This is a genomic window from Actinomadura hibisca NBRC 15177, assembly GCF_001552635.1.
GTDB lineage: Bacteria > Actinomycetota > Actinomycetes > Streptosporangiales > Streptosporangiaceae > Spirillospora > Spirillospora hibisca.
Window position 1 is genome coordinate 114,514 of the sequence record NZ_BCRO01000031.1, and the last position, 54,657, is coordinate 169,170.

Here is a 54,657-nt window from a genome sequence, read left to right on the forward strand (position 1 = left end):
GGACCCGACCGCGCCCCGTGAGCGCCTCACCCCGAGCCGGGCGCAGGTGGCGGCGAAGGCGGCGCTGCAGTACTGGGCGCCGTTGTCGCTGTGGAAGATCGCCCCGTCCAGGTGTCCACCGCGGGTGCGGGCCGCGGCTTGCAGGGCGTCGGTGACCAGTTCGGTGCGCATGTGGTCGGCGATCGACCAGCCCACCAGCCGCCTCGAGCACAAGTCGAGCACGGTCGCCAGATACAGGAACCGGCCGCCCGTGACGGGCAGATAGGTGATGTCGCCCACATACCTGTCACCGGTCCGCACGGCGGTGAAGTCGCGTCGCAGCAGGTCGGGCACCGGTGCCGGAGCAGCGGCGGGCACGGTGGTGCGGACCTTGGTGCGCAGGTGCAGCCCGACGATGTGGTGGGCGCGCATCAACCGTTCCACCCGCTTGTGATTGATCCGCACGCCCCGCTCGCGCAGCTCGGCGGTGACGCGGGGGGATCCATAGGTGCCGTCGGTGTCGGCGTGGATCTTGCGGATCTGCGCGACGAGCACGTCCTGGGCGGCGGCGCGCTCGGCCCGCGCCGCCCGGGTGGCGCGCCACCGGTAGTAGCTGGAGCGGGCCACCTCCAGCACCCGGCACAACCGCTTCACCCCGTAGGTGACCTGGTGGTCGTCAACGAACTGGAAGCGGTTCACCAGTTCGTCTCGCCCGCGAAATACTTGGCCGCCTTGCGCAGGATGTCACGCTCGGTCTCCAGCTCACGGATCTTCGCCCTGAGCTGCAGGTTTTCTTGTTCCAGCACGTCAGGTGAGCCTACGTCGCCCTCCGAGGCGCTCTGACCGGCCGTGACAGGCTGCGCCGGGGCGATGCCAGCACGCTGGGCATCGGTCACCCACTTGCGCAGCGTCGCCCGGTCGATCCCCAGATCAGCAGCGATCCGCTTATAGGTGTTGCCCGCATCCGACAAGAACAACGCCACCGCGTCGGCCTTGAACTCCTCCGGATAATCCCTCAACGCCATCAGTGACACCTCTTCCCCTGGACCATCATGATCCAGCCTCCAAGGTGTCCACATTCCAGGGGGAAGCCCCGTCGTCCAGATCCAGGTGTTGTTCCAGGCGTGCGGTGGTCAGGTAGTGGGTCATCAGCTCGGGGGTCTGCAGGAGTCCGGGGATGACCTTGGTCTGGTAGACGCGGTGCAGCCGAACGTTCCAGTACTTGTCGCGCAGCTTCTCCTGGCGGCCCTTGAGACCGACGCGGTTGCTCTCCGAGTGGGTCTGCCACATGTCGGCCGCGGCGCGCTGCTCGGCCAGCAGCTCGGCCGCAACGTGGTCGGGGACCTGGCAGATGCGGCACCACAGCCGGACGTGATCGGCGGTGATGGTGCGCTGCCCGTACTCGACCATGCTGACCTGCGCCGAGCTACTCCATCCGGCCAGCGCGGCGAACTGCACGCCGTTGAGGCGCGCCTGCCGGCGCATCTGGCGGAGCTTTTCCCCCAGGCGTCGGCGTGCGGCTTGGGCGCTGGAGGAAGGCGAAGGCGACGGCGGCATCGGTGCTGATCCTGGCCCATGGGAATCGGACGGTCAGAAGCGTTTCACTGACTTTCACGCCTTGACCCGGCGATCACTTCTCGTACGCCACCGCAAGTGTGAAAGGCAGTGAAATCTCTCGCTCCACAGATTAAAGGCGAGTCAGTGTCGAGGCCGTGAGCTTCACCAAGCCACTGCACGTGGCGGCCGGTAGGGGAGCGGAGGTGGTCTTGGGTGTGCGGGATCGCGGGGCTGGTCGGCCCGGACGCGGCGCTGCTGCGGCGATGCGTGGAACAGATGGGAGACCTCCAGCAGTACCGGGGGCCTGACGGGACCGGGGTGACGGCGGCGGCTGACGGCCGGGCCGTGCTGGCGATGAACACGCTGCGGATCGTCAATCCCGCCGCACCGCCCGGCCCCTACCAGGACGAGGCGAGCGGGCTGCTGCTGACGTTCAACGGAGAGATCTACAACTGGCGGCGGCTGGCCCTGAACTGGCGCATCCCGGTAAAGGACACCGACACCGACGCGCATCTGCTGCTCGGCGCCTGGGCCAGGTACGGACCATCCTGCCTGCCCGAACTGGAGGGGATGTTCGCCGCCGCCCTCTACGACCCGAGCAAGGGCCGGGCCGGCGCCTTGTACCTGCTTCGTGACCGGCTCGGCGAGAAGCCGTTGTACTGGCGGCTGGACGGGGGACGACTGGCCTTCGCCAGCGAGGTCACTACCCTGGCCCGCTACGGTGCCGCACCGGTGGTCCTGCGCCCGGAGATGCAGAGCATCGAGACCCCGACCGGGATCGACACCCCCTTTCAGGGCATCCAGCTTCTTGCCCCCGGAACGCTGCTGGAGTTCGACGTGGCCACCGGTTCGCTCGCCCACCGCCCCTGGTGGGATCTGGCCGAGGTCGCCCCCTTGGACGGCCACCTCACCTACGACCAAGCGGTGAACCACACCGCCGACCTGCTCACCGAGCACACCCCGCTGCGCGTCCCGAGCGGTGACTGGGCGCTGCTGCTGTCGGGCGGCCTGGACTCGGCGACCCTGGCCCACCTGATGCGGCCTCCGGTGTGCATCACCGTCCGCTACCCCGGCCAGGACCGGCTGGACGAGTCCACCCTGGCCCGCCAGACCGCCGACCGGATCGGCGCCGAACTGCTCGTCGTCGAGCCCACCCCCGAGGACCTGCAGCAGACCCTCCCGCAGATCGCCGCGGCGCTGGACTACCCGATGGGCAACGCCGCCGTCTTCTCCGAGTACATGGCCTACCAGGCCGCCGCCGCGCGAGGACTCCGCGTCGTCGCCGGCGGGCTGGGCCCCGACGAGCTGCTGATGGGATACGTACGGCACGCCCTGGCCTTGCATGGCCCCGAGGCGGTCCTGCAGGCCGGGCTGATGTCCTACCGGCCGCTCGCCGAGCGCCTCCTGGACACCTCGCCCCCATTGGGACTCCTGGAGTCCATCACCCGCCTGATCACACGAGGTCCCGACCCCGAACAGCGGGTCCGGGCGCTGGTGTCGACAGTACTGGCCCGAGCGCACGGTGATGCGCCCCGCGCGTTGACGCTGGTGGAGCTGGCGACCGCGTGGCGGCCGCTGGTGGAGACCAGCGACAAGCTGGCCTCGGCCCTGGCGCTGGAACGCCGCTCCCCGTACTTGGCGACCGCGCTGGTGGAGTTCGCCTACGCCCTCCCGGCCGACTTCAAGTCCCGCGGCCCCACACGCGGCAAGCGCGTCCTGCGCGACGCCGCGCTCCGGTTGGGCGTGCCGCCCTCAGTGTGCGGCAACCCCGACAAGCTCGGGTTCGCCTCTCCGGTCCCACAATGGTTGAACGGCTCACTGGCGACCTGGACCGATCAGCACCTCACCGCGGCCCGCTCCCAAGCGCCGACCGCCCTGCACCCGCTGCTGAACGCCGGGCTCATCCGCCGCAGCCGGTTCGACCGCACCCGGATGCAGGCCCTCATCACCGCCGCCTGGGTGCTGAACAACCCGGCGGTCGCCCCCGTCACGGAGGGGACGGCGGGGGCGACCGCCGCATGAACCCACCCGCGACATGCCGCCGGACCACCTCACAGAACGGCCAGCGGATACCTACGCTGAGGGGATGGCCCAGGACCCACACCACCCACAAGCCGAGCAGCCACCTCACGACCAGGTGGCGCGCGGGGCAGTCGCGATCATCACCAACGACCGAGGCGAACTGCTGCTCCACCTGCGCGACGACATCCGCGGCATCAGCTGGCCCGGCTACTGGAGCGTCCTGGGCGGCGGCACCGACCCCGGCGAGAACGCCGCCGAGACCATCCGCCGCGAACTGTGGGAAGAAGCCGGACTGGCCGCCGACGACCTGCAGGAGCTTTTCGAGGTCCACGACCGCGACGGCTCCGGCCAGCTCATCACGTTCTTCGCCGGAACCTGGAACGGCGACGAGACCACGCTGCCCCTCGCCGAAGGTGTCAAGCTCGCCTTCACCGCGCCCGAGACACTGGAAGGACTGAAGATCCCGCCCTACATCCGAACGGGCATCGAACGACACCTCAGCGGCGACCGATAAGACCGGTCAAGGAAGGTCGAAGCAGCCCGCCTTGACCTGGTCCAGGAACAACCGCCAAGTGCGGGCGGAAGGTCGGCGGCGGCTCGGGGATGTCGCCAAAGATCCAATTCGTCGGTCCAGGGGCCACCAGGCGATCTGGGAGCACTTGTGAGGCTCGGCGTTGTAGGGCTCGCCGTCCCAGCGTTGGGCGTGGAAGAACGGGCCCATGCGCGCGTTGCCCAGGTGGTTGCGGTAGTGGATCAGGTGGGCGTCCATGACCGTGGTGTAGGGGGCCTGCTCAGCCTGGGCAAGGGCGCTCATAGGTGGGTGAGGTTAGCGCGGCCTGCCAGCTTGGCCGGGTCTGATGTGCAGAAAGCCAGGCGGATCCGTTCGCGTGCTTCGACGTCCTGGCTGTTGAGTCAGGCGCGGTCGTGGGCTTGTGGGCCGGTTTGGGCTGGGGGACAGGCGTGATGGAGTTGGCTCTGTTCGGTCGGGGGTGGTTGAGCGGCCCCGGCGAAGTGTCTTGCCGGGGCCGCTCGTGTCGATCAGAGGTCCAGGTCTCCGGCCTTCACCTGGGCCAGCAGGCTGCCGAAGGTGGCGGGAGCGAACTCCAGGTGACCGCCGTCGGGGTTCTTGCTGTCCCGGATGCCGATCACCGTCGGCACCTGCGCAACCTCCACGCACTCTTGCTCAGCGTTGCTGCGACTGCTCTTGCGCCAGGTCGCGGCACCGAAGTCAGCGGTCATTGTCCGTTCATCTCCCTTGCCATCCGGTGGAACAGCGCCGTGCTGTCGTCCTGCGGCAGGGCGTCGTCCCACATCTCCGCGAACGCCTCGGCGTAGCGGTGGATCTCGTGAGGTTTGTCCAGATACAGGGCCCCGGTGAAGCCCTGCACGTACACCGTAGGGGGCTCGTGATCACGTCCGTCCCCGGTGGTCGGGAATCGCATGAGCGTGAACAGCGCGGTGTCGAATCCGCCGTGTGCGCCGAACGAGAAGGGCGCAACGCGGATTGACACGTTCGGCCGCTCGTTCATCTCGGTCAGCCGGACAAGCTGGTCCGCCATCACGTCCGGTCCACCCACCACACGGCGAATGACGGCTTCGTTCAGAACGACCCGCAGTTTCGGTGGCGAGGTCACGCGGGTGATCAGGTTCTGGCGTTGCGCTCGTAGTTGGACACGGCGGTCCGCCTCGTCGCCTTGGAGGTCGGGTCTGCTCTTGTTGAGCAGGGCGCGGTGATAGTCCGGTGTCTGGAGCAGGCCGGGGACCAGTTCGGGGGCGTACTGTTCCAGGCTCTCGGTGGCTTCCTCCAGACCGACGTAGAGATCAAAGCCGCCCGGAATGACGTCGCCGTAAGCGTGCCACCAGCCCTTTCCCTTGGTCTCCTTGGCAAGGCCCATCAGAGCCTCGCGCATCTCGTCGGGCGCGCCGTACGCGCGGCACATGGCCTCCACGTCGAGGGAACGCAGAGACGTGTTACCGGTCTCGATCCTCCACATCTTCGCCTCGGACCACTCCAGCGCGTCGGCGGCCGCCTTCACCGTCATGCGGGCGTCGGTACGCAGCTTCCGGAGATACCGGCCGAGTTGCCTTCGCGGGACGGTCGAACCGGTTGGGGCATCCGACATCCGCATCACCTCCACTTTACTCCGGGGGAAGCTTTCACTCGGAATGAAAGCATCTGGCCGCACGATTCGCAATGGGCTTGCGACCTGCGGAAATTCCGTTCGGAGAATCCATCTGAACGCTTGCAGCGAAGGTTCCATGGTGCTCTACTCGAAGGCACTGCGGAGGCGTTTCGGAACAATCCGTGATCAAAGGCCAAACCGCGCAAAACCCTTAGCCTCCCCTTCTTTCCCGTCGTGATGACCCCGCGCAGAAGGCAGAGAAAGATCATGAATTTCGACCTCCCACCATCGGGTGCGGCCCCTCGGGATAACGCCCCTACCGCCGAGGCCTCCCGCGCCGCCGAAGAGAAGCTGCTCAAAAAGATCAAGGCGGAGCTGGAGCACAAGGGCGAAAAGGCGGTGCTGCGTCGGACGCACACCGGACACCCGTTCCTGGTGGCCCTCGGAAGGGACAGCCGGTTCAACGAGGAGATCACCATTGCCCGCCAGGACGGCCGGGCGCGGGCCATGTGGAGCTGGGGCGAGGCGTTGCCCGCCGACATCGGCCAGGCCATCGCCGCCATCCGCCGGGTCATCAATCCGGAGGCGTGATGTTCGGGCGGCAGCGCACCGCCCGGCACGCGGCCCGGCCTGAGGAACGTCACCCTGCGCCTTCGCCGCCCGACGCCGAGCCCGCCAGCAAGGTCGCCACGGCGACGGTGGTTCCACAACGCGAGCGGGTCAGTTACCTGACCCATCTGGCGCAGCGGTTCGGGCCGGTGGTCGGCTACACGACCGGTTTCGGCGTCATCGACCAGGAGCCGGTGCTGAACGTGATTCCGGTGGACCGGCACGCCAGGGCACTGCGGGCGGTCACGGTCAGGTGCGCCTACCGCTCCGAGCGCGGGGAGTGGTGGTTCTTCTACCACCGGACGCGTCAGCCGATCGCCCCGGCGAACGAGCTGAACGCGGCGGCGAACAGGATCCGCACTGACATGGAGGGCGGCGCTTGATTGAGACACCCTGGCGCGGCGACGGCAGGGAGGCGGGGTCTGGAGCCGAGGAGGGGACGGCTCCAGACCCGCACGCGGACGCCGACCCTCTTACGACACTCGCCCACGCCATTGCTCTCGGTGACGTGCCATTCAGCACCCGACCACGAGGGAGCCAACGTCATGACCATTGTGCCCACGGGTTCCCAGGAGTCCGCCGTCCCGATTGCGGGGTACTTCGACGGCGCGTTGCCGAAGCGGCCGCGCGTGTCCCAGGTGGTCGGCCTGGTCATGGCAGGTTGATCCCTCGCGGCCAGGAGGTCCTTGCCTTCACCTTGCTTGGAACGAGGTCCTGCCGGGTCGGGTTGGTTGGGTCAATGCGATGGTGAGCAGCCTGAAGGTTGGTGCGTTCGCGCTGGATGGGGGGCGGGGCGGAGCGATTCAGTTTGTGGGCGTGGGGTGGTTGTTGCGCTGTTGAGGCCGCTTAGGCGGAGTAGTGCCGGGGTCAGGATGGACAGGGTGATCGCTAGGGCTGCGACCGCGAGCATGGCTCCGCGTAGTCCCACCGCGTCGGCCCACAAGCCGACGTAGACCGGGCCGACCACGAAGCCCAGGTAGGACACGGTTGTCACGATCGACGTCGCGCGGCCCCGGTGGTCCTCCTCGACGTTCCGCGAGACGATGCCGAGCAGCGTCGGGAACAGTACGGCGGTTCCGGCAGCGGCGGCCGCGAGTCCTAGTGCGGCGACGAGCAGTGTGGGTGCGGCGGCGATCAGGGTTGTGCCGGCGGCGGCGGTCAGTGCGCCGGTGAGCAGGACTTTGCGAGCGTGGGCGGGCTTGACGCCGCCGATCGAGAATCGTGCGATTGCTACCACGCCCGCGAACACGGCGGGGGCGACGGCGCTCAGTCCCGCGCCGGAACGGAGCACGTCGTGCGCGAAGACCGCGCTCCAGCTCTGGTGCGCGTTCTCGCTGGCGAACGCCAGTGCGCCCAGCGTTCCTATGAGCAGGAACGGGGCGATTCCTCGTCGGTTGGTCGGTGCCGTCGCTGGAAGGTGGTCGTGCTCTTGCTCGGTGATGTCGGTGGGCAGCGTCTTGTGCAGGAAGGCTCCCGCTGTCAGGGAGAGGGCTGCCACGGTCACGAACGGGACTGCGAGCGGTAGGGATGCGGCCGACGTCAGGCCGGTTGTGAGGCTCGCCAGGACCACCAGGCCGGAGAAGACGCCGTGGGCGCGGGTGATGACGGGGCGGCCGGACATCTTCTCGGCCCGCCCGGCGACCGCGTTCATGGCCACGTCCGCCGCCCCGCTGATCGCGCCGACGAGCGCCAGCCCGGCGCACAGGCTCGCCAGGTTCACTGCGGTTAATGCCAAGCCCGCGCCGGTGCTGCCGAGGGTGCCGATCACCACGGCTGCCACCACTGGGCCCCAACGGTCGAGGGCCCGGCCTGCCAGCAGCATCGCGGGCAAGGCCCCTGCTCCCACGAACAGCAGCGCGAAGCCGAGTTGTCCGTCGTCCACCCCGGCCTGCTGCTGCACATGGGGCACGGAAGCGCCCCACACGCCCCAGAAAGCGCCGAAGGCGGCGAACGCCACGAACGTCGAGACGGTCATGCGGTCCGGTCTGCGAGCCATATGTGTAACGATACACAAGCCCGCTAGGCTGGCCCCGTGGAACCGTCCGCAGACTCGAAGCGAGCCACCCTCGCGCAGGTGGCCGAGCTGGCCGGCGTGTCGGTCATGACCGCCTCCTACACCTACAACCAGCCGGACCGTGTGTCGGACCGGGCCCGCTCGAAAGTGCTCGACGCGGCGGCGCGGCTGGGCTACGCCGGGCCCGACCCGAGCGCCCGGTCGTTGCGCCGGGGCAGCACCCGCACGCTCGGCGTCGTCATGGGCGAGCATCTGAGCTACGCGTTCGAGGATCCCGAGGCGGTGTCCTTCCTGGCCGGGATCGCCGACGTCTGCGCCGAGCGCGGTTACGGCATGACGATCCTGCCCATCACGGGTGACGCCGACGACGTCCCGCGAATCACGGCCGCCGCCGTCGACGGGTTCATCGTCTGGACCACCTCCGACGACGATCCGGTCCTGGCCGCCGTCCAGGCGATGAAGCGTCCTGCGGTCGTGCACGGCGGGCCTGCGGTGCGCGGGATGGGGCTGGTGGGCATCGACAACCGGGCGGCGGCGCACGCGGTGGGGGCCGTGGCCTTCGCAGATGCCCGGCGTCCGGCGGTGGTGAGCTTTCCGCTCTCCCGGGAGCGGGTCAGCACGATCGTTGGCGGTGCGGGCCTCGCTGACGTCCTGTTTCCGGTGACGCGTGAGCGGTTGGCGGGCTACCGGCAGGCAGCCGAGGATGCCGGTATCGCGTGGCGCGATGTCGTCGTTGCGGTGTGCGCGCGCAATGACGCGGCCGAGGCCGAGCGGGTCGTGGCGACCATGCTCGCCTCGGCCGAGCCGCCTGATGCGATTGCCGCGATGAGCGACCAGCAGGCCGCCGGGGCCGTCAACGCGATCCGCGCCGCCGGTCTCGTCATTCCCGACGATGTGGCGGTGACCGGCTGGGACGACGCGGCGGTGGCGGCCGAACTCGGGCTGACGACGGTCGCGCAGTCGCTGCGGGAGCAGGGTGCGGCGTGCGCGCATGCCGCCCTCGGTGGGAACCCGGACTCCCAGACCGCGCCGTGGTCCGTCGTCCGCAGGACCAGCACACGTCGCTGACGAGAGCGCGTTGTCGTCCAAGATCATTTGTGTTTGGATGAGCCGCGCCACGCGCCGGGAGCCCACGGGCCACGGCGGCGGCCCCACTCCCCCCGCGAACGAAAGCGAGTGCAGCATGCGCCTGCGCAGCAGGGCCGCGGCCGCCGCCGTGGCCTTCTCCACCGTCCTGATCGCCAGCCCCGCCCTCACGGCCGCCCCGGCGAACGCCGTCGGGCCCTGCGGGTCCGGTTACAACCGGGTGGGCGTCTACGCCATCCCCGCCTCAGGGCCCCGGCTCGCGACCCTGGAGGTCTACTGGAACGCCACCGAGCGGAAGAACTGCGCCCTCACCTACAACAGCTACAACCCTGGCGTCTCCACCTACACGCGGGTCAGCATCAGCCGCTACCTGGCCGACTGGACCGGCTACAACCGCGGCTTCTTCTCGTACTACGCGGGCCCAGCCTACGTCTACGCCCCCAGCGGCTGCATCAACGTCAGGGGCGGCATCACCGGCCCCAACGGCTACGTGGAGCGCGTCCTCCAGCAGGTCCACTGCGGCTGACCTTCCGCCGCCATGCACGCGGACGCCCCGCGCACCCGGCCCGGCGGATTCCAGGGGTGGTCGCGGCACCGGTGGCCGACCCGATCATGAGTGGTCACAGGGCGGGTCCCAACGCGCTTGGAGATCGGCGCAGGCGATGAGAATCCTGGCATCGGTGAAGATCATTTCATGGGTGCACCCCTGAGGATGCGGAAGGATCTCGTCCAGACGCAGGCTGTTCCAGTCCGAGAAGCTGAACGGTTTCCCATCGTCGGTCTCGATTTCGACCTCGGTGACGCCCTGGTAGGAAAGGGTGAGACCTGCGCACTCATGGGCGTTGGCTCCCTCTAACCGCAGATCGAACGAGACCGGGACGGGGTCCGTCGGCGGAAGCCCTCGCAGGTTGAGGTCCTTCACGCAACGTGGCGGGCGCATGGTGAAGGCATTGACGAGGTCATAGTGCCCGGGGGCAGAGGCGAAATCCCAGGCTCCGGGTGGAAGGGCGGAACGGAGATTGGGGAGCTCGGCCAGGTAGGCCCTGGGGTCGTGGGCGAACTCCAGGTCGTCGCCCTCTCCCCGCCATTCCGCCACCACATATTTCACACTGAGCTCTTTCCGCGTGCTGTCTGAGCTTGGCCCCGCAACTGAGTACTGATCATCGCCTGGGTACCGTACCTTCCACTTCGGGTAGAACGTCGCTCTCAGCGGCGCACCCCCTTGGCGAGGCGCACACCTGGTTCCACCAACCAGGAGATCGCGACCGAGCTGTTCCTCAGCGCCAGCACCGTGGAGTACCACCTGCGGAAGGTCTACCGGAAACTGGACATCACCTCGCGCCGGCGACTGCGGTCGGTCCTGCCGCCCTGACGAACGGCGGCCTCGCCGGAATAGGGCATCATCCTCCAACGGGCGATGCGAACGCTGAGGAGGGGACCTGACTGCTGGAACGGCGGGCCGGGGGAGCGGGTGGGAGGTCGCGGTGCGGCTGCGGCCCGGTCGGCTCACCTTCGCCGGCCGCTTGGGATCGGCGCACGCCCACGCTCACGCCGCCGTCCAGGTGCTGGTGGTTTCGGCGGGGGAGGTGCTGCTCACCGACGCCCACGACGAGACGCGCGCAGTTCGTGCGGCGGTGATCGGAGCCGGTGCCCGGCACACCCTGCACGCGCCTGACGCCGAAGGCGTGATGGTCTATCTCGACCCGGCAGGCCGGGACGCCCGCGCGCTCGCCGCCAGCCTGGACCGATCGGACACGGTGGCGTCGTGGGTGACGGCCGCGCAGCCGGTCGAGGATCTGCTAGCCGGGCGCACACCCAGCGTCGCCGCCGGGGACCAGGCCGTCGAGACGCTGGCCGGACTGCCCGAGCCGCCGCGTCCGGCCAGCGCTGCGGTGGTCCGGGCGTTGGAGCTGCTGCCCGAGCTGACCGGCGGGCCGATCCGGCTGGACCAGGTCGCCGCCGCCGTCGGGTTGTCGCCCAGCCGCCTGCGGCACCTGTTCGTCCAGCAGGCCGGGCTGCCGTTCAGCGCCTGCGTGCGGTGGGCGCGCCTGCACGCCGCCATGGACGTGGTGCGCGCCGGTGGCTCGCTCACCGAAGCCGCGCACACCGCCGGGTTCTCCGACAGCGCGCATCTGACGCGTGTCTGCCACGCGATGCTCGGCCTGGCCCCCTCCACCGCACTGCGCCACCTGCACTGGCAGTAGCGGCAGGTCAGCCCTTTCGTCCAAGCCCGTTCGGGTGGTCGGCGGCGAGGCTGGTGCACATGATCCAGAACCTCGTCCGGTACGCCTACGTGCCGTTCATGCTGCTGGGCGTCAACGGCGCCGCCATGGCCCTCATCACCTCCGGCACCGCCGACGGCTGGGGCAAGGCGTGGCTGCTGGGCCTGCTGGCGACGGCGGTGGCCTGCTCGTTCGCCGCCGAACGTGTGCTGCCCTACCACGACCCGTGGAACACCCCCTTGGACGACGGCCGCCGCGACACCGCGCACGCCGTCGTCAACGAGACCCTCACCCTGGGCAGCGTGGCCGCGCTGCCGCTGCTGGCCGCCTTGATCCCCGGCGACGGCGTGTGGCCGACCGGCTGGCCGTTCGCCGTGCAGGTGCTGATCGCGATCCTGGTCGCCGACGCCGGGATCACCCTGGTGCACTACGCCAGCCACAAGATCGGCTGGTTGTGGCGGCTGCACGCCGTCCACCACAGCGTCAAGCGCTGCTACGGCTTCAACGGGCTGATGAAACACCCGGTGCACCAGAGCCTGGAGACCGCCGCGGGCGTCACCCCGCTGCTACTGGTGGGCCTGCCCCTGAACGTGGCCACGGCGCTGGCCCTGGCGGTGGCGGTGCAGCTGCTGCTCCAGCACTCCAACGTCGACTACCGCGTAGGCCCGCTCAAGTACGTGCTGGCGCTCAACGAAGGACACCGCTTCCACCACCTCAAATGGGCCGGGATCGGCGACGTCAACTTCGGCCTGTTCACCCTGGTCTGGGACCACGCCCTGCGCACCTACTCCTACGACCCCGCCCGCCGCTTCACCTCCGACGACCTGGGCATGGCCGCCAAACCGCAGTACCCCACCACCTACCTGGCCCAACTCACCGAACCCTTCCGCCGATGAACGGCGGACGAGGTCGTTCTGTGAGCGTCGTCTCTCAGCGCACGGCGGTGCCTGCGATCTGTGTTCGGACCGGGACGAAGCTGGAGCGGAACGGGAATTCGACGATCTCCACCGAGGCGAACCCGGCCGCGCGGATGGCGGCCGCGGTGTCCCGGTCGGTGTGGCAGCCCTCGAACGCCCACCGCCACGGCCGCCGGACCAGCCGTTGGACGCGCCGCACGGCGCCCTGCGGCGCGGCGACGTGCTCGATGAACACGAACCGGCCGCCGGGCCGCAGGATCCGGCGGATCTCCCGGAGCACCTGGGTTTGGTCGTGGACGGTGCACAACACCCAGGTGCACATCACCGTGTCCACGCTCGCGTCGTCCAGGTCGATCGCCTCGCCCGGGACCGGATGGACGGTCAGGTCGATGCCGTGGGCGGCGGCCGTGCGCTCCAACCGCCGGTGGAAGTACGGGTTGGGCTCGATGGCGTGCACGGTCGTCCGCGGCGGCAGGTAGCGGAGGTTCGGGCCGTTGCCGGCGCCGATCTCGGCGACGACGCCGCCGGTCCGCGGGAAGATCTTCTGCTTGTGGACGGCGAGCCGCTGGTCGGTGTAGGCGGCCGTGAGCGCGAAGAACGCCGAGTTCAGGCGGCCGCGTACGGGGTTCGGGGTCGGTGCGGGCAACGTGCTGGTGTCGGACATGTGCGGCTCCTCGACGTCGGTCGGATCGGGGCGGTTTCCGGTGCGCCTCAGGGCACGTGGAACCCCCGCTGATCCGCAGTCTCGACGGCGCGCGGCGTCCTGTCAGGCGGGGAAATACGCCAGGCTCTACCTGAATCCGCTACCTCAACGGTCGCGCCGGGCCCACCAGGCGGCGATCTGGGTGCGGGAGTTGACGTCGAGCCGTTGGCGGATTCGCTCGACGTGCCCCTCGGCGGAGCGTTCCTTGATGCCGAGGCGCCGGCCGATCTGGCGGTTGCTCAGCCCGTCCGCGACCAGGGCCGCGACCTGGAGCTGCCGGGGAGTGAGCATCTCGTCCGTGGACGGCGGGCTTGCGGGCTCGCCCAGGTACTCCAGGATGGCGCGGACCAGCGGGGCGGAGTCCCCGGCCCAGGCGAAGTGGCTGCGGCCGGGGAGCGTCATCAGTTGCGCGCCGGGAATCCGCGCGGCCAGGTCACGTCCGAGCCGGTACGGGATGGCCCGGTCGTCGCGGCGGTGCAGCACCAGCGTCGGCGTGACGACCCTGTCTAGCTCGTCCTCCACGCACGCTTCGTAGCACTGTTCCAGCAGTTCGCAGGCGAACTCCGCCGTGGCCGTGCCCCGTTGCGCCCGCGCGAAATGCGCCTTGGCGGCGGCGTCGGCGTCGGCCATGAAGATGTCGGCCAGCACGTCCGAGCCCAGCCCCCAGTGCGCGCGCACCATGCCGAGCACGGCCGCCCGGACCTCCGGGGAGGCGACCTGGCGGCCGTCGGCGTAGCCACCGTAGACGATCAGGCGTCCGACGCGCTCCGGACGCCGTACGGCGAAGGCCAGCGACGCCGCCGCGGCCGTCGAGATGCCCAGCAGGTCGAAACGCTCCTGCCGCAGATGGTCGGCGACGGTTTCCAGCACCTGCACATTGGTGTCGAGCGTCTGACGGCCGGGCCACGGATCCGACAACCCGCAGCCGGGCTTGTCGTACAGCACCACCGTCCGGCGCGTGGCCAGGGGGACGAAGAACGCGCGGGCGGCCGGGTCCTGCCACAACAGCTCCAGATGGCTGATCCAGGCAGGAGGAACGATCAGCGGCGGCCCGGTGCCGACCGTGCCGTACGCGATCCGCACCCCGCCCTCGGCGGCGCAGAAACGGATCTCCAAGCGCGGCTCGTGCCCGCCGTCCACCACTCAGGCCCCCACACCGTCCTCGGAACCGGCCGGGGCGAGCTTCCACGGCCGGTCCCACCAACGTCGCACATCACCATGCCCGGCCACCACATGTCGTGCTCCACGCTCATGGAGCCTCGCCATCGGGGGAAGCTGTCCGAACGTGTCCGACGAGGCCGGGGCTACTTCGCCGCGGCCCGGCGCTGGGCGGCGGCGAGCACCAGGGCGGCCGCGCAGGCCAGCAGCGATGCCGCGATCACCGCCGCCCAGCCGCGCCGGAAGCCGTCCAGCACGGCCTGCGGTCCGTGCGGGGTGCCGATCAGGCTGACGGTCAGCGCCACGCCCACCACCGCGCCGATCTGCCGGGCCATCGTGGTGATCGCCGAGCCGGTGGCGAAGCGCGTGGGCGGCAGCGCCGCGGCGGCGGACCCGACGAGGGTGGGCAGCGTCAGCCCCACGCCCAGGCCGGTGAGCAACAACCCGGGCAGCAGTTCGGCGGCGTAGCCGGGCTGGACGCCGATGGCGACGGCCCACCAGCCGATGCCCGCGGCGAACAGCAGCGTGCCGAGCGCGGCCAGCCGTCCGGGGCCGAGCCTGCGCACCAGTGCGGCGCTGCCCAGCGCGACCGGCGGCACCAGCAGCGGTCCGGGGGCGATGGCGAGGCCGGTGCGCAGCGCCGAGTACTCCCAGACCTGCTGGCACCACAGGACCGAGGTCAGCAACATGCCGGCGAAGGCGAGGGTGAACAGCAGGGCCGCGGTGTTGGCGGCGGCGAAGCTGGGCACCCGCAGCAGCGGCAGTTCGACGATGGGGGCGGGGTGACGCGCCGAGCGGCGCAGGAACCAGCCGGTCAGCACGGCGGCCGCGAGCAGGCCGCCCAGGACCTGGGGCGAGCCCCAGCCCCAGTCGTCGCCCTTGACCAGGGACAGGGCGAGGGCGGCGATGGCGACGGTGAGCAGCCCCGCGCCGAGCAGGTCCGGCAAGGGGCCGTCCTCCTTGCCGCGAACCTTGGGCAGCACGCGGGCCCCCACGACGATGGCCGCGATGCCGATCGGGACGTTGACGATGAACACCCAGCGCCAGTCGGCCTCGACCAGCAGCCCGCCGAGGACCGGTCCGAGCCCGGCGGCGATCCCGCCGATCGAGGCCCAGGCCCGGATGGCGCCGGGGCGCTCGGCCGGGGGAGTGGCGTTCAGCAGCAGCGCCAGCGAGGTCGGCATCAGCGCGGCCGCGCCCGCCGCCTGGAGCACCCGGGCGGCGTCGAGCCAGCCGACGACCGGGGCGAGCGCGCAGAGCGCGGAGGCGGCGGTGAAGACGGCCAGTCCGGCGAGGAACACCCGCCGGTGGCCGATGCGGTCCGCCAGCCGTCCGGCGGGGACCAGCAGCGCGGCGAAGACGATGGCGTAACCGTTCAGCACCCAGGACAGGGTGCTCAGGCTGCTGCCGTGGAAGTGCTGCTGCATCGCCGGGAGGGCGACGTTGACGATGAACAGGTCGAGGTTCGAGACGAAGACCGCGGTGGCGACCACCAGGAACGCGGCCCGGCGATGGGGCCGGTCCTGGCCGGTCGGCTCGGTCACTGGGTTTGATATTCCAACTCTCTCCATGGGGCGGAACGCTAGAGGTAGTGGGTTTGAAAACGCAACCCTTATGGCAGGCTGGTGGCGTGACCCCGCACACCGATGCCCGGCCCGTGGCCACCGTGCTGCCGGGCCGTCCCTGCTCCATCGCGGCCGCGCTGCACGTCCTCGGCGAGAAGTGGGCGCTGCTCGCGGTGCGCGAGCTCTTCTACGGCAACCACCGGTTCGACCGGATCGTCCGCAACACCGGTGCCCCGCGCGACCGGCTCACCGCCCGGCTGCGCGGCCTGGAGGAGGCGGGAGTGGTCGAACGCCGCGCCTACAACGAGCGCCCGCCGCGCTACGAGTACCACCTCACCGAGGCCGGCCGGGACCTCGCCCCGCTCATCCAGGCGCTGCTCGTCTGGGGCGACCGCTGGTTGTCGCCCCAGACGCCGGTGGTGCTGCGGCACCAGGCGGACCACCCGTTGGACGCTGCCTGGACCTGCCGCACCTGCGGGACGGAGGTGCGCGGGCCGGACGTCGAGCTGGAGATCCGTTCCCCGGGCTGGGACCGTCAGGGCCCTACCGTCCCCGGCCGGGACGGAGCCGATCATCTCGACGGTGGCGAAGGAAGGTGCCCGCACGGAAAAAGGTGACGGCACCAGCCACGATGGCTGGTGCCGTCACCTGAACCGTCAGCGTGTACAGCTTCGGGTCTCGGCGGTGATCCGGACGCTGCGGGCTCTCGCCGCGCGGCCCGGGATGCCGCCGGTGGCCGGGTCAGTGGTGACCGCGACCGGTGTGGCGGCGACGCTGGAAGGCGGCGACGGCGGCGACGCCGACGGCGGCCAGCGCGACCTGGAAGACCAGTTCGATCCAGTCGATGCCATCGGTGGTGGCGACGCCGACCTGCTGGGCGATCGCGGTGCCGATCAGGGCGGCGACGATGCCGACGCCGATCGTCAGCAGGAAGCCGATGGGCTGGCGGCCCGGCAGCACCAGCCGGCCGAGCGCACCGATGACGGCGCCGATGACGATCGCGATGAGAATTCCGGTGATGGTCATGCCTTGACCTCCTTGAGAGGGTGAATCGCTGCGCCATCTATGCCCGATCTTTGGCATTCACACCTTCCTTGCCGCAACCTCTTGTCCGGACGGCGCGACGACTCCGTTCGGGACCAGCCGGAGATGCCCTCTCACCAGGCACGATCGTGCGGTCGCGGGCCGCGCGCACGTCGATCAAGTCGGTTTGCAACGGTCCGATAACGCCCGCGCTCGCGCCTTTCTCGGCGCGGGGGAGGGGCCTTCTGGATGGTCCGCCCTGTCGCTCCTAAAGGCCTGCACGGATAAGGAAGCACTCCCTGATACGGCGCAGAAGACCATGCCGGACAGGTGCGCCGACCTAGGGACACCGGCCCGTTCAGTTCAGTGGGTTGTGCCGCCCGGGAATGGTCCGGTGCATTCCTCGCTGAACAGATGGACCAATACTCCGTCACCCTCCTCCGCCCGCCCTACGCGCATGGCGTCGGCGAACGCGGCAGAGAAGAAGGTGACATATCCGGTGAACTGGCCGGGGCTCGTCGCCACCTCGCCGGTCGAGACGCGCACGATCACCGGATGCCCCGGGATCGACGCGCCGAGCACGCGGAGCGCCTCCCGGGCGAAGGCGACCCCGCGCCGCATCAGCAGGCGGATCCGCTCGTCCCCGTGCACGTGCCTTGCGTCAGGACTGACGATCGCCATCCGTGCCGTTCTCCCGCTCACCGAAAGCCTATTTGTCCACCTGCCGCTGCTGGACGTCCCGGTCGCCGACAGCACCGGCGCAGGCGACGCGTTCACCGCCGCACTGATCGCCGGGCTCGCCCGCGGCGACTCCGTCGCGGACGCCGCGCGCCTGGCCACTGCGGCCTCGGCCGCCACCGTCGGCTACCGGTGTTCCAGGCGGCGTTCCTGACGGCCGTCGAGCGCACCGGAGCCGCCGTCGCGACCGCCGTGGTGTTCGGGCTGGCGCCGGTGAGCAACGGGGCGTGCGAACGGATCGTTCTGCGCACCCGCCTGACGTGCCGCTGGATGATCGGCACCGTTTGTGCCGTGACCGGATGCGCGTTGCTGACCGCGCCCCTGTCCACCGGCCGCCCCGATCCGCTCGGCATCGCTCTGGCGCTGCTGGCCGGAGCCTGCTTCGGCGTCTACACGATCGCCGCGCGCCTGCTCGTGCTGCGGCAGGTCGGCATGGCGGCGGTGGCGGTGGCGGTGACGTTGCTGGTGGGCGGCGCGCTGCTGCTGCCCTGGACGTTCACCGGCTTCGCGCAACTGGCCGCGCCCCGGCCCCTCGGCCTGGTCGCTTGGCTGGGACCGGTGACGACCTCGGCGGCGTACATGTTGTTCGTCGGCGGGCTGCGCCGCGTGAGCGCCGCGACCGCGGGGACGCCCAGCCTCGCCGAGCCGCTGGTGGCCGCCGTGCTGGTGCTGGACGAACGCATACCCGCGCCGGTGGTGGCCGGTTCGTTGCTGCTGCTCGGCGGGCTGGTCATCGTTTCCCTGCCGACGCGCGGTCCCGGCGCGGCGCGGCGGCGCATCACCCGCACCGCCGAGCCCGACCACACCGCCACTCGATGACCGCGCGGCGGGCGCTGTGCGGCCGTCGCCGGGCGGCAGCACCGCCCGGCCGTCGTGAACGGACCTTCGGGGGGTCAGTTCTCCCGGGTCCAGGCAGGCGTGATCCGCACCTCGCGGAGGCGCCAGCCCGCCGCCGTCCGCACCGCGGTGCAGTACTGCCGCAGACCGCCGGTGAAGTGGGGCGCCTGGCCGTCGCGGTAGTAGTACACCAGCGAGTTCCCCGAGGCGGCCGCCTGGTCGCCGTCGATGTCCACCAGCAGGTCGGTGGTCGTGTGCTGGCTGTGCTGCCCCTCGACCTCGCCCTGCCGCATGAAGCCGACGACCTTGTCGATGCCGTGGAGTTCGCCTCCGCGCGGGGAGTGCACCGCCACGTCGTCGGCGAAGACGGTGTCGGCGTCCTCCCAGCGCTGCTCGTCGAGCAGGAGGGCGAAGCGGGCGAACAGGTCGGTGATCTCGATGCGGTCGGCGAGGAACGTTTCTGCGGACATGGCATTCCCTTTCGTTCTGGGGGCGGTGAGTTGCGAGGAAGGAGCGCTCAGGAGTTGGCCAGCACCGTGTTGGCCCTGTCCAGGACGACGCTCAGGACGCGGCCCGCGGTGGCCAGGTCCTCGGCCGGCTGGTCGCCCCACAGTCCCTGGACGATCGGGCCGAGCGCGGTGCGGACCTGCGTCCAGCGCGCCTGCCCTTCGTCGGTGACCTGGACACGGCCGTCGCCGCCGTCGCGCAGGAGCCCTGCGGCGGTCAACTCGGTGATGCGCTCGGCCACCGACGCCTGGCTGAACTGCGTGGCACCGCTGACCCGGCGGATGAGTTCGGCGCGGTCGACGGTCCCGCCACTGACGGCGGTCAGGGTGAGGGTCACCCACTGGGGCTCGGTGATGCCGGTCCCGGCGAGCTGCCGCTCCAGGATCGCGTTGAGCGCCTTCTCGGTCTGGCCGATGAGCGCGGTGCCGAAGGGCGGGGCCGTGGTCGTCACGATGGTCTCCAACTCCGTTCGCTTCACTAACGTTAGATTCATTAACGTTAGTGCCATGAACGAAGTTACATCGTTAGTCCGACTAACGCAACGGGATAGGATCGGCGCCATGACCAGCAGAGCCGAAGCCGCGGACATGCCCGACGACGGCGAGACCAGGACGCCGGACAGGCTGCGCCGACGGGCCAGCCGCCTGCTGTCACAGGTGTCCGCGAAGTCGGACCGGCTGATGGGCGAGGGGCTGGCCCGGGTCGACGCCCGCAGGTGGCACTACGCCGTGCTCGCCTCGCTGGAGGAGTACGGTCCGGGCAGCCAGGCGACGCTGAGCCGGCGCACCGGCATCTACCGCAGCGACATGGTCGGCGTCCTCAACGAACTGGCCGAGCGCGGCCTCGTCGAGCGGGGACCGGACCCCGACGACCGCCGCCGCAACGTCATCACGATCACCGCCCAGGGCGGCCGGCACCTGCGCCGTCTCGACAAGGTCCTGGACGATCTCCACGACGAGCTGCTCGCGCCGCTGCTCCCCGCCGAACGCGACCAGTTCGTGCACCTGCTCACCCGCCTGCTGGACCACCACACGCAGCAGGCGCCCCCGGCCTCCTGACCTGGCAGTACGCGATAGGCGGCGGCACGGACGCGGGCTTTCGGTCGGCAAGGGGACATCAACCCAAAGGAGACGAACGCGCGATAGGCGCCGCCCAGGAAACGTAGATCATTGGCGGGGTGCGCCGGGCTGGTCGCATAGTTCCTTGAAGGTGTACTGCGCCCGTCCGCGCTGGATTTTGAAGATCTTTTCGGCGGTGAACGGGGGCGCGACTGCATCCCTGGGGCGGGTTGTGAGGCCCTGTGGGGTGGGGGTTGTGGGGGTTCTTGACTTAGGTGTGGCGCGGGAGATGCTGGTCTTGACCTGGGGTTGAGGTGGGGGCGGGGGAAATATACCCAGGGTTGACCTGGTTGAGACGGGTGTGACCGACGGGGGAAGACCCCTGGTCACGGCGCCGCTCGACCCGCCCGGCCAGCCCGGCCCCGCCAGGACCCACCAGCACCTGCTCGGTCCTGCAGTGAAGGCGCCCCACTCTGTTCACCGCACACCCTCCCGCTTGACCCGAGGGCATCCGTGCACCGCCGAACCCGCACCCTCTGCGTGCGGGACCGGGGACCCACCGTTACCCGGGGTGAATCCACCCTCCCGACCGCTTCACGCGGCTCGCGGGGGGTGGTAGGGCCACTTCCACGCCCGAACCCGACAGCTAACCCGGTAGGCGCACTGGAAGATCAGGAGCACCCCACCGCATGACCACCCACACCACCCCTGCCACCACCCCCACCACTGCTGCTGCCGCTGAGCGCACCGGCATCAAGCACACCGCCAAGCGTGCTGCGGCCGCGTCCCTGCTGTCGGCCACCGCCCTGGCCGGACTCACCAGCCTGACCGGGCTCACCGGTACCGCGCACGCTGAGACCCGGCCCGCCGCCCAACCCGCCACCAACACCAACACCGCCGGTAGCGCTGCGGGGAGTGCGGCTGCGGCCAGTGCGCAGAAGGTCGTCGACACCGCCCTGTCCCGGGTCGGTGAGGGCCAGGCCGCCGACGGCACCTCCGCCTTCGGCAAGTGGTACCAGACCACCACCCGCCAGACCGGCTACGCCACCGCCCCCTGGTGCGACATGTTCCTCAGCTGGGCCGCCACCCAAAACCACCAGGACCACAACACCGGCCGCTTCGCCTACACCCCCTGGCACGCCACCTGGTTCAAAAACCACCACCGCTTCGACCGCACCCCCCGCGTCGGCGACTTCGTCTTCTTCGACTGGAACGGCGGCCACACCATCGCCGGCATCGACCACGTCGGCATGGTCACCAAAACCACCCCCCACGGCACCATCCACACCGTCGAAGGCAACATCGGCGACAAAGTCATCACCCGCAAACACCACAACCTCAAAAACATCGTCGGCTTCGGCCACCCCAACTACGGCGCCTAAACACCACCCCCAACCCAGCCCCCCACCCCCAACCCAGCACTGACCCCCACCGGCCGCCACGCTCCCCAGCGTGGCGGCCGGTGGGGTTGGGACGCTCAAAGCGCGCTACACGGTGGCGTTCCAGCGGTCCAAGGCGGCGTATGCGGGCTGCCACTGTGCGCTGTAGGCGGCGCGGGCGGGTTCGGGCAGCGGCGCGAGCATGGTCGTCACGGTCTGCTCGGTGGCGCCCTCCAGCAACCACGGGACGAGCCTGGGGGCGTCGGGGCCGATGCGCTGCCCGTGGACCTGGCCGAAGTACGCCCACTGCTGCGGGGTGGCGACCGCCTGGATCAGCGGCAGCGCCTGGTCCTCCTCATGCTTGAGATGGCCGGCCAGGCCGGTCACCAGCGCGTCGGTCAGGTCCCCGAGACGGTCGAGCGGAGCGCCGGGGTCGGACAACGCCGCGTCGATGGCCTCGATCACCTCCTCGACGGCGGCGTGCTCGGCCTCCATCGCCTCCAGCATGGCCAGATCGTCCGGCCGGCCGGCGAGCGTGACCCGCAGCGCGGGCCACAGCGCGTCGTCCTCGGCCGTGTGGTGGACGCGCAGGGACGTGGTGAACAACTCCCAGCCCACGGCGGTGCGCAGGACGGCCCGAGGGTCGTCGTCGAGGCGGGCGGTGACCTTGGCCAGGTGCTCCAGTTCCCGCCGCAGCGCGTCGTGCATGGCGTACATCGGCGTCATGTCGAGCGTGTCGCTCACAACATGCTCCTTTCCAGGGGGCCGGGTCAGGCCCAGTTGGTCCCGGCGGGTTCCTTGATGGCGGCGTTGAGCCGGTTGAACATGTTGGTGACGCCGATCAGCATGAGCAGGCCGGCGATCTGCTTCTCGTCGAAGTGGTCGGCGACCTGGTCCCACAGCCGGTCGTCCACCGCCTCACCGGACAGGTCGGCCAGCCGGGTGACCGCCTCGGCCAGCGCCAGTGCGGCCCGCTCGGCGTCGTCGAAGAACGGCGCCTCGCGCCACGCGGCGACCGCCGCGATCCGCTCGCCGCTCTGGTCGGCCTTGACCAGGTTGGCGTGGTGGGCGTACACGCACGCCGAGCAGCCGTTGATCTGGCTGATGCGCAGCCCCACGATCTCCTGCAACTCGGGCGAGACGCCGCCGGCGTTGACGGCCTTGAAGATCCCCCCGATGCCCTTCATCGCGTCGGGCAGGACGAAGGCGGGATTGGTCATGCGCGCTTGCATCATCGTTTCCTCTCGCAGTGCGGGCTGCCACACCGGATCGCTCGAACCCGTCACCGCTGCGACGGGCACCGGTGTGACCAGCACCAACCCTCGTCCCGGCCCGTGTCTAGATCAACGTAAACTTCGTGCACGCGGTGATAACGCACGGCTTATGACCGCAGATGGGAGCGCCGGTGGAGCTGCGGGACATCGAGATCTTCCTGGCGCTGGCCGAGGAGTTGCACTTCGGCCGGACCGCCGCCCGGCTGCACGTCTCGCCGGCGCGGATCAGCCAGGCGATCAGCCAGCAGGAACGCCGCCTCGGCGGCCTGCTGTTCGACCGCTCCAACCGCCGGCAGATCCGTCTCACCCCGCTCGGCCGCCAGCTCTGCGACGACCTCGGCCCGGTGTACGCGGGACTGCGCGACAGTCTGGAGCGCGCCCGCCAGGCCGCCCAGGGCATCACCGCCACCCTGCGTGTCGGCATGTTGCCGTTCAACATCGCCGAACTGCATCCCTACTGGAAGACCTTCCGCGCACGGCACCCGCAGTGGCACCTGCAGATCCGCCGTGCTCCCTTCATCGACCCGTTCGCCGGGCTTCGCAAGGGCGAGCTCGATGTTCTGGTCGTATGGCTTCCCGTCGAAGAACCCGACCTCACCACGGGGCCGGTCCTGTTCACCGACTCGCGCCTGCTCGCGGTGTCCGTGGAGGACGAGTTGGCCGGACGGACCTCGGTGTCACTGGAAGCGCTCGCCCACCGCCCCCACGCCAAGGCCCCGCAAATGCCGGACTACTGGGAGGACCGGTACCTGCCGTTCTGGACCCCGCAAGGCCACGCCATCGAACGCAGCCAGCCCATCAGCAACGTCGACGACCTCATCAACCTGGTGGGCACCGGGGAGATCGTCCACACCTTTCCCGCTCACGTCACCAAATACTGGGCGATGCCGCACATCCGATGGCTGCCCATCCGCGACATGGCTCCCCTGCCCTACGCCCTGGTGTGGCGCACGGAGAACGAGAACGATCCCATCCGAGCACTCGCCCGCATCGTGAAGGACCTCGGACCGATGCACCCGCACGGCACCTGAGCGGCGAGACGCCAGGAGCACGATCCAGTACCACCGCGATGGTTCCGACTCAGCGGATGGACCAGGAGTTGCGGCGGTGATGGTCGTGTGGTCCACGGTCGTGGTCGGTGCGCTCGATGACGTTTGTGCCCCCTGCGATTTTTGGCCATTTGAAATCGGGTCTGAGGAGGTTGTGACGTCCGGGATCCTGGAGGTGGCGGAGGGTTTCCTCAAAGCGCCCGCCAAGCCCGCGCGGCAGATCCGCTTTCCCCGGATTCCCGCACTCCGCATGGAGTGTTGCCGCGCGGGCCCGCCTGAGGCTGGTCCTTGCGTTCGCGTCGATCGCAGTATCTCTGGGCCCGCCCGATCGCGCCCGGTCCGTGGAGGAGCCGGAAGTTACCCCCAGGCTCCTTTTCGGCCAGCGCCGCCGCCGGGCCGTGGCCGCGTCGGCATCCCGCCCGAGCGACCACGGCCCGATGGGCCGCCGTGTACATCGGAGCGACGCGCGGGGCCGGCCGTCTCTGATCGAGACGGAGTCGGTCAGACGGGAGTGGGGCGGGAGCGGTCCAGGCCGAGGCGGATGGCCAGGCCGGTCAGGATCGAGGCCATCAGGTAGCGCTGGACGCGCTGCCAGAGGGGGCGGCGGGCGAGGAACGCGGCGATGCCGCCGGCGCCCAGGACGATCAGCCCGTTCACCGTGAGGGCGATGGCGATCTGGACGAGGCCGAGCAGCAGGCTCTGCAGCGCGACGTGGCCCCGGTCGGGGTCGACGAACTGCGGCAGGAGCGAGACGTACAGGACGGCGATCTTCGGGTTCAGCAGGTTGGTGACCAGGCCCATGGTGAACAGGCGGCGCGGCGAGTCAGCCGGTAGTTCCTTCGGCGCGAAGGGGGTCGTGCCGCCCGGACGGATCGCCTGCCAGGCCAGCCACAGCAGGTAGAGGGCGCCGCCCACCTTGAGCGCCGTGTAGAGGGGCGGGACGAGCGTGAAGACGGCGGCGATCCCGGCGGTGGCGGCGGCGAGATAGCACAGGAAGCCGACGGCGACGCCGCCGAGCGAGATCAGGCCGGCGCGGCGGCCCTGCGTCACCGACCGCGACACCAGGTAGATCATGTTGGGGCCGGGGGTGAGAACGAGGCCGAGTTCGACGATGGCGATGCCTGCTATGGCGGCAAGCGAGACCAATTGTCCTCCTTGGGGTGATCGCTCGATCGTAGGGCGCGACAGAGCGGGCCTCGCTCCCGGGGCGTCCGGACGACCGGTCCCGAAGACGTGCAGCGCCTCGTCTGCTCAACTCTTCGGCAGACGCAAGGTCCAAGTCCAAGCCGCACGCTGAGCCACCCGCCGGACAAGGAACCGGGTGGAGCAGGTCATGGCCACCGATAAACACCTCGACATCGGCCGCGGTGATCGGGGACGCTTCGCACGATGACCAGAATCGACGACACGCCTCCCGCATGGGACGAGCGCAGCCAGCTCACCACGTTCCTCGACTACGCGCGCGACACCGCCCGCGCCAAGTGCGACGGCGTCTCCGCGGAGAACGCGCGCAAGGCCCTCCTGCCGGGCTCACCTCTGATGACCATGAGCGGAGTGATCAACCACCTGCGCTGGGTCGAGTACTACTGGTTCCAGGTGGTCTTCCTCGGCGAGGAGGACCGGGGCCCCTGGACCGAGGACGACCCCGACCGCGAGATGCGCATCGCCGTCGACTTCCCGCTCGCGCAGTTGCTCGACGAGTACGCCGAACAGAGCGCCCGCTACCGCGACCTGGTCGCCGGGCAGGACCTGGAGAAGCGGGCTCAGCGCGCCGTCCGCAACGGCCTCCACGTCGACCTGCGCTGGATCCTCCTCCACCTCACCGAGGAGACGGCCCGCCACAACGGCCACCTGGACATCCTGCGCGAGATGCTCGACGGCACGACCGGCGGCTAGCTCCGACGAAAACCGGATCGAGGCGTTAGCCGATCTTGTCCAGCAGTTTCTGGCAGGCCGCCGCGCAACGACGGCAGGTCTCCGCGCACACCCGGCAGTGCGCGTGCATCTCGGCGTGCTGCTCGCATTCCTCCGCGCACGAACCGCACGCCTGGACGCATGACAGGACCTGAGCGCGGGTGATGTCCGCGTCGTAACCGGTGTGCCGGGAGAGCACGCGGGCGGTGGTGGCGCAGATGTCGGCGCAGTCCAGGTCGGTGCGGATGCACTTGCGCAGCCGGTCGACCTGCTCCTCGCTCAGGCAGGCGTCCGCACAGGCCGTGCAGGTCTGGGCGCACTCGATGAGCTGCTGGATCGTGTCGGCGAGCAGTTCCCGGTCCAGCTTGATCTCGGCGGGGTAGGCGTCGAGCATTTCGCGGACGGGCATCGGTACCTCCGGTTGCCTCGGGGCGACGGGCGCGGGCCTGGGCGTCGCGCCCTGTTCAGGACCGGGCCTTGGCGGTCTTGCGGTTGTTGGCCTTCTCGATCGCCTGCACCAGCTCGTCCTTGCTCATCGTGGAGCGGCCGGAGATGTCCAGCCGCTTGGCGAGGTCGTAGAGGTGCTGCTTGGACGCGTTCGCGTCGACGCCGCCCGCCGTCTTGCGCGCGGTGTTCCGGCCGCCTTCGGCCTGCTTGTCCGAAGGGCCCTTGGCACCCGCGGCCTTGGGCTCCCAGTGGTCGCCCACCTTCTCGTGGGTGTGCTTGAGAGCCGCGTAGGCGACGCGGTGGGCCCGCTGCCCCTCGCCGTACTCCTGCGCGGCCGCGTCGTGCGCCTTGGCGTAGGTGCGCTGGGCCTTGGCGTCGGAACGCTTCAACGTGTCAGGCAACTCCTGCTCGTCGACCTGTCCCTTGCCCTTGCTCTTCGGCATCGACACGCTCCTCCTGCCGGGCTTCCGCCCTCCGTGCTCCCTGCCCAGCAGCTCCTACCCCTTTCCGGACAACGCCCCGCATCACCTGTCAGAACCGCCCAGACTGCTTGGCTCGTCTTGACCTGCCGCCGCGCACTTGACCGGACGGAGCCGATCGGCCGACCGGGGGATGAAGGAGAGGCGCCTTACTACTTGATGGTGGCGAGGTGGTTCAGGACCTGGGGCCAGCTCTGGGCCTTTGCCGCGGCGTTGGCGGCGCGGGTCCCACCCAGTTCCAGCACCGTCCCGGTGACCGGATGGCGGATGCGGACGCCGGCGGGCAGGTAGGGCTGGGTTCCGACGCCGTGACCGGCGGCGGGATAGACCAGGGCTCGGTTGGCCAGGCGGGGTCGGTTCTGGTCGAGACGGGCCATGAGCCGCTGGGTCTGCGCCGCCGACGACCACAGCCGATCCTGTGCACCGGCGATGGCCAGGACGGGGGCGTCGACGCGGTCCACCGGGATGTCGGCCACGGCGACCGGCTCTCCGCCCAGCGTCCAGGCGACGCCGCTGGGAAGGCCGGGATTGACCCGGTCCGAAGGCACGTAGACCACGACACCGGCTATCAGGCCGGGCTGGTGCTGGGCCAGCAGGAGGGCCGCCTCGCTGCCTCGGGAAGAGCCCCAGGCCACGATCCGCGCGGGATCGGTCTTTGACTGCGCGGCCAGCGTCCGTGCCGCACGCGTGAAGTACTCCAGCGGCACATCGCGCAGGACGGTCGGCAGTCCTGGAGCGCCGAAATAGGCCAGGCTGAGAGTCGGATAGCCGTGTGAAGCGAGCAGCGCCGCATCCCGGCGGCCGGTGTTGCCGCCCTCGGAACCGCCGAACAACAGCACGGCCGTACGACGTCGTGCATCGGGCGGGGGAAGGAGCAACTCCCCGGCGATTTTGTCGGCCGCCACGGTGAAGGACTTGTGGGTCACCCCGTCCGCCTGCCAGCGGCGCTCCAACGTCTGGCGCGCCAGAACCCGGCCGTGGGCTTTCACCTCCAGCCGCACGGTGTAGGACCGCTGGCCGTCCAGATAGCCGGGAATGAATTGGGCCTGCTCAGGGTCGCCGTTGGCCGGAACCATCGACCACAACAATCCCATCGCGTCCGTTCCCGTATAGGTTCCACGGATCGGACGGTCCCGGGCCGGTTCCACGACGCCTTGTGCGTTGGCGCGGAAAGTGGCGCGGCCTGACCAGGGTTTGTTCTCCCGGTCCTGGGCCGATGCGGTCACGGTGATTTCGTCACGCGCCTTCAGGCCGCTGATTTTGATCCGGACGGGACGGTCGGCCAGTGCGGCACGCTCGTCGACGGTGAGGGTGGCGGTGTCGCTGTGCTCGCTTCCGCATCCGCCCAGCACTCCGGTCACCGCTAGTACGGCCAGCATCGTCCACAGACGGCACTTCATTCCGGTCATTCACCCCGCAGGTGGTGAGGGCGACCTGGGTGCTACAGGGAGGCGTTTTTTTTCTGCTGGGAGTCGGAGGCGGTCGCTCTTGTATGGATTGGCGTTCCTTACTAGCAAGGAACGTCGGCTGTTGACAGTCCGTGAGCGCGAAACACTGTTGCCTTAAGTGGCCATTCCGCTCAGTCGGGCCAGGCGCGGCCCCGGGAGGGGACGGTCGGGTGCGTGACGCTGATCGTGAGCCGGCCCGGCGGCGACGCGGGTTCGGTGTGTGAAGGCTCCGTCACTCTGGGTAGGAGAAAGCTGCATCGGTCCGGCTCTCCCGTCGCCGGAACCCGAGCGTCTCCGTGCCGCAGGCCCGGCCCCGTGCAGATCCGGGGCCTGAGCGGCGGTCCCGACAGAAAGAGGTTCCCATGCAGGTCGACCTGACCGGCAAAACCGCCGTGGTCACCGGGGCCGCACGCGGTCTGGGCGCGGCCATCGTCACCCGGCTGGCCGGCGCCGGCGCCACCGTGTGGGCCTTCGACATCCGCCAGCAGCTCCTGACCGATCTCTGCGACCAGCTGGCCGTCGAGGACGTCACCATCAAGCCCATGGTCGTCGACATCCGCGACGCCGCCCAGGTCGAGAACGCCATCGACACCGTCTGCGGCACCTCGGGCACCCTGGACGTGCTGGTCAACAACGCCGCCGTGGACGTCTCCAAGCCGATCGAGCACCTGGAGGCGGCCGAGGCCGACAACGTCGTCACCACCAACCTGCTCGGCCCGATCCACCTGTGCCTGTCGACCTACCGGCGGATGATCGGCCAGGGCGGCGGCCACATCGTCAACATCCTGTCCACCGCGGCCAACCGCACCTGGACCGAGGCCGGTCCCTACGCGGCCAGCAAGACGGGCCTGCGCGCCTTCACCCACACGCTGTTCAAGGAGGCGCAGCGCGACTGTCCGGGCATCGGCATCACCGGCGTCATCGCCGGGGGCATGGAGACCCCGTTCATCACCGAACGTTTCCCCGACACCGACCTGTCCAAGCTCCAGGACCCCGGCATCGTCGCCGACACCATCCTCTACGCGCTGTCGGTCCCCAAGGGCAGCGTCATCGGCGAGGTGGTCATCGTGCCCCGCGTCGAGTCCTCCTGGCCCTGACCCGCACGCTGTCAGGGCAGCGTCGCGCCGACGACCAGGTGGCGGTCCAGCCCCGTCAGGGTCAGCAGCCGGTAGATCCGCTCGCGGACGTTGACCAGCAACATCCGGCCACCGGCGGCGGCGACCTGCCGCCAACCGCGGATCAGCGCGTTCAGCCCGGACGAGTCGCAGAACACCAGGTCCGACAGCTCCAGCACCACCTGCGGCGGGACGGCCTGCTGCCGGGCCGTGCGGACGGCCTCGTCCAGCTGCTCCTGGAGCACCAAGCCGGTGGCGACGTCCAGTTCGCCGCACAGGTACAGCACCGTCCAGCCCGCCCGGCGGTCGACGCCGACGTGCAGCCCTTCGGCGCGGGCGGGCGAGGCCGAGCCGGCCGTCTCGACCATGCTGTCACCTTTCACGAGGGTCTGCCGTGGCGAATCCTGCCATCCTCGCGCACGGGGCCTACCGTCTAGCGGGCGGTCAGGACCGCGGCCTCCAGGGGGACGCCGGATCGGTCGCGCGAGGACGGTCGCCGGTCCGCAGAGCATAGGTGGCCCTGGCCGCGTCGGCGAGGGGGCCGAGGTAGACGTGCCCGGTCAGGTGGCACCACGCGGCCAGGTCCAGCGGCGCGGCCGGGTCCGAGGCGATCAGGTGCACCACCGTGCCGCCGGGCAGATCGGCCAGGCGGCCGCGCAACTCCAGCAGCAGCCGCACGCAGGAACGGTCACCACCGTCGATCACCACGGGCTCGCCGCCGGGGACGGGCGCGGTCACGCGGCCACCACCGACGTGGAGACGGCCCGGCCGTCGGCGCGCCATTCGGCCACGCCGCTGTCCAGCGGGCGGGCGGCGAACCCCCGGGCGCGCAGCAGGCGGACCGTGTCCATGACCGTCAGGCAGTAGCGGCCCCAGCAGTAGGCGACGATCTCGGTCCCGGCGGGCAGCTCGTCCAGGCGGTCGGCGAGCTGGTCGGCGGGGATGCCCAGCGCTCCGGGAAGGTGACCGGCGGCGTACTCGGCGTCCGAGCGCACGTCCAGCACCACGAGCCCCGCCTCCACCTCGGCCTCCGTTTCCGCCTCGGCCGCCAGCCGGGCGGCGAGCTCGTCGCGGGTGACCGGCTCCAGGTCGGTGGTGTCGCCGAGCCAGGCGTGCACGGCCTGCCGCACCTCGGGCAGGTGGGCGTGCGCGAGCTGCTTGGCGTGCTCCAGCAACACCGCCACCTGCGGATCGGCGAGGCTGTAGTACACGCGAGTGCCCGCCCGCCGGGACGTCACCAGGCCCGCCCGCGCCAGCTCCTTGAGCTGGGCGGAGGTGTTGGAGGTGCGCATGCCGGCCGCGTCCGCCAGCTCCTCCACTCCGCGCTCGCCCTGGGCGAGCAGGTCCAGCAGTTCCAGCCGCGCCGGGTTGGCCAGGGCCTTGCCGATGCGCGCGAAGCCCTCGTAGACCCGTCCCCTGGCCGACGTTCCTTCCACGACCGACCTCCAATAGTCTTTGGAGTATCGTAGGACAGCCCGGCCCGTTCTTGGAGGACGCATGAGCCCTGCGCACCACCGTTTCGTTCCGGCCGTTACGGCGACCGGTCCGTCGGCGGACGGCGTCGGGCACTGGGACAGGGTCTACCGGGACAACGATCCGCTCCGGGTGAACTGGTCCCAGGACGAGCCGCAGCCGTCGCTGGACCTGATCTGCGCGGTCGATCGCGGACGGCGCGGCGCGGTCATCGACGTCGGCGGCGGCGCGTCGCCGCTGGCGGCCTGGCTGGTGCGGGAGGGGTTCGAGCAGGTGAGCGTGCTCGACGTCGCCGAACAGGCCCTCGACTCGGCCCGCCGGAGCTCGGGGTCCGCGGCCCGCGCCATCGACTGGATCCACGCCGACCTGCTCACCTGGCGTCCCGAACGCACCTGGACGATCTGGCACGACCGGGCCGTGTTCCACTTCCTCACCGACCCTGCGGACCGCGCCGTCTACCTCGACGTGCTGCGCCGGGCGCTGGAACCGGGCGGCGCCGTCGTGCTGGGCACCTTCGCCCCCGACGGCCCCGACCGCTGCTCGGGGCTGCCCGTCGTCCGCTACGACACCGACGAGCTGGCCGCCCAGCTCGGCGACGACTTCTCCGTGCTGCTGTCGCACGTCGACTGGCACCACACCCCGGACGGCGACGCGCAGCCCTTCGCCTGGGTCACCGCCCGCCGCCACTGACCGGCCCTCAGGACGGCGCGATCGCCCAGGACGGGCGCCAGACCGGCTCGGGGAGCGGCGCCAGGTCCGCGAAGTGCTCGATGACCGGCCGCAGTCCCGGATGCGGGTTCGCCCGGGGGAGCATGAGGGAGATCGGGTAGGCGAGCGTCGGGTTCACGATCGGGATGCGGCGCAGGTCGTGGTTCGTCGGCCACATGTAGCGATCGCGCGAGCCGACGAGGGTGGCCACGTCGGCGGAGTCCGCGAGGGTGTCGAGCAGCACCTCGTCGCCGAAGTGCGGGCCCGCCGCGTCGATGCGGAGGTCGAAGGCGGTGGCGAGCTCGTCGTAGAACTCCGCCCACTCGCTCCGCGGCACGATGCCCGGCACCCAGATCCGGAGCTTGCGCAGCCGGGACGGCGTCAGCGTCCGCGCGGAGGCGAGTGGATGCCTGGGGCCGACCAGGAGCTCCAGCGGCGAGTCGAAGGCGTGGACCATCCGCACGTCGCGCGGCAGCGTGGCCGGATCGGTGACGCTGCGGAACGAGGCGTCGACGTCGCCTGCCTGGACGGCGGCGGCTGCCACGTGGGGGTCGTCGGTCTTGAGGGCCACCACGTCGAGATCGGTTCCGGGATGCGAGCGCCAGTAGTCGTGCAGGATGACGGCCTGCGCGCTCCGCCGGCCCAGCACGTCGATCCGGAGGGCGCGCGAGCCCGGCCTGACGGCGGTGACGGCACGGTCGACGCCCGCGACGATGGTCCGCGCGTGCGGAAGGAACGCCTGCCCGTCGAGGGTCAGCTCGACCCCCCGGGCGGTGCGGGTGAACAGGCGGACCTCCAGCTCGCGTTCCAGGGCGGCGATCCGCTTCGAGACCGCCTGCTGCGTCACGCCCAGTTCGTCGGCCGCGTGCTGCAACTGCCCGACCTCGGCCGCCCGGACGAACGTTCGCACCGCTTCGGTATCCATGGGGCGAGCTTACGAGCGCACAACCGATCGTTGTGGCTCGCGGCGTGCCGGTTGTTTGATCGCAGGATGGTGGCGCTGCTGTGCTTCACGGGTCCAACCCCCGGTTGTCATGAAGGAATCCCGTGCGCATGAAATTGGAGGCCGGCTTCGGCTGGCTGTGGTCGGCCTACGCCGTGAGCACCTACGGCACCTGGATCGCCTTCGGGGCGTTCCCCCTGATCGCGGTGCAGGTGCTGCACTCGCCGGCCTTCGCCGTCTCGCTCCTCGGCGCGGCCGGACTCGCCGTCGCGGCGCTCGTCGCGGTGCCGCTCGGGCCGTGGGTCGAGCACCGGGCCAAGCGGCCGGTGATGATCGCGATGGACCTGGTCCGCTTCGCCGCGATGGCGAGCGTGCCGGTCGCGCACGTGCTGGGCGTGCTGACCTACGGCCAGCTGCTGGTGGTCTCGGTCGTCTCGGGGACGGCGGGCATCGCGTTCACCGCCGCGTCCGGCGCCTACCTGAAACACCTGGTCCGCAGGGAGCACTTGCTCGTCGCGAACGGCAGGTTCGAGGCCACGACGTGGGCGGCGACGGCGGTGGGCCCGCCGCTCGGCGGGGCGCTGATCGGGGTGCTCGGCCCGGTCGTCACGGTCGCGGTGGACGCCGCCAGCTATCTGCTGTCCGCGTTCGGCGTCCTCCGCATCCGTGGCGGTGACGTGGCCGCGCCCCGGAATCCGACGGACCGGATGCGCGCGGCCGACCTCCTCAACGGCTGGCGGTCCATCGTCCACGACCGTCCGCTGTGGCGGCTGTTCCTCAACTCGATCCTGGTCAGCGGCCTGATCATGGCGACCGTCCCGCTGCTGTCGGTTCTGCTGCTGGACGACTACCACTTCTCGGCCTGGGAGTACGGCCTCGCCTTCGGCGTCCCGGCGCTCGGCGGCTTCGTGGGCGCGCGCCTTTCCCCACGCCTCGTGGAACGTTACGGGCAGCACCGGGTCATGACGGTCTCCGGTTGGCTGCGCTCCCTCTTCCCGCTCGGCCTGGCCTTCGTGCACCCCGGCGTCACCGGGCTGCTGACCGTGATCATCGTGGAGGCCCTGCTGATCACCTGCATGGGCGTCTTCAACCCGCTCTACGCCACCGAACGCCTGCAACGGACGCCCGCCGACCACGCCGCGCAGGTCCTCACCGCGTGGAGCGTCAGCAGCAAGCTGATGCAGGCCGCCCTCATGGTGATCTGGGGCGTCCTGGCCAGCCTCACCAGCCCGCTCGCCGCGATCACGATCTCCGGCGTCCTCCTGCTGGCGACCCCGCTCCTGCTCCCCGGCCGGCCGCACTTCCCCACTCCCGAGGCCGCGCGGCCGACCGAGGACGTCCCGGCCGGATGATCGGTCACCAGGGGACGGACATCACGTTCACGTGGTCGTTGGCCGGGTCGTAGTACGACATCAGCAGGTTGCTGCCGGTGCTCAGCTCGGGGTGGCCGAAGTAGGCCCGGCACAGGTCCAGGCCCTGCTGGTCGCCGCACGGTGCCTGGCCGGTGCGGGTGACGGTCCAGCCGCCGGTCAGGGAACTGGACCGCCAGATCCGGAAGTTGCCCGCGATGTCGGTCTGCTCGACGATGACGAACCCCTTGCCGAGGGCGCCGAAGTTCTCCGCGTGCGCCGACAGGGGGCGGGCGCCCGGCAGGATCGAGACGGCCGCGTTGTGGTCGCCGCTCCAGCCGGACCCGTTCCACCACTGGTAGTTGGTGGCCGAACGCCAGGCGGTGGGCGTCGCGCCGACCTTGGCCAGGACGACCCGGCCGTTCTCGCACGATCCCCACGTGTTGGTGTCGCACTTGTAGGCGATCAGGTAGAGCTGGCCGCCGGAGAAGATCGGCGAGCCGAGGGTCTTCTGGAACGGCAGCTCGGTCGGGCTGCTGAACACCTGGGTCTGGCCGCTCAGCGTGTTGGTGGACACCGAGTACTCCACCAGGCCGTACCGCTGGGCGGGCAGCCCGCCGGGGTGCACGCACACGTCGGCGTAGCTGATGAGCACCTTGCTCGGCGTGGCGGTGCTCGGCTGCCGGGCCGCGCCGGAGATCCAGGACGCGGGGTAGGAGGAGCCGGGGACCGAGCACGTGCTGCCGTCGGGCAGCTTCAGCCCGGTCGGGACGGGCAGCAGGCCGGCCGGCGGGCGGTTGCTGGGCGCGTTGATCGGGGCGGTCGGGGTGGGGATCTCGGTGAGCCCGGTCGGGACCTGGCCCGCCGTGTAGGGGCCGACGGCGGCGGTCGCGCCGAGCCAGAAGCCCGACGACGTGCCCGACCACGCCGAATCGCAGAACAACCACAGGCTCTGGTTGGTGGTGTTGGGGACCCGGACGCTGTAGCCGCAGTCACGGCTGACGTTGTTGCCCGCGGCGGAGGTCTCCCAGCGCGACAACACCTTGGACGGCGGCGGCGCGTCGGCTCGGGCGGCGGCCAGCGGCGCCGCGACCAGGGTGACGGCGGCGGCCGCACACGCCACGCGCCGCGACCAGGGGATGTGGAGTCTCACGGGGCGGCGCCCTTCCGCGCGGGGATGATCAGCGACCGAACTGTAGATCGCGACCCCGGGCTGAGACGAGGACGGCCGCCTGACCGGAAGCGGCCCACGGCGCGGAGCACGGCAGAGACCGCCCGGCCACAACCGGTCACCGGAAACTGAAACGGGCGATGCCCGCGTACTGCGCGCTGATGGTCAGGCGGGCTGCCCGATTCCACGTACACGTTTCACGCCGTCATCCTGCCAGGACCGCAATCGCGCGCCGGTGCTACTTCGGAGGTAATCGTCCCGGTGCATCCGCCTTGGCAGGGTTGTGATTTCACCACGTCGGAGGACGCGGACCGGAACGGGAAGAGCGGACATGTCCACGAACACGCGCGCCGTAGTCGAAGAGCTGCTGCTCAGGATCGGCGAGGGCGACCCCGAGCGCATCGCCGCTCTGTACGCCGAACAGGGCGACTGGAAGATCAACTGGCCGGAGGCCGAGCACGGCCGTACCGCCACGCCGTGGATCCGGCACCGCGCGACCCGGGCCGACGCGGTCGCCCACTTCCGCGAGCTCGCCGAGCATCACGTGCCGGAGCGCGCGGCGACCGAGGTCGAGCGGGTTCTCGTCGACGGGAACGACGCGGTCGTGCTCGGCGAGATCCGCCAGACCGCCGCGTCCACGGGACGTGCCTATCGCGCGCGGTTCGCTCTGCACCTCACCGTCGAAGACGGCCTTGTCATCCGGCACCACGTCTACGAGGACAGCCTCGCCGTCGCCCAGGCGTTCGCGTGAGAGCCGCCGGATCCCACGAGGACTTCGTCGGGCGTCAGGTGGTGACGTACTGGTTGGAGTACTCGCCGGAGGGGGCGATGGGGGTGATGACGTCGATCAGGATGCCGTTGGGGTCGGCGACGATGAAGTGCCGCTGCCCGAAGTCCTCGCTGCGCAGCGCGAGGACGGGGTCCAGCCCTTCCCGGGTGACGAGCCGTTCCCATTCGGCGTCCACGTCCGCCACCTCGAAGTTGAGCAGCAGGCCCTGCGCGGGGACGCGGTAGCCGTCCGGGACCGTCGGGTGGGTGTGGTCGAGGAGGGCGAGTTCGTACCCGGGGTCTCCGGGGCGGCGCAGGCTGACGTACCAGTCGGCCTGGAACGTGGTCTCGAAGCCCAGCAGCCGGGTGTAGAAGTCGTGCGACTCGTGCATCCGCGTCGTGCCGATCACGGGGTAGAAGCTGGTCAGTTCCATGGTGGGCCACCTTTCACGTACCATCGGTATGCGAAGGACGATATTCGCGTACCACCGGTATGTCAACGGGGAGTGTGATGGCGCAGCAGGGCGTCCGGGCGCAGCAGCGGGAGCAGACCAGGCGGGCGTTGTTGCGGGAGGGCAGGCGCCTGTTCGCCGAGCGCGGCTACGGCGCGGTGGGCCTGGCGGAGGTCGTGCGGGCGGCCGGGGTGACCAAGGGGGCGCTCTACCACCACTTCGAGAGCAAGGCCGAACTCTTCGCCGCCGTGCTGGGGGAGGTGCAGCAGCAGGTGGGGGAGCGCGTGGCGGCGGCCGCCGACGCCCGCGACGACCCCTGGGACCAGCTGACCGCCGGCTGCCAGGAGTTCCTCGTCGCGGCCACCGACCCGGACATCCAGCAGATCATGCTCATCGACGGGCCCGCTGTGCTGGGATGGAGCCAGTGGCGGGCGATGGACGAGGGCGCGTCGGCCCGCCATCTGGGGGAGGCGCTGTCCTCCCTCATCGAGGCGGGGGTCGTCCCTCCGCAGCCGGTCGCGCCGCTGGTGCACCTGCTGTCGGGGGCGATGAACGAGGCGGCGCTGTGGCTGGCGTCCTCGTCCGGCCCGGAGGATCTGGCCGACACCGGCGCGGCGCTGGGCAGGCTGCTCGGGGCGCTGCGCGCCGGCTGAGCCGGGGGCTGCGAGCACCGCCTCTTGATGATCTACTTTGTAAAGGTGCCGGGTAGTTGATATTCATCCCACTGCGAAGAAAAGGGTTGGCACGCATTTCTGAATTCCGCAGTACGCCATTTCCTGGGCCGGGCCGCCCTTTCCCCGGCAGAGCGGCCCGGACGCGCGTCAGGTGAGGAACAGCTTGGTGGTGTAGGAGCCGCCGGACTGGCCGAAGACGTCGAACCCGGCGCTGTAGGTCGCCGACGACGGGCACAGCGGGCTGCTGCCCGCGCTCACCTTGGTCAGCGAGATGTTGGTGGCCGTGGCCTTGAGCTGGATGGTGGCGGTGGAGTTGGTCACCGACATGGTGATGCTGTTGCCGGCGCCGCTGCCCCGGTAGTTGCAGACGATGTTGCCGAAGATCGTGCTGCTGGTCGAGGTGACCTGCATGTTGTTGATGCGCAGCGTCCCCGACGAGCCGGTCCAGTTCAGGTCGCCGCCGGCCCAGGGCAGGCCGACCGGGGTGGTGGTGGAGGAGCCGCCGGCGCTGTTGGTGCAGGCCGGGCCGGGGCTGTTGTAGAAGTTGTAGGCCGAGACGGTCAGGTTGGCGCCGCTGGAGGCCACCGACGCGTCGATGTTGCCGCGGTTGCAGCTCGCCGTGCCGAGCGAGGTGGTGACCGAGACCGGGCTGGTCAGGACGAGCCGGATGTTGCCGCTGTAGGCCGCGCCGGCGGCGTTGTTGACGTGGATGACGGTGGGCGGGGCGGCGGCGGCGGGCGACGCCGCGACGGCGACGGCGGCCGCCGAGGCGGCCAGGACCGCGGCGACTTTACGGGGGTGTTGCATCGGCCACTCCTTCGAAATATGCCGGGACGTCGTCAGAGTAAAAAGGGGGTTAATGGCGGTCAAGGGAAAGCGCAAGGATCGCTTTTGCGGTGCCTTCGCGAGTATTGCGATAAGCGCTTGGCGTCAGTGGAAAAGGTCCGGCAGCGGTGGCCGGCGGCAGGCGCAGCGGTGGCGTTCGGCGGCCTGGCACGTCAGGGCGTTCATCGCCTGGTAGAGGCACAGCAGCGCCCAGATCTCCTGGGCGACCGTCTCGGGGTCGCGGGAGCGCAGCGTGATGCCGTGCCCCTGCGGGACGGCGCGCAGCCAGGCGAGGGCGGGTTCGATCCGCCAGCGCCGCGCGTAGCAGGCCGCCAGTGCTTCGGCGGGGGCGAGGTCCGGGTCGGTGAGCGTGGTGAGCAGGACGCCGTGCGCGGTCGGGACGCTGCGCAGCGGGACGTCCCGCGTCGGCGGGTCTCCGGCCGTCGCGCCGAGCAGCAGGTCCACGCCTCTGCTGCCCGCCAGGCGCAGCAGTGCCGACGACCCGGCCGACGGCGGCATCACCAGCAGCGTCCCTGGTCCCAGGCCGCGCACCAGCCGTCCGGCCAGGACGCTTTCGGCCACGGCGGACGCGCCCAGCGTGGCGTCCACCAGGGCGTGCGTCCCGGCTTCGGCGAGCGCCACCACCCGGACCTGGGGGAAGCGCGCGGCGGGCGCGGGGTAGCCGAGGGCGGAGTTCTCCCAGCTGCCCGCGACGTCCAGGGCGATGCCGTCCAGCGACAACACGCGCCGCCCGCCGAACAGCGTTCCCGGGCCGCCGGAGGGGAACGTCGTGCGTTCGAACAGCAGGCGCAGCGGATCGGCGCCGAGGCGGGTCCGCGCGCGGCTGATGGCCGAGGCGCTCGGCGTCTTCTCCCAGGAGCGCATCCAGTGCGACCGCCAGGAGAGGCCGTTGAGCAGGAGCCGCATGACCTGCTCGTAGTTGCGGTCGGCGAACAGGCAGAGCGCCAGGACGTAGTAGAGGACGAGCCGGGCGGGCAGCGAGCGGCGGCGGCGGTCGGCCCGGCCGCTGGCCGCGATCACCTCGTCCAGCAGGGGGACCGGGAACAGCGAGAGCAGCACGCCCATCGCCACGCGGTCGGCCAGGCGCTCGGCCGGAGCCGCCGCCGTGGTCCGCTGCGCACCGGCCATATGATCATGCTAACAAGCAAGCGCTTGAGTAAATAGGGGCGGCGGATCACTGCCCGGTATCCGGGCGGCCTCAAAGCCCTTCATGTCCGGCCGCAATGAGGGCGGCGGCCGTCGTCCAGGGTCAGGGCGAGAACGGCGGCCGGAGGGGTGGTGTCGCGGATGACCCAGCGCGCGCGTGCGTGATGGCGGGCTGTACCCCGATCGGCGGGCCGCCGCACCGTGGCGTTTGTCATAAACACACACTTGTTTACTTGGGGTCAGCGGCCTGCTTAAGATCACGTCCGTTCCGCACCTCCATCCCCCCGCTTAGGGAAGGCACCTGTGCAGAGGTCCTGGTTCGTCGCGCCCGTCCTGGCGGTCGCGCTCATCGCGGCGGGAACGTCCGCCGCCGCCGCGGCCCCCGATCCCCGCGTCGCGGTCGTGCAGGCTCCGGCCGGCAAGGCCGTCGCCGACCGCTACATCGTCACCCTCAAGGCCGGAGCCCCGCTGGACGGCGTCCTGTCCGGCAGCCGGGTCGAGCGCCCGACCTACCGCTACACCGCCGTCCTCAACGGGTTCGCGGCCAGGCTGTCGGCCGCCCAGCTCGCCGCCCTGCGCGGCGACGCCCGCGTGGCGAAGATCGAGCAGGACTACGTCGGGGAGCGCGTCGCCGCCCCGGCCAAGGCCCGCAAAGCCGCCTTGGCCGCGACGCAGACCGATCCGGGCTGGGCCCTGGACCGGATCGACCAGGTCGACCTCCCGCTCAACAACACCTACGCGTACAACTCCACCGGCGCCGGAGTGCACGCCTACGTGCTCGACTCCGGGATCGAGGCCGGTCACCCCGACTTCGGCGGGCGCGCCGACGTCGCCTGGGACGCGTTCGGCGGCGACGGCTCGGACTGCTCCGGGCACGGCACCGCCGTCGCCGGCTCGATCGGCGGCAGCACGGTCGGGGTCGCCAAGCAGGTCAGCCTGCACGCCGTCAAGATCAACAACTGTGGCGGCGACTACGGGGCCGTCGTGTCGGCGGCCATCGCGGGCATGGACTGGGTGGCGCAGCACCACGTCAAGCCCGCCGTCGCCAACGTCTCCTACAACTGGCTGCGCAACGACTCCGTCAACGCCGCCGCCGACCGGCTCGCCGCGTCCGGGGTGTTCCTGGCGGCCTCGGCCGGCAACAACGGCGGCAACTGGTTCACCGCCAGCGCCTGCCTGACCTCGCCCGCCAGCGCGGGCGGCGCGACCACCATCGCCTCCAGCACCAGCGCCGACCAGCGCACCCCCGACAGCAGCTACGGCGGCTGCGTGGACCTGTACGCGCCCGGCCAGAACGTCCCGTGCGTCTGGACGGGCGGGCAGGCGGGGCTCTGCGCGGGCACGTCCTTCTCCTCCCCGTTCGTCGCGGGCGCCGCCGCGCTCTACAAGGCCACCTACGGCGACGCGCCCTACACCACCGTCCGCACCTGGCTGCAGCAGCACGCCGCCGCCGGGAAGATCAGCAACAACCCGTCCGACCACGGCGGAACGCCCAACCTGCTGCTCAACACCGCCGGTCTGTAGCGGACCGGCGCGCGGGCCGCACCACCTGGGCCGGGTGGTGCGGCCCGCGGCCGCGTACGGCAATCACTGTAGGTAATCGCCTTGGTTCGTTGAGTGCGTTAGGTTGAGGCCGAGCCGACGCTCCGGGTCCCTGACCTCAGGCATGTGGTGTGGCCGCCGGATCCGGCGGCGCTCGCCCGGCGTCGTTCGCCTCGCCGCATCAACAGCCAAGGGAGAAGGGCAGCCGTGCCGATGGCATTTCCCAGTGGACGCTGGTCCAAGCGGACCGTCACCGTCCTGGCCACCGCTACCGCCGCCGCGGCCGGGGCAGGAGCGGCGGCGGCGATGGTCGTCACGTTCAAGGGGGAGGACGCCCCGGCGCCGACCCGCCGGGCCGCCGCCGCCCATCGGGTCGAGGCGTTCGCGATCACCCAGGTCGCCTCCGGGGCCTGCGTGGGCGTCACCGCCGACAAGGCCGGCAAGCCGAAGGGCAGCCGCAACGCCCCGCCGCCCCATCGGCTGGTGCTCGCGCCCTGTGACGGGAGCCAGGGGCAGCGCTGGACCACCGGCAAGGACGGCAAGACGTTGCAGACCCCGGCCTTCCCCGGCGAGTGCGTCGCGGCGGTCGCCTATCCCAAGGGCGAGTGGTCGGCCGCCATGCGCCCGTGCAAGGGCAGCGACACTCGCCAGCACTGGCGCGTGTGGAACCACTACGCGGTCGACGGCAGCGCGCACATCCTGACGCCGGGACGTGCGGAGAAGGCGTGGGAGACCGGCACCGCCGACGGCCCGGTCATCCTGAAGAAGGTTTCCAAGACGGGCAACGCCCAGAAGTGGAAGTTCGGCCAGGTGTCCTAGGACCCGGTCGAGGCGGGGAAAGCAAACGGCGCTTCGGGTTGATCACCAGATGGTGATCAACCCGATCGAGGAGCGCCACGCGAACGTCCGCCTCACCGCATGAACCGCCCGACGGGCGCGCCCGCGACATTCTCGGTGGTGCGCGTCGCCGGGACCGGGGTCGGCGAAGGTCACCGGGTTGAAGGCGTGGACGTCGCTGGATGGCGGCGCGAAGTGGCAGCCCGTCCAGGTGGAGGCGCTGGGCGGGGGCCGGTTCTCGGCCGCGCTGCCGAAGCCGGGCACGGACCAGAAGATGACGCTCCGCGTCAGCGCGCGGGACACGGGCGGCAGCGGCATCGACCAGACGCTGCACGGCGTCTATTAGGCGGTGTTTCAAAGTCCCGGCCCAGGGGGCTCGCCTGGCGGCTGTGTTTCTTGAAGTCACGGCGTGGTGATCTCGTTGGGCGCCCGGCGGAGTTGGCCGGTGACCCTGACCAGGCGCATCTTGCCCGTCCGTCCTGCGCATCCGGCTCAGCGGCGCAGGGCGGTCTCCCGGTCCATGCGCGACAACTTCTCGGGGTTGCGCACGGCGTAGAGGCCGGTGATCAGGCCGTCGTCGACGCGCACCGCGATGACGGTGTCGATCTCGCCGTCGAGCCGGAGGGCCAGCGCGGGGCAGCCGTTGACCTGCGTGGTTCGCAGCGACATCGCGCCGGAGATCCGGCCCAGCACCTGGGCCACCAGGCCGGCCCCCACGACGGGTGCCAGCGCGGCCTGCACGAGCCCGCCGCCGTCGGTCAGGAGGACGACGTCGGGCGCGAGGACGTCGAGCAGGCTCCGCAGGTCGCCCGTCTCGACCGCTCGCTGGAACGCCTGGAACGCGCCCCGGGCCTGGACCGCGGACACCTCGCCGCGCGGTCGGCGCGCGGCGACGTGCGCCCGTGCCCGGTGGGCGGTCTGGCGGACGGCGGCGGGATTCTTGCCGACGGCCTCGGCGATCTCGTCGTACTCGAAACCGAACACCTCGCGCAGCACGAACACCGCCCGCTCGATCGGGGTGAGCGTTTCCAGGACCAGCAACATCGCCATCGACACGCTGTCGGCCAGCTCGACGTCGTCGGCCACATCGGGCGCGGTCAGCAGGGGCTCCGGCAACCAGGGCCCGATGTAGGATTCCTTGCGCCGGCCGAGCGTGCGCAGCCGGGCCAGCGCCTGGCGGGTGGCGATGCGGACCAGGTACGCGCGCTGGTCCCGCACGGTGCTCAGATCGACGCCCACCCACCGCAACCAGGTCTCCTGGAGGGCGTCCTCGGCGTCGGCGGCCGAACCGAGCAGCTCGTAGGCGACGGTGAACAGCAGATTGCGATGAGCGACGAAGACCTCAGTAGCGGAGTCCGTCTGGTCGTCCCGGCCGAAGGGCACGGTCGCGTCCTCTGCTCGCTCGCTCATATCCGGCTCCCGCCTACTCGCTCCCGCCCGCGTCACACGCACAAGATGCCGGACCCCGCCGGTTTGTGACGTCCGCAACCAGTGACGCAGGCCACATCATCGCGACGTCACAGGACCCCGGCCGCCGACATCTCTTGGCCATCAGCACGCCGCGCCGACGACCGGCGCGGCGCCCGGCACCACGATCGAGGAGCACACCATGGAGCCCCGTTTCGACCTGATGGCCAACGAGATCGGCGCCAAGATCAGCAAGCGGATCTACAACGTGAGCCTGGCGATCCAGCAGTCGCCGCTGCCCCGGCCCACCCAGGAGCTGGTGATGTTGCGCGCCAGCCAGATCAACGGCTGCGGCTTCTGCGTTGACTTCCACACCAAGGAGGCCGCGGCCGCGGGGGAGACCGCGGTCCGCCTCCACCTGGTCGCCGCCTGGCGCGAATCCACCGTGTTCACCGAGGCCGAACGGGCCGCGCTGGCGCTCGCCGAGGAGGGCACCCGGCTCGCCGACGCCCACCCCGGTGTGTCCGATGAGACGTGGGCGAAGGCACGCGAGCACTACGACGACGACCAGATCGCCGCGCTGGTCTCCCTGGTCGCCATGATCAACGCTGCCAACCGGCTCGGCGTGATCGTCCGCAACCAGGGCGGCTCCTACCAGCCCGCCATGCTTGCCGACATGGCGAACTGACCATCAACCGAACCGGGGTCCGGCTCGGGGCGTCCACCCCGTGCCGGACCCGCTCGATCAGCCTCACAAGCCGACCGCTTACCCGGATCGGCTGCCTCGACGGGTATCGGTGCTGCCGCAGGACGTCGTTAAGGGAGTTCCCCGCTTCCGCCGGTCAGAGTTTGGGCGCCACTTCCAGATGCTCCCAAAGGATCTCGATGGGGAACGGGTCGGTGACGCTTGCGGCCACCGGGCCCATGTCGCGGTGCGTCGTGCCGATGTGCGTGTACCGGTCAACGCCGCCGACCAGGGCGTATCGCTCGATCGACACCGCTCCGATCTTGTCGAAGGACAGCAGCCAGTAGTGCGGGATGCCGGCGTTGGCGTACTCGCCCATCTTGTGGATGCGGTCGCGGCGTTCCGACCAGGTCGACAGGACCTCTGCCGCGATCAGGACGTGTTCCGCGGCGAGCTGTTCGAAGTCCGGAAGGCAACGGTGCAGTACCGCGTCGGGCTTGCGCGCCGTCGGCGGCACCTCCCACAGCAGCACATCGACCTCGGTGTTGGTCTCGTAGCACGCTCCCGGGCCGCTGCGTCGCATCTCCGCCACCGCCGCGTTCTCCAGGGCCATGGACAGGCGGGTGCCTACCTTCTGGTGTTCACGGCCCCGCTGCTCGCGGGGGACGGCGTAGCCGTCCACGATCTCCAGGTCACGGCGAACGTCCTCGTCGATCTCAAGGAACATCTCCCAGGTGATCGGATCGTGCTGCTGTTCATGCCAGACAGTCATGCTCGCAACCTTCAGATCTGTAGAGGACTCTGCAGATCTTATGTGCCATGCGCCGTCCTGGCCCTGAGGAGCGGGACGTCGTCCAGAGCGCCGTCGTCTCCGACGGCTCGCGGACGAGCAGCGGTGAAAGCCGCGTGGCGAAGGCGGCGGGACCAGAAACCGTGCCTCTGCTCGCGGCCGTCCGCGCGCAGCCTGGCCGGACGCCCGACGTTCCCCCGGCCGAATTCGGGTTCGGGTCGGCTCTTTGGGTCTTTTCTGTCGCGTGCGGCTTGACGTTTTCCACGTGCGCGTGCGATCCTGACTACGGGATCGAGGTTGACAATTAATATAGGTGTGGACATTTGTCTGCCTGTTGGCTTATGCTGCCTCTTCGCGCTGCCCTCGGCATCCCTTCTCCGCATCGGCTGTGATGTCGTCCGGCGTGCGTGTTAGCCAGTCCGCCGCGATCCCTCGGAAGGACATCTGTTGGCAGCCTCGCGCAACGCCTCTGCTGTGCCCGCCGGTCCCCGTCGTGTCTCCTTCGCCCGTATCCACGAGCCGCTCGAAGTCCCCGACCTGCTCGCCCTCCAGACCAATTCGTTTGACTGGCTGCTGGGTAATGAGAGGTGGAAGGCCCGGGTCGAGGCGGCCCAGAAGGCCGGAAGCAGAAGTGTCCCGACGCAGTCGGGGCTGGAGGAGATCTTTGAGGAGATCAGTCCGATCGAGGACTTCTCCGGGACCATGTCGTTGTCGTTCCGGGATCACCGGTTCGAGCCGCCGAAGTACTCCGTGGAGGAGTGCAAGGACAAGGACATGACCTACTCCGCGCCGATGTTCGTCACGGCGGAGTTCATCAACAACACCACCGGTGAGATCAAGAGCCAGACGGTGTTCATGGGTGATTTCCCGCTCATGACGCCGAAGGGCACCTTCATCATCAACGGCACCGAGCGTGTGGTGGTGTCGCAGCTGGTGCGTTCGCCGGGGGTGTACTTCGAGCGGGCGCTGGACAAGGTGTCGGACAAGGACATCTACGGGTGCAAGGTGATTCCCAGCCGGGGTGCCTGGCTGGAGTTCGAGATCGACAAGCGTGACAACGTGGGTGTGCGCATCGACCGTAAGCGCAAGCAGCCGGTGACGGTGTTGCTGAAGGCGCTGGGGTGGGACGAGGCGCGGATCCGTGAGCGTTTCGGTGCGTATGAGTCGATCAACATCACGCTGGAGAAGGATCACACCTCCGGTCAGGATGACGCGCTGCTGGACATCTACCGCAAGCTGCGTCCGGGTGAGCCGCCGACCAAGGAGTCGGCGCAGACCCTGCTGGAGAACCTGTACTTCAATCCCAAGCGTTACGACCTGGCCAAGGTCGGCCGCTACAAGGTCAACAAGAAGCTCGGCGTGGACGAGGGCATCACCCAGGGCACCCTCACCGAGAACGACCTGGTCACCACCATCGAGTACCTCGTGCGCCTCCACGCGGGCGAGGAGACGATGGCGGGCGCCGCCGGCGAGATCCTCGTCGAGGTCGATGACATCGACCACTTCGGCAACCGGCGGTTGCGCACGGTGGGCGAGCTGATCCAGAACCAGGTGCGTCTGGGCCTGGCGCGGATGGAGCGTGTGGTCCGGGAGCGGATGACGACCCAGGACGTCGAGGCGATCACGCCGCAGACCCTGATCAACATCCGCCCCGTCGTGGCCTCCATCAAGGAGTTCTTCGGCACCTCCCAGCTGTCGCAGTTCATGGACCAGACCAACCCGCTGGCCGGTCTCACCCACAAGCGGCGGCTGAACGCCATGGGGCCCGGCGGCCTGTCGCGGGAACGGGCGGGCATGGAGGTCCGTGACGTCCACCCGTCGCACTACGGCCGCATGTGCCCGATCGAGACGCCCGAAGGCCCCAACATCGGCCTGATGGGCTCCCTCGCCTCCTACGGCCGGGTCAACGCCTTCGGCTTCATCGAGACGCCGTACCGCAAGGTCGCCGACGGCAAGGTCACCGACCAGATCGACTACCTGACCGCCGACGAGGAGGACAGGTACGTCAAGGCCCAGGCCAACACGCTGCTCAACGACGACGGCTCGTTCGCCGAGTCCCGCGTCCTGGTGCGCACCAAGGGCGGCGAGACCGAACTCGCCCCGCCCGACGAGGTCGACTACATCGACGTCTCGCCGCGCCAGATGGTGTCGGTGGCCACCGCCATGATCCCGTTCCTGGAGCACGACGACGCCAACCGCGCGCTGATGGGCTCCAACATGCAGCGCCAGTCGGTCCCGCTGCTGCGCAGCGAGGCCCCGCTCGTCGGCACCGGCATGGAGTACCGCGCCACGACCGACGCGGGCGACGTCATCAGCGCGGAGAAGGCGGGCGTGGTCGAGGAGGTCTCCGCCGACCTCATCACGACCATGAACGACGACGGCACGCGCACCACCTACCGCGTCGCGAAGTTCCGGCGCTCCAACCAAGGCACCTCGTTCAACCAGAAGCCCATCGTCTCGGAAGGCGACCGGGTCGAGGCCAACCAGGTGATCGCGGATGGCCCCTGCACTGACCAGGGTGAGATGGCGCTGGGCAAGAACCTGCTGGTGGCGTTCATGCCGTGGGAGGGTCACAACTACGAAGACGCGATCATCCTGTCCCAGCGTCTGGTGCAGGACGACGTGTTGTCCTCGATTCACATCGAGGAGCACGAGGTCGACGCGCGTGACACCAAGCTGGGCCCTGAGGAGATCACGCGGGACATCCCGAACGTGTCCGAGGAGGTCCTGGCCGACCTGGACGAGCGCGGCATCATCCGCATCGGCGCCGACGTCGTCCCGGGTGACATCCTGGTGGGCAAGGTGACGCCGAAGGGTGAGACCGAGCTGACGCCGGAGGAGCGGCTGCTGCGGGCGATCTTCGGTGAGAAGGCGCGCGAGGTGCGCGACACCTCGCTGAAGGTGCCGCACGGCGAGCAGGGCAAGGTCATCGGGGTGCGGGTGTTCTCCCGCGACGAGGGCGACGAACTGCCCCCGGGTGTCAACGAGCTGGTGCGCGTGTACGTGGCGCAGAAGCGCAAGATCACCGACGGTGACAAGCTCGCGGGACGCCACGGCAACAAGGGCGTCATCTCCAAGGTCCTGCCGGTGGAGGACATGCCGTTCCTGGAGGACGGCACCCCCGTCGACATCGTCCTCAACCCGCTGGGCGTCCCCGGCCGCATGAACGTCGGCCAAGTCCTCGAAACCCACCTCGGCTGGATCGCGGCCCGGGGATGGAACCTCGACGGGGTGGAGGAGGAGTGGGCCGAGCGGCTGCGCGAGAAGGGCTTCGGCCACGTCGAGCCGCGCACCAACGTCGCCACCCCGGTCTTCGACGGCGCCAGCGAACAGGAGATCATCGGCCTGCTGGGCAGCACGCTCGTCAACCGCGACGGTAACCGCATGGTGGGTCCGGGCGGCAAGGCGCGGCTGTTCGACGGCCGCACCGGCGAGCCCTACAAGGACCCGATCTCGGTCGGCTACATCTACATCCTCAAGCTGCTCCACCTGGTCGACGACAAGATCCACGCCCGCTCGACCGGCCCGTACTCGATGATCACCCAGCAGCCGCTCGGCGGCAAGGCCCAGTTCGGCGGCCAGCGCTTCGGTGAGATGGAGGTGTGGGCCCTTGAGGCCTACGGAGCCGCCTACGCGCTCCAGGAGCTGCTGACCATCAAGTCCGACGACGTGCTGGGCCGCGTGAAGGTCTACGAGGCCATCGTCAAGGGCGAGAACATCCCCGAGCCCGGTATCCCCGAGTCCTTCAAGGTGCTCATCAAGGAGATGCAGTCGTTGTGCCTCAACGTCGAGGTGCTCTCCAGCGACGGCATGTCCATCGAGATGCGCGACACCGACGAGGACGTCTTCCGCGCCGCGGAGGAGCTCGGCATCGACCTGTCCCGGCGTGAGCCGAGCAGTGTCGAAGAGGTCTGAGGCACGGCCGACCGCCCCGGGAACCGTCCACCGAAACCGCCGGACGGTTCCCGGGCCGGCCACCGGACGGGCCGGACCGTGAGCGGGGGGAGGCTCACGGGTTCGTCTTCGCCTGCGGCGTCGGGTACACCGGCGTGCGGCGGCCCGCCAGGCCCAGCGCCACCAGGATGCGGCCGACGGCGGGCCAGCGCTGCTCGACCAGCCGCGCCAGCGCGTAGTAGACGGCGGTGACGATGCCGACGGCCGCGACCGTCAGCGGCGCGCTGGTGTTCTCGTCCAGCACGATGCCGGTCTTGGCGGCGAGCCAGGTCACCAGCGCGCCGATCGCGACCGGCACCCAGGTGCGGATCAGGCTCACGACGTAGTCGTCCACGGCGACCTCCTCAGGTCACTCTGCGGTCTCGCGCGCTGCGTCCGTCGGCTCGGCGGCGACGGCCAGGCGCCTCTTCCGTTGTGCCGTCCGGGACGCCGGGGCGTCCCGTCCCGGGGCCTATGCCTGCTGCTTCTCCCGCAGCAGGTCCAGCACCTGGTCGAGCTTGCTCTCCAGGCTCGCGACCTTCGCCTCCAGGCTCTTGACCTTGGCGTTGGTCTCGGTGTTCTGCCGGTAGCCCCACACCAGGTAGGAGCCGGGGGTCCAGTACTTGTTGCCGCCCGCGGCGGTCTCGGGCGGCGACTCGATGATTCCGTCGGTCAGCCAGACGTCCTTCACGCTGGGCAAGTCGTCCTCCTCGTGAGGGGTTCCGGTGAGGCTGCCGTCGCGGACCATCCCGTAGAGGATGGAGCCGGGGCAGCTGGTGGAGATGAAGTCGCGGTGGCCTCTGACAGCCCCGGCGACGCCCTTGCCGCGCAGCCAGGCGCGCAGCTCCTTGAACGCGTTGACCTGCTCGGACGTCGGGCGCTCGGCGTCGCCGGAACAGAACGTCACGCTCGTCCAGGTGGTGTTGCCGCCGGGCTGGGCGGCCTGCACGCGGCCGAAACCGCGGCCCTCCATCACGACGCCGTGTGGACAGACCGCGAAGGAATATCCGATATCGGCCCAGTTGCGAGATGGGCCCATATGGAACTTGCGGGTGTTGCGCCAGTAGGTGCGGCACGCGTCGTGGCCCTTGCGGGCGAGTCCCTGGTTCGCGCCGTCGTAGTGGACGACCAGGCCGTTCTTGCAAGGCGCGGTGCCGGCCGCAGTGCCCGGCCAGCCGAACACCGACCTCTTCTCCAGCTTCATCCGCGTCCTTCCACGTCCGGTTCGGGAAGCGGTGGCACGGGGGCCTCCGCTACCTCCAGGACACCTTTTGCTCCATTCGGTGCGGAGCAAACCAGGTCGGATCAGGATATGGGTCGCAGATGCCGATGCGCTTGCGGTGTGAGGTTTTTTGCCGTCCCGGTGGTACGCCGCCGTGCGGGCGTGCGGATCACCGCTGCCAAGGCGAAGGCCGCCGTCCCGTGTCGGGGAACGGCGGCCTTCGTGAGCAGGCGGGGCGGCGCGGTCAGTCCAGTGCCTTCCTGTCGGTGCCGACGTGCGGGTAGTGCAGGTCGAACGCCGGACGCTCGGAGCGGATCCGCGGGATGGAGTTGAAGTTGTGCCGTGGCGGCGGGCACGAGGTGGCCCATTCCAGCGAGTTGCCGTGTCCCCACGGGTCGTCGACCGTGATCTTCGGTGCCCTCTTGTGGGTCAGGTAGAGGTTGTAGAGGAAGGGCAACATCGAGCAGCCGAGGAGGAACGAGAAGATCGTGGAGACCTGGTTCAGGCCGACGAACTCGTCGGCGTAGTCGGCGTAGCGGCGCGGCATGCCGGCCGCGCCCAGCCAGTGCTGCACCAGGAAGGTGCCGTGGAAGCCGATGAACAACATCCAGAACTGGATCTTGCCCAGGGTCTCGTTCAGCCGCTTGCCGGTGAACTTGGGCCACCAGAAGTAGAAGCCGGCGAACATCGCGAACACCACCGTGCCGAAGACCGTGTAGTGGAAGTGCGCCACCACGAAGTAGGAGTCGGAGACCTGGAAGTCCATCGGCGGCGAGGCCAGGATGACGCCGGTCAGGCCGCCGAACAGGAAGGTGACCAGGAAGCCGATCGACCACAACATCGGTGTCTCGAACGTCAGTTGCCCCCGCCACAACGTGCCCGCCCAGTTGAAGAACTTCACGCCGGTGGGCACGGCGATGAGCAGCGACATGAACGAGAAGAACGGCAGCAGCACCTGGCCGGTCACGAACATGTGGTGCGCCCACACCGTCACCGACAGGCCGGAGATGGCGATGGTGGCGAACACCAGGCTCACGTAGCCGAAGATCGGCTTGCGGCTGAACACCGGGAGGATCTCGGTCACGATGCCGAAGAAGGGCAACGCGATGATGTAGACCTCGGGGTGCCCGAAGAACCAGAACAGGTGCTGCCACAACAACGAGCCGCCCGTCGCGCCGTCGAAGATGTGCGCGCCGAACTTGCGGTCGGCCTCCAGGGCCAGCAGCGCGGCGGCCAGCACCGGGAAGGCCAGCAGCACCAGGATCGAGGTGAGCAGGATGTTCCAGGTGAAGATCGGCATCCGGAACATCGTCATGCCGGGCGCGCGCATGCACAGGATCGTGGTGATGAAGTTGACCGCGCCCATGATCGTGCCGAAACCCGACATCGCCAGGCCCATCACCCACATGTCACCGCCGATGCCCGGCGAGCGGACCGCGTCCGACAGCGGGGCGTAGGCGGTCCACCCGAAGGCCGCCGCGCCGTTCGGGGTGAGGAACCCCGCGACGGCGATCAGGCTGCCGAACAGGTAGAGCCAGTAGGCCAGCATGTTCATGCGGGGGAACGCGACGTCGGGCGCGCCGATCTGCAACGGCATGATCACGTTGGCGAAGCCCGCGAACAGCGGCGTGGCGAACATCAGCAACATCACCGTGCCGTGCATGGTGAACGCCTGGTTGAACTGCTCGTTGTTGAGCATCTGCAGGCCGGTTTCGAGCAGTTCGGCCCGGATGCCCAGCGCCAGCACGCCGCCGAACAGGAAGAAGGCGAACGACGTGATCAGGTAGAGGTAGCCGATCTTCTTATGGTCGGTGGAGGAGAGCCAGTCGGCGACCAGCCGCCCCTTGCGGGTGCGGGGACCGGGAGCCGGGACGGCGACGGTGGCCTGGGTGGTGGTCATCTGTGTCGGTCATCCCTGTCGGTGTCGGTCCGCGGTGCCGAACGGCCGACGCCGGCGGCGTCCGGGCCCCGTGCCCCTAGAGCGGGAAACAGCGGCCGAACCGCACGACAGTGCGAGATCGGCCGATAACAGTCCGCATGGTTCTTGTTGGAATGATTACCGACAGGCGGGGCCGGCCAACGTTGCGCCGAGTAAACGATCTCAATCTTTTGGACAGGTTTTCCGCGTACACCGGATGCCGACCGGGCGCGAGGACATGCAGGCGGCCTCGTAGGGAAAGCCTTGTTTGGTTCTACGTGGCTATTTCTCCACGGGGCGAAGTGAAGGAAAGGAAGGAGGGTTGTGCGATAGGGGGCTCTGGTGGACCGTCGCGCCGTCGACGTCGTGGTGGCAGGTGCCGGGTTCGCCGGTCTGGCCGCCGCTCACCGGCTGGTCGAGGCCGGGTTGCGGGTGGCTCTGGTCGAGGCTCGCGACCGAGTGGGCGGGCGTGCGCTGTCCCGCGTCCTGCCTGACGGGACGCACCTGGATCTAGGCGGTCAGTGGGTGGGGCCCACCCAGTACGAGATGCAGAAGCTCATCGCGCAGTACGGGACGGAGAGCTACCCGACGCCTGAATTCGGGCAGGCGGTCATCGACTACGAGGGCGAGCATGTCGGGGAAATGCCCTCGGAGGCGCGCAGGCTCTGTGCGGAACTCGACCGGCTCAGCCGGGAGATATCCGCGAACGCTCCCTGGGAGCACCCACAAGCGCGATTGTGGGACGGCCAGACCCTCGCCTCATGGCTGGCGGGCGCGACCGACGACCCCGTGGCCGCACGAGCGGCGGCGAGGCAGACCGCCGGAGCGCTCCTGTCGCTCGACGCGGCGGACGCCTCGCTGCTGGAGACGCTGTTCTACCTGGCCAGCGCCGGAGGACTGGACGTTCTGGTCGGCTACGAAGGGGGCGCGCAGTCGCACCGTCTCGTCGGCGGACCACAAGCGCTCGCCGAACGTATGGCGGACGCTCTGCCCGCCAGGACGGTTCATCTTGGCGAGCCTGTGCGGCGGATCGAGCACGGCGGCGGCAAAGTGGTAGTCCACTCCGACGGGCTCCGGTTGGAAGCGACGGCCGCTATCGTCGCCGTCCCCGCCGTTCTCGTAGGCCGCATCGACTACGAGCCGCCTCTACCGGCCGTACGGGACGGGTGCACGCAGCGGATGGCCGCCGGATACGCCATCAAGACCCACGCCGTCTACCGCGAGCCGTTCTGGCGGGATCGCGGGCTGTCCGGCGTCAGCTTCAGCAGTTGTGGAGTGCTCACTGAGACCGTCGACAACACCCCGCCGACGGGACCCAGCGCGGTCCTGACCGGTTTCGCCTACGGAGCCGACGCCCTCCGGCTGCGCGCCCTGGACGCGCGAGCCCGCCGCGAGGTGGTCGTGGCCCGCCTTGCCGAACTGTTCGGCGATCAGGCCCGCGACGTGCAGGAGTTCGTGGAGTTCGACTGGCTGGCCGAGCCCTGGACGCGCGGTTGCTTCTCCGGCCACCTGGCTCCCGGAGGTTGGACGGGCTTCGGCCGGGCGCTGCGCGAACCGGTCGGCCCGCTGCACTGGGCCGGGACCGAGACCGCCACCCGCTGGAACGGGTACTTCGACGGCGCGGTCCAGTCCGGCCGCCGCGCGGCCGACGAGGTGGTTGAGTCCTTGCGGTAAGCCCGTCACGGCACCAGGGGCCGCACCAGGCGCAGCGAACCCCCGTGTCCCAGCCGTACCCGGACCGTGATCACGGCGAACACCCGCCATCTCCTTGATCACTCATGACCGGCTCCGGGCGTGTCGGCGCCGTCCACCGCTGCAATCCGCCAGAATCAGCACATGTTGCGAGTCGGATCGGTCGTGCTGGGTGTCGCTGACGTGCCGCGTGCGGCCGCGTTCTGGACGGAGGCGCTGGGCTACGTCGCGCGCGAGCAGACGAAGGACACCTGGGTGGTGCTGGAACCTGCGAAGGGGGCCGGTGTGCAACTGGCGCTCGGTTACAGCGAGACGCAGGTCCAGGAGCACCCGCGCGTCCACCTGGACCTGTACGTCGAGGACGCCGCCGAGCAGACCGCCGAGATCGAACGCCTGGTGTCCCTGGGCGCCCAGCACGTCGACTGGGACCTCTACCCCGACGACCCCGACTTCGTCGTGCTGGCCGACCCCGAGGGCAACCGCTTCTGCGTCATCAACAGCGGCCACCACTGATTTCTGCGGCCAGGGCACCGCAAAAACGGGGGATATGCTCCGGCGGGTGACTTCCACCGAGGACTTCGCCGTGCGGGCCGAGGCACACCGTCGCGAATTGCGGGTGCACTGCTACCGGCTGGCAGGCAGCTTCGACGAGGCCGAGGACCTGGTGCAGGAGACGCTGCTGCGCGCCTGGCGCAGCCGCGACCAGCTTGAGGACGGCGCGAGCCTCCGCGCCTGGCTCTACAAGATCGCGACCAACACCTGCCTCGACTTCCTGCGCCGCGTCGACCGCCGGCCCCGCACGTACGCGCCGGTGGCGGGCATGGACCACGGCGACGGGACGCCCCCGGACTTCCTGGAGTGGCTGCAACCCTTCCCCGACGCCCTCCTCGACCCCGAACGGCCCGACGAGGAGGCCGTCGCGCGGGAGACCGTCGAGCTGGTCTTCCTCATCGCGATCCAGCACCTCACCCCGCAGCAGCGGGCGGTGTTCGTGTTCCGCGAGGTGCTCGGCTGGACGGCCGCCGAGACCGCGGCGGCGATGGACCTGAGCGTCGCGTCGGTCAACAGCGCGTTGCAGCGCGCCAAGCCGGGCCTGCGCCGGCACCTGCCCGAGGACCGCGCGCAGTGGAGCACCCAGGGGCCGACCGCCGAAGAGCGCAAGGTGATCGACGCCTACATGGCCGTCTCGCAGAGCGGGAACCTGGACGGCATCGCCGACCTGCTCACCAGCGACATCGTGCTGACGATGCCGCCGAACCCGTTCTGGTTCACCTCGCGCGCGGCGATGATGGCGTTCGTGGGGCAGAGCCTGAACCCGGTGGTGCCGATGTACCTGGGGGAGTGGAAGTACCTGCCCGCGGCGGTCAACCGGATGCCCGCCGTCGCCGGGTACGTGCGCCGTCCGGGCACCACGATCTTCCGCGCGCAGACGCTCGAAGCGCTGCGCGTGCGGGACGGCAGGATCGCCGAGATCACGACCTTCGAGCCGCACCTGCTCGCGGCCTTCGGGATGCCGCTGGTGATCCGCTGAGAATTCTTTCTCGGGACCCGATGAGTCGCCGGGAAGCCGTACGTCCTATGGGCATGAACGGCGCGCGACGGGCGCGCCGCACAGCCTCAGGGAGACGGACATGCAGCGACTTCAGAACCGCACCGCCATCATCTGGGGCGGCGCCGGGTCGATCGGCACCGCCACCGCCCGCCGCTTCGCCGAGGAGGGCGCGACCGTCTACCTCGCCGGGACGACCGAGGCCACGCTGAAGGACGCGGCCACCACCACCGGCGCCGCCGGCTACGGCGTGGTCGACGTGCTCGACGAGGACGCCGTCACCGCGTTCATCGCGCGCGTCGTCGCCGAGACGGGGCGGCTCGACGTGT

At 70.0% G+C, this 54,657-nt stretch carries 63 protein-coding genes and 1 riboswitch (2 of these 64 cut by a window edge); of the genes, 30 read left to right on the top strand and 33 right to left on the bottom strand.

Annotated features, from left to right (window positions below; all coding sequences use genetic code 11):
- Both AH6_RS15940 and AH6_RS15950 read right to left on the bottom strand, forming a co-directional pair.
- A protein-coding gene (locus AH6_RS15940) for an IS3 family transposase (RefSeq protein WP_157431516.1) occupies positions 1-1,004 on the bottom strand; the annotation gives its coding sequence in 2 pieces (ribosomal slippage) (positions 1-695 and positions 695-1,004; 1,218 coding nt in all) (it extends 213 nt beyond the left edge of the window).
- 25 nt (positions 1,005-1,029) lie between these two features.
- Positions 1,030-1,536 carry a helix-turn-helix domain-containing protein gene (locus AH6_RS15950; protein WP_157431509.1) on the bottom strand — a complete coding sequence of 169 codons (507 nt, stop codon included), beginning with the start codon at positions 1,534-1,536 and terminating at the stop codon, positions 1,030-1,032.
- 213 nt (positions 1,537-1,749) lie between these two features.
- Between AH6_RS15950 and AH6_RS15955 the strand changes: the two genes are divergently transcribed.
- Positions 1,750-3,558, top strand: a complete 1,809-nt coding sequence (locus AH6_RS15955) for an asparagine synthetase B family protein (protein ID WP_067480128.1) — start codon at positions 1,750-1,752, stop codon at positions 3,556-3,558.
- Between the two features lie 64 nt (positions 3,559-3,622).
- Positions 3,623-4,072, top strand: a complete 450-nt coding sequence (locus AH6_RS15960) for an NUDIX domain-containing protein (RefSeq protein WP_067480130.1) — start codon at positions 3,623-3,625, stop codon at positions 4,070-4,072.
- Between the two features lie 6 nt (positions 4,073-4,078).
- On the opposite strand, the gene AH6_RS45025 is transcribed toward AH6_RS15960, so the two are convergent.
- From AH6_RS45025 to AH6_RS15975, 3 genes are all read right to left on the bottom strand, one after another.
- On the bottom strand, positions 4,079-4,372 hold the full coding sequence (locus AH6_RS45025; protein WP_067480132.1) for an NUDIX hydrolase: 294 nt from the start codon (positions 4,370-4,372) through the stop codon (positions 4,079-4,081).
- Between the two features lie 224 nt (positions 4,373-4,596).
- The gene (locus AH6_RS15970; protein WP_067480134.1) at positions 4,597-4,797 is read right to left on the bottom strand and encodes a DUF397 domain-containing protein; all 201 of its coding nucleotides are present in this window, start codon (positions 4,795-4,797) and stop codon (positions 4,597-4,599) included.
- Complete coding sequence (locus tag AH6_RS15975) at positions 4,794-5,687, bottom strand: helix-turn-helix domain-containing protein (protein WP_245679323.1); 894 nt, start codon at positions 5,685-5,687, stop codon at positions 4,794-4,796. The genes AH6_RS15970 and AH6_RS15975 overlap by 4 nt, the downstream gene beginning before the upstream one ends.
- Before the next feature lie 261 nt (positions 5,688-5,948).
- Between AH6_RS15975 and AH6_RS15980 the strand changes: the two genes are divergently transcribed.
- Positions 5,949-6,272, top strand: coding sequence for a hypothetical protein (locus tag AH6_RS15980; protein ID WP_067480136.1), 324 nt, complete (start codon positions 5,949-5,951; stop codon positions 6,270-6,272).
- Positions 6,272-6,673, top strand: coding sequence for a hypothetical protein (locus tag AH6_RS15985; RefSeq protein WP_067480138.1), 402 nt, complete (start codon positions 6,272-6,274; stop codon positions 6,671-6,673). The genes AH6_RS15980 and AH6_RS15985 overlap by 1 nt, the downstream gene beginning before the upstream one ends.
- Before the next feature lie 353 nt (positions 6,674-7,026).
- On the opposite strand, the gene AH6_RS15990 is transcribed toward AH6_RS15985, so the two are convergent.
- A complete protein-coding gene (locus AH6_RS15990; protein ID WP_067480141.1) occupies positions 7,027-8,265 on the bottom strand; it encodes an MFS transporter in 1,239 nt (412 codons plus the stop codon).
- Positions 8,266-8,364: 99 nt separating this feature from the next.
- On the opposite strand from AH6_RS15990, the gene AH6_RS15995 reads away from it, so the two are divergent.
- Both AH6_RS15995 and AH6_RS16000 read left to right on the top strand, forming a co-directional pair.
- The gene (locus tag AH6_RS15995; RefSeq protein WP_218005839.1) at positions 8,365-9,372 is read left to right on the top strand and encodes a LacI family DNA-binding transcriptional regulator; all 1,008 of its coding nucleotides are present in this window, start codon (positions 8,365-8,367) and stop codon (positions 9,370-9,372) included.
- Between the two features lie 115 nt (positions 9,373-9,487).
- Positions 9,488-9,916 (top strand): hypothetical protein, encoded by a 429-nt coding sequence (locus tag AH6_RS16000; RefSeq protein WP_067480145.1) that lies wholly within the window; start codon positions 9,488-9,490, stop codon positions 9,914-9,916.
- Positions 9,917-10,000: 84 nt separating this feature from the next.
- On the opposite strand, the gene AH6_RS16005 is transcribed toward AH6_RS16000, so the two are convergent.
- Positions 10,001-10,498: a hypothetical protein gene (locus AH6_RS16005; protein WP_067480147.1), complete on the bottom strand. Its 498-nt coding sequence runs from the start codon at positions 10,496-10,498 to the stop codon at positions 10,001-10,003.
- A 114-nt stretch (positions 10,499-10,612) separates the two neighbouring features.
- On the opposite strand from AH6_RS16005, the gene AH6_RS42500 reads away from it, so the two are divergent.
- The 3 genes from AH6_RS42500 (at position 10,613) to AH6_RS16015 (ending at position 12,508) form a co-directional block, all read left to right on the top strand.
- Entirely contained in the window at positions 10,613-10,762 is a 150-nt protein-coding gene (locus AH6_RS42500; RefSeq protein WP_245679324.1) for a helix-turn-helix transcriptional regulator, read from the top strand.
- 112 nt (positions 10,763-10,874) lie between these two features.
- Positions 10,875-11,594, top strand: a complete 720-nt coding sequence (locus tag AH6_RS16010; RefSeq protein ID WP_245679325.1) for a helix-turn-helix transcriptional regulator — start codon at positions 10,875-10,877, stop codon at positions 11,592-11,594.
- A gap of 59 nt (positions 11,595-11,653) precedes the next feature.
- Complete coding sequence (locus AH6_RS16015) at positions 11,654-12,508, top strand: sterol desaturase family protein (protein WP_174555098.1); 855 nt, start codon at positions 11,654-11,656, stop codon at positions 12,506-12,508.
- Positions 12,509-12,542: 34 nt separating this feature from the next.
- On the opposite strand, the gene AH6_RS16020 is transcribed toward AH6_RS16015, so the two are convergent.
- The 3 genes from AH6_RS16020 to AH6_RS16030 form a co-directional block, all read right to left on the bottom strand.
- Complete coding sequence (locus AH6_RS16020; RefSeq protein ID WP_067480151.1) at positions 12,543-13,193, bottom strand: class I SAM-dependent methyltransferase; 651 nt, start codon at positions 13,191-13,193, stop codon at positions 12,543-12,545.
- A gap of 144 nt (positions 13,194-13,337) precedes the next feature.
- The gene (locus AH6_RS16025; protein WP_067480374.1) at positions 13,338-14,348 is read right to left on the bottom strand and encodes an alpha/beta fold hydrolase; all 1,011 of its coding nucleotides are present in this window, start codon (positions 14,346-14,348) and stop codon (positions 13,338-13,340) included.
- A gap of 188 nt (positions 14,349-14,536) precedes the next feature.
- Positions 14,537-15,934: an MFS transporter gene (locus AH6_RS16030; protein WP_245679326.1), complete on the bottom strand. Its 1,398-nt coding sequence runs from the start codon at positions 15,932-15,934 to the stop codon at positions 14,537-14,539.
- 86 nt (positions 15,935-16,020) lie between these two features.
- On the opposite strand from AH6_RS16030, the gene AH6_RS16035 reads away from it, so the two are divergent.
- Entirely contained in the window at positions 16,021-16,572 is a 552-nt protein-coding gene (locus AH6_RS16035) for a winged helix-turn-helix transcriptional regulator (protein ID WP_245679327.1), read from the top strand.
- Positions 16,573-16,696: 124 nt separating this feature from the next.
- Here the strand turns inward: AH6_RS16035 and AH6_RS16040 are convergent, their stop codons facing one another.
- Positions 16,697-16,981 carry a GlsB/YeaQ/YmgE family stress response membrane protein gene (locus AH6_RS16040; protein WP_067480154.1) on the bottom strand — a complete coding sequence of 95 codons (285 nt, stop codon included), beginning with the start codon at positions 16,979-16,981 and terminating at the stop codon, positions 16,697-16,699.
- Positions 16,982-17,341: 360 nt separating this feature from the next.
- Positions 17,342-17,659: a hypothetical protein gene (locus AH6_RS45930; RefSeq protein ID WP_245679339.1), complete on the bottom strand. Its 318-nt coding sequence runs from the start codon at positions 17,657-17,659 to the stop codon at positions 17,342-17,344.
- Between the two features lie 106 nt (positions 17,660-17,765).
- Here AH6_RS45930 and AH6_RS47095 point away from each other — a divergent pair, with 106 nt between their 5' ends.
- Together AH6_RS47095 and AH6_RS16050 are read left to right on the top strand one after the other, a co-directional pair.
- On the top strand, positions 17,766-17,870 hold the full coding sequence (locus AH6_RS47095; protein ID WP_245679336.1) for a hypothetical protein: 105 nt from the start codon (positions 17,766-17,768) through the stop codon (positions 17,868-17,870).
- Entirely contained in the window at positions 17,849-18,535 is a 687-nt protein-coding gene (locus tag AH6_RS16050) for an EamA family transporter (RefSeq protein ID WP_067480158.1), read from the top strand. The genes AH6_RS47095 and AH6_RS16050 overlap by 22 nt, the downstream gene beginning before the upstream one ends.
- 74 nt (positions 18,536-18,609) lie before the next feature.
- On the opposite strand, the gene AH6_RS16055 is transcribed toward AH6_RS16050, so the two are convergent.
- Both AH6_RS16055 and AH6_RS16060 read right to left on the bottom strand, forming a co-directional pair.
- Positions 18,610-19,023, bottom strand: a complete 414-nt coding sequence (locus AH6_RS16055) for a nuclear transport factor 2 family protein (RefSeq protein ID WP_067480160.1) — start codon at positions 19,021-19,023, stop codon at positions 18,610-18,612.
- Between the two features lie 47 nt (positions 19,024-19,070).
- A complete protein-coding gene (locus AH6_RS16060; RefSeq protein WP_067480377.1) occupies positions 19,071-19,511 on the bottom strand; it encodes a MarR family winged helix-turn-helix transcriptional regulator in 441 nt (146 codons plus the stop codon).
- A 109-nt stretch (positions 19,512-19,620) separates the two neighbouring features.
- Between AH6_RS16060 and AH6_RS16065 the strand changes: the two genes are divergently transcribed.
- Together AH6_RS16065 and AH6_RS16070 are read left to right on the top strand one after the other, a co-directional pair.
- Positions 19,621-20,118 (top strand): MarR family winged helix-turn-helix transcriptional regulator, encoded by a 498-nt coding sequence (locus AH6_RS16065; protein WP_067480162.1) that lies wholly within the window; start codon positions 19,621-19,623, stop codon positions 20,116-20,118.
- A gap of 509 nt (positions 20,119-20,627) precedes the next feature.
- A riboswitch (cyclic di-AMP (ydaO/yuaA leader) is annotated at positions 20,628-20,793 on the top strand.
- A gap of 14 nt (positions 20,794-20,807) precedes the next feature.
- Positions 20,808-21,500, top strand: coding sequence for a CHAP domain-containing protein (locus AH6_RS16070; RefSeq protein WP_067480164.1), 693 nt, complete (start codon positions 20,808-20,810; stop codon positions 21,498-21,500).
- Positions 21,501-21,605: 105 nt separating this feature from the next.
- Here AH6_RS16070 and AH6_RS16075 read toward each other — a convergent pair whose 3' ends face one another.
- Both AH6_RS16075 and AH6_RS16080 read right to left on the bottom strand, forming a co-directional pair.
- Positions 21,606-22,241, bottom strand: coding sequence for a hemerythrin domain-containing protein (locus AH6_RS16075; RefSeq protein WP_245679328.1), 636 nt, complete (start codon positions 22,239-22,241; stop codon positions 21,606-21,608).
- Positions 22,242-22,267: 26 nt separating this feature from the next.
- Positions 22,268-22,717, bottom strand: coding sequence for a carboxymuconolactone decarboxylase family protein (locus AH6_RS16080; protein WP_245679329.1), 450 nt, complete (start codon positions 22,715-22,717; stop codon positions 22,268-22,270).
- Between the two features lie 185 nt (positions 22,718-22,902).
- Here AH6_RS16080 and AH6_RS16085 point away from each other — a divergent pair, with 185 nt between their 5' ends.
- Complete coding sequence (locus AH6_RS16085; RefSeq protein ID WP_067480383.1) at positions 22,903-23,802, top strand: LysR family transcriptional regulator; 900 nt, start codon at positions 22,903-22,905, stop codon at positions 23,800-23,802.
- A 519-nt stretch (positions 23,803-24,321) separates the two neighbouring features.
- On the opposite strand, the gene AH6_RS16090 is transcribed toward AH6_RS16085, so the two are convergent.
- Positions 24,322-24,966 (bottom strand): LysE family translocator, encoded by a 645-nt coding sequence (locus AH6_RS16090; protein WP_067480168.1) that lies wholly within the window; start codon positions 24,964-24,966, stop codon positions 24,322-24,324.
- 243 nt (positions 24,967-25,209) lie between these two features.
- On the opposite strand from AH6_RS16090, the gene AH6_RS16095 reads away from it, so the two are divergent.
- Positions 25,210-25,716 carry a DinB family protein gene (locus AH6_RS16095; RefSeq protein ID WP_067480170.1) on the top strand — a complete coding sequence of 169 codons (507 nt, stop codon included), beginning with the start codon at positions 25,210-25,212 and terminating at the stop codon, positions 25,714-25,716.
- 25 nt (positions 25,717-25,741) lie between these two features.
- On the opposite strand, the gene AH6_RS16100 is transcribed toward AH6_RS16095, so the two are convergent.
- The 3 genes from AH6_RS16100 to AH6_RS16110 form a co-directional block, all read right to left on the bottom strand.
- Positions 25,742-26,143, bottom strand: a complete 402-nt coding sequence (locus AH6_RS16100; RefSeq protein WP_067480172.1) for a four-helix bundle copper-binding protein — start codon at positions 26,141-26,143, stop codon at positions 25,742-25,744.
- A gap of 55 nt (positions 26,144-26,198) precedes the next feature.
- A complete protein-coding gene (locus AH6_RS16105; protein WP_067480174.1) occupies positions 26,199-26,624 on the bottom strand; it encodes a ChaB family protein in 426 nt (141 codons plus the stop codon).
- A 188-nt stretch (positions 26,625-26,812) separates the two neighbouring features.
- Entirely contained in the window at positions 26,813-28,069 is a 1,257-nt protein-coding gene (locus tag AH6_RS16110; RefSeq protein WP_083982916.1) for an acyl-CoA thioesterase/BAAT N-terminal domain-containing protein, read from the bottom strand.
- A 401-nt stretch (positions 28,070-28,470) separates the two neighbouring features.
- Here AH6_RS16110 and AH6_RS16115 point away from each other — a divergent pair, with 401 nt between their 5' ends.
- A complete protein-coding gene (locus tag AH6_RS16115) occupies positions 28,471-29,205 on the top strand; it encodes an SDR family oxidoreductase (protein WP_067480178.1) in 735 nt (244 codons plus the stop codon).
- A gap of 11 nt (positions 29,206-29,216) precedes the next feature.
- Here AH6_RS16115 and AH6_RS42510 read toward each other — a convergent pair whose 3' ends face one another.
- The 3 genes from AH6_RS42510 to AH6_RS16130 form a co-directional block, all read right to left on the bottom strand.
- Entirely contained in the window at positions 29,217-29,591 is a 375-nt protein-coding gene (locus tag AH6_RS42510) for an STAS domain-containing protein (protein WP_169807866.1), read from the bottom strand.
- Positions 29,592-29,667: 76 nt separating this feature from the next.
- Positions 29,668-29,961 (bottom strand): sulfurtransferase TusA family protein, encoded by a 294-nt coding sequence (locus AH6_RS16125; RefSeq protein WP_067480180.1) that lies wholly within the window; start codon positions 29,959-29,961, stop codon positions 29,668-29,670.
- Positions 29,958-30,659, bottom strand: a complete 702-nt coding sequence (locus AH6_RS16130; RefSeq protein ID WP_067480182.1) for an ArsR/SmtB family transcription factor — start codon at positions 30,657-30,659, stop codon at positions 29,958-29,960. Before AH6_RS16130 ends, AH6_RS16125 begins: the two co-directional genes overlap by 4 nt.
- 61 nt (positions 30,660-30,720) lie before the next feature.
- Here AH6_RS16130 and AH6_RS16135 point away from each other — a divergent pair, with 61 nt between their 5' ends.
- Entirely contained in the window at positions 30,721-31,386 is a 666-nt protein-coding gene (locus AH6_RS16135; protein ID WP_083982921.1) for a class I SAM-dependent methyltransferase, read from the top strand.
- A 7-nt stretch (positions 31,387-31,393) separates the two neighbouring features.
- Here AH6_RS16135 and AH6_RS16140 read toward each other — a convergent pair whose 3' ends face one another.
- Entirely contained in the window at positions 31,394-32,329 is a 936-nt protein-coding gene (locus AH6_RS16140) for a LysR family transcriptional regulator (protein ID WP_067480184.1), read from the bottom strand.
- A 128-nt stretch (positions 32,330-32,457) separates the two neighbouring features.
- Between AH6_RS16140 and AH6_RS16145 the strand changes: the two genes are divergently transcribed.
- A complete protein-coding gene (locus AH6_RS16145) occupies positions 32,458-33,699 on the top strand; it encodes an MFS transporter (RefSeq protein ID WP_067480186.1) in 1,242 nt (413 codons plus the stop codon).
- A gap of 4 nt (positions 33,700-33,703) precedes the next feature.
- Here AH6_RS16145 and AH6_RS16150 read toward each other — a convergent pair whose 3' ends face one another.
- Entirely contained in the window at positions 33,704-34,849 is a 1,146-nt protein-coding gene (locus tag AH6_RS16150) for a hypothetical protein (RefSeq protein WP_157431511.1), read from the bottom strand.
- A 349-nt stretch (positions 34,850-35,198) separates the two neighbouring features.
- Between AH6_RS16150 and AH6_RS16155 the strand changes: the two genes are divergently transcribed.
- On the top strand, positions 35,199-35,618 hold the full coding sequence (locus AH6_RS16155; protein ID WP_067480190.1) for a nuclear transport factor 2 family protein: 420 nt from the start codon (positions 35,199-35,201) through the stop codon (positions 35,616-35,618).
- Between the two features lie 34 nt (positions 35,619-35,652).
- Here AH6_RS16155 and AH6_RS16160 read toward each other — a convergent pair whose 3' ends face one another.
- Entirely contained in the window at positions 35,653-36,069 is a 417-nt protein-coding gene (locus tag AH6_RS16160; protein WP_067480192.1) for a VOC family protein, read from the bottom strand.
- A 77-nt stretch (positions 36,070-36,146) separates the two neighbouring features.
- On the opposite strand from AH6_RS16160, the gene AH6_RS16165 reads away from it, so the two are divergent.
- On the top strand, positions 36,147-36,740 hold the full coding sequence (locus AH6_RS16165) for a TetR/AcrR family transcriptional regulator (RefSeq protein WP_174555099.1): 594 nt from the start codon (positions 36,147-36,149) through the stop codon (positions 36,738-36,740).
- Between the two features lie 168 nt (positions 36,741-36,908).
- Here AH6_RS16165 and AH6_RS16170 read toward each other — a convergent pair whose 3' ends face one another.
- Both AH6_RS16170 and AH6_RS16175 read right to left on the bottom strand, forming a co-directional pair.
- The gene (locus AH6_RS16170) at positions 36,909-37,568 is read right to left on the bottom strand and encodes a hypothetical protein (protein ID WP_067480196.1); all 660 of its coding nucleotides are present in this window, start codon (positions 37,566-37,568) and stop codon (positions 36,909-36,911) included.
- Positions 37,569-37,691: 123 nt separating this feature from the next.
- A complete protein-coding gene (locus tag AH6_RS16175) occupies positions 37,692-38,735 on the bottom strand; it encodes a transposase domain-containing protein (protein WP_067480198.1) in 1,044 nt (347 codons plus the stop codon).
- A gap of 321 nt (positions 38,736-39,056) precedes the next feature.
- Here AH6_RS16175 and AH6_RS16180 point away from each other — a divergent pair, with 321 nt between their 5' ends.
- The 3 genes from AH6_RS16180 to AH6_RS16190 all read left to right on the top strand — a co-directional run bounded on the left by AH6_RS16180 (position 39,057) and on the right by AH6_RS16190 (position 41,478).
- Entirely contained in the window at positions 39,057-40,277 is a 1,221-nt protein-coding gene (locus AH6_RS16180; protein WP_067480201.1) for a S8 family peptidase, read from the top strand.
- 231 nt (positions 40,278-40,508) lie between these two features.
- Positions 40,509-41,114: a ricin-type beta-trefoil lectin domain protein gene (locus tag AH6_RS16185; protein WP_157431512.1), complete on the top strand. Its 606-nt coding sequence runs from the start codon at positions 40,509-40,511 to the stop codon at positions 41,112-41,114.
- 178 nt (positions 41,115-41,292) lie between these two features.
- Positions 41,293-41,478 (top strand): hypothetical protein, encoded by a 186-nt coding sequence (locus AH6_RS16190; protein ID WP_067480207.1) that lies wholly within the window; start codon positions 41,293-41,295, stop codon positions 41,476-41,478.
- Positions 41,479-41,624: 146 nt separating this feature from the next.
- Here the strand turns inward: AH6_RS16190 and AH6_RS16195 are convergent, their stop codons facing one another.
- Positions 41,625-42,542, bottom strand: a complete 918-nt coding sequence (locus AH6_RS16195) for an RNA polymerase sigma-70 factor (protein WP_067480210.1) — start codon at positions 42,540-42,542, stop codon at positions 41,625-41,627.
- Positions 42,543-42,741: 199 nt separating this feature from the next.
- Between AH6_RS16195 and AH6_RS16200 the strand changes: the two genes are divergently transcribed.
- Positions 42,742-43,227, top strand: coding sequence for a carboxymuconolactone decarboxylase family protein (locus AH6_RS16200; protein ID WP_067480215.1), 486 nt, complete (start codon positions 42,742-42,744; stop codon positions 43,225-43,227).
- A 154-nt stretch (positions 43,228-43,381) separates the two neighbouring features.
- On the opposite strand, the gene AH6_RS16205 is transcribed toward AH6_RS16200, so the two are convergent.
- Positions 43,382-43,996, bottom strand: coding sequence for a Uma2 family endonuclease (locus tag AH6_RS16205; RefSeq protein WP_067480218.1), 615 nt, complete (start codon positions 43,994-43,996; stop codon positions 43,382-43,384).
- A 465-nt stretch (positions 43,997-44,461) separates the two neighbouring features.
- On the opposite strand from AH6_RS16205, the gene rpoB reads away from it, so the two are divergent.
- A complete protein-coding gene (gene rpoB, locus AH6_RS16215; protein ID WP_067480223.1) occupies positions 44,462-47,929 on the top strand; it encodes a DNA-directed RNA polymerase subunit beta in 3,468 nt (1,155 codons plus the stop codon).
- A 94-nt stretch (positions 47,930-48,023) separates the two neighbouring features.
- On the opposite strand, the gene AH6_RS16220 is transcribed toward rpoB, so the two are convergent.
- From AH6_RS16220 to ctaD, 3 genes are all read right to left on the bottom strand, one after another.
- The gene (locus AH6_RS16220; protein WP_067480225.1) at positions 48,024-48,302 is read right to left on the bottom strand and encodes a hypothetical protein; all 279 of its coding nucleotides are present in this window, start codon (positions 48,300-48,302) and stop codon (positions 48,024-48,026) included.
- Between the two features lie 117 nt (positions 48,303-48,419).
- Positions 48,420-49,151, bottom strand: coding sequence for a peptidoglycan recognition protein family protein (locus tag AH6_RS16225; protein WP_067480228.1), 732 nt, complete (start codon positions 49,149-49,151; stop codon positions 48,420-48,422).
- A gap of 262 nt (positions 49,152-49,413) precedes the next feature.
- Positions 49,414-51,069: an aa3-type cytochrome oxidase subunit I gene (gene ctaD, locus AH6_RS16230; RefSeq protein WP_067480231.1), complete on the bottom strand. Its 1,656-nt coding sequence runs from the start codon at positions 51,067-51,069 to the stop codon at positions 49,414-49,416.
- A gap of 360 nt (positions 51,070-51,429) precedes the next feature.
- Between ctaD and AH6_RS16235 the strand changes: the two genes are divergently transcribed.
- The 4 genes from AH6_RS16235 to AH6_RS16250 all read left to right on the top strand — a co-directional run.
- Complete coding sequence (locus tag AH6_RS16235) at positions 51,430-52,761, top strand: flavin monoamine oxidase family protein (RefSeq protein ID WP_245679330.1); 1,332 nt, start codon at positions 51,430-51,432, stop codon at positions 52,759-52,761.
- A gap of 162 nt (positions 52,762-52,923) precedes the next feature.
- Positions 52,924-53,292, top strand: a complete 369-nt coding sequence (locus AH6_RS16240) for a VOC family protein (RefSeq protein ID WP_067480236.1) — start codon at positions 52,924-52,926, stop codon at positions 53,290-53,292.
- Positions 53,293-53,338: 46 nt separating this feature from the next.
- Complete coding sequence (locus tag AH6_RS16245) at positions 53,339-54,310, top strand: RNA polymerase subunit sigma-70 (protein ID WP_245679331.1); 972 nt, start codon at positions 53,339-53,341, stop codon at positions 54,308-54,310.
- 100 nt (positions 54,311-54,410) lie between these two features.
- Positions 54,411-54,657: the beginning of an SDR family NAD(P)-dependent oxidoreductase gene (locus AH6_RS16250; protein WP_067480241.1), read on the top strand. Its footprint extends 533 nt past the window's final position; only the first 247 of its 780 coding nucleotides appear in the window; the start codon lies at positions 54,411-54,413; its stop codon lies off the right edge, out of view.

Bases quoted from the DNA above. Each gene is read 5' to 3' on its own strand.
- AH6_RS15950 (WP_157431509.1), bottom strand. From the start codon at position 1,536: ATGCCGCCGTCGCCTTCGCCTTCCTCCAGCGCCCAAGCCGCACGCCGA.
- AH6_RS15960 (WP_067480130.1), top strand. From the start codon at position 3,623: ATGGCCCAGGACCCACACCACCCACAAGCCGAGCAGCCACCTCACGAC.
- AH6_RS45025 (WP_067480132.1), bottom strand. From the start codon at position 4,372: ATGAGCGCCCTTGCCCAGGCTGAGCAGGCCCCCTACACCACGGTCATG.
- AH6_RS15970 (WP_067480134.1), bottom strand. From the start codon at position 4,797: ATGACCGCTGACTTCGGTGCCGCGACCTGGCGCAAGAGCAGTCGCAGC.
- AH6_RS15975 (WP_245679323.1), bottom strand. From the start codon at position 5,687: ATGCGGATGTCGGATGCCCCAACCGGTTCGACCGTCCCGCGAAGGCAA.
- AH6_RS15980 (WP_067480136.1), top strand. From the start codon at position 5,949: ATGAATTTCGACCTCCCACCATCGGGTGCGGCCCCTCGGGATAACGCC.
- AH6_RS15985 (WP_067480138.1), top strand. From the start codon at position 6,272: ATGTTCGGGCGGCAGCGCACCGCCCGGCACGCGGCCCGGCCTGAGGAA.
- AH6_RS15990 (WP_067480141.1), bottom strand. From the start codon at position 8,265: ATGACCGTCTCGACGTTCGTGGCGTTCGCCGCCTTCGGCGCTTTCTGG.
- AH6_RS16000 (WP_067480145.1), top strand. From the start codon at position 9,488: ATGCGCCTGCGCAGCAGGGCCGCGGCCGCCGCCGTGGCCTTCTCCACC.
- AH6_RS16015 (WP_174555098.1), top strand. From the start codon at position 11,654: ATGATCCAGAACCTCGTCCGGTACGCCTACGTGCCGTTCATGCTGCTG.
- AH6_RS16020 (WP_067480151.1), bottom strand. From the start codon at position 13,193: ATGTCCGACACCAGCACGTTGCCCGCACCGACCCCGAACCCCGTACGC.
- AH6_RS16040 (WP_067480154.1), bottom strand. From the start codon at position 16,981: ATGACCATCACCGGAATTCTCATCGCGATCGTCATCGGCGCCGTCATC.
- AH6_RS45930 (WP_245679339.1), bottom strand. From the start codon at position 17,659: ATGGCGATCGTCAGTCCTGACGCAAGGCACGTGCACGGGGACGAGCGG.
- AH6_RS16055 (WP_067480160.1), bottom strand. From the start codon at position 19,023: ATGTCCGCAGAAACGTTCCTCGCCGACCGCATCGAGATCACCGACCTG.
- AH6_RS16065 (WP_067480162.1), top strand. From the start codon at position 19,621: ATGACCAGCAGAGCCGAAGCCGCGGACATGCCCGACGACGGCGAGACC.
- AH6_RS16070 (WP_067480164.1), top strand. From the start codon at position 20,808: ATGACCACCCACACCACCCCTGCCACCACCCCCACCACTGCTGCTGCC.
- AH6_RS16080 (WP_245679329.1), bottom strand. From the start codon at position 22,717: ATGACCAATCCCGCCTTCGTCCTGCCCGACGCGATGAAGGGCATCGGG.
- AH6_RS16095 (WP_067480170.1), top strand. From the start codon at position 25,210: ATGACCAGAATCGACGACACGCCTCCCGCATGGGACGAGCGCAGCCAG.
- AH6_RS16100 (WP_067480172.1), bottom strand. From the start codon at position 26,143: ATGCCCGTCCGCGAAATGCTCGACGCCTACCCCGCCGAGATCAAGCTG.
- AH6_RS16105 (WP_067480174.1), bottom strand. From the start codon at position 26,624: ATGCCGAAGAGCAAGGGCAAGGGACAGGTCGACGAGCAGGAGTTGCCT.
- AH6_RS16110 (WP_083982916.1), bottom strand. From the start codon at position 28,069: ATGACCGGAATGAAGTGCCGTCTGTGGACGATGCTGGCCGTACTAGCG.
- AH6_RS16115 (WP_067480178.1), top strand. From the start codon at position 28,471: ATGCAGGTCGACCTGACCGGCAAAACCGCCGTGGTCACCGGGGCCGCA.
- AH6_RS42510 (WP_169807866.1), bottom strand. From the start codon at position 29,591: ATGGTCGAGACGGCCGGCTCGGCCTCGCCCGCCCGCGCCGAAGGGCTG.
- AH6_RS16135 (WP_083982921.1), top strand. From the start codon at position 30,721: ATGAGCCCTGCGCACCACCGTTTCGTTCCGGCCGTTACGGCGACCGGT.
- AH6_RS16140 (WP_067480184.1), bottom strand. From the start codon at position 32,329: ATGGATACCGAAGCGGTGCGAACGTTCGTCCGGGCGGCCGAGGTCGGG.
- AH6_RS16145 (WP_067480186.1), top strand. From the start codon at position 32,458: ATGAAATTGGAGGCCGGCTTCGGCTGGCTGTGGTCGGCCTACGCCGTG.
- AH6_RS16155 (WP_067480190.1), top strand. From the start codon at position 35,199: ATGTCCACGAACACGCGCGCCGTAGTCGAAGAGCTGCTGCTCAGGATC.
- AH6_RS16160 (WP_067480192.1), bottom strand. From the start codon at position 36,069: ATGGAACTGACCAGCTTCTACCCCGTGATCGGCACGACGCGGATGCAC.
- AH6_RS16165 (WP_174555099.1), top strand. From the start codon at position 36,147: ATGGCGCAGCAGGGCGTCCGGGCGCAGCAGCGGGAGCAGACCAGGCGG.
- AH6_RS16170 (WP_067480196.1), bottom strand. From the start codon at position 37,568: ATGCAACACCCCCGTAAAGTCGCCGCGGTCCTGGCCGCCTCGGCGGCC.
- AH6_RS16175 (WP_067480198.1), bottom strand. From the start codon at position 38,735: ATGGCCGGTGCGCAGCGGACCACGGCGGCGGCTCCGGCCGAGCGCCTG.
- AH6_RS16185 (WP_157431512.1), top strand. From the start codon at position 40,509: ATGGCATTTCCCAGTGGACGCTGGTCCAAGCGGACCGTCACCGTCCTG.
- AH6_RS16195 (WP_067480210.1), bottom strand. From the start codon at position 42,542: ATGAGCGAGCGAGCAGAGGACGCGACCGTGCCCTTCGGCCGGGACGAC.
- AH6_RS16200 (WP_067480215.1), top strand. From the start codon at position 42,742: ATGGAGCCCCGTTTCGACCTGATGGCCAACGAGATCGGCGCCAAGATC.
- AH6_RS16205 (WP_067480218.1), bottom strand. From the start codon at position 43,996: ATGACTGTCTGGCATGAACAGCAGCACGATCCGATCACCTGGGAGATG.
- AH6_RS16225 (WP_067480228.1), bottom strand. From the start codon at position 49,151: ATGAAGCTGGAGAAGAGGTCGGTGTTCGGCTGGCCGGGCACTGCGGCC.
- ctaD (WP_067480231.1), bottom strand. From the start codon at position 51,069: ATGACCACCACCCAGGCCACCGTCGCCGTCCCGGCTCCCGGTCCCCGC.
- AH6_RS16240 (WP_067480236.1), top strand. From the start codon at position 52,924: ATGTTGCGAGTCGGATCGGTCGTGCTGGGTGTCGCTGACGTGCCGCGT.